Origin of the sequence: Pontibacter burrus (assembly GCF_010686685.1) — a bacterium.
Lineage (GTDB): Bacteria > Bacteroidota > Bacteroidia > Cytophagales > Hymenobacteraceae > Pontibacter > Pontibacter burrus.
The window spans coordinates 1-57,671 of the sequence record NZ_JAAGWD010000010.1 but is presented as its reverse complement, the minus strand read 5'-3'; the positions used below and the strand labels follow the sequence as shown (position 1 = coordinate 57,671).

Annotated in this window: 48 protein-coding genes (1 of these 48 running past the window's edge); 29 read left to right on the top strand and 19 right to left on the bottom strand. The window is 46.3% G+C overall.

The window, feature by feature from the left end; translation table 11 throughout:
* The 3 genes from GXP69_RS17565 to pnuC form a co-directional block, all read right to left on the bottom strand.
* A protein-coding gene (locus GXP69_RS17565) for a T9SS type A sorting domain-containing protein (RefSeq protein ID WP_163916713.1) crosses the window boundary here: on the bottom strand, positions 1-4,980 show its 5' portion. 48 nt of this gene lie to the left of the window's left edge; only the first 4,980 of its 5,028 coding nucleotides appear in the window; its start codon is at positions 4,978-4,980; its stop codon lies beyond the left edge, outside the window.
* Between the two features lie 1,111 nt (positions 4,981-6,091).
* The gene (locus GXP69_RS17560; protein WP_163916712.1) at positions 6,092-6,268 is read right to left on the bottom strand and encodes a hypothetical protein; all 177 of its coding nucleotides are present in this window, start codon (positions 6,266-6,268) and stop codon (positions 6,092-6,094) included.
* Between the two features lie 150 nt (positions 6,269-6,418).
* The gene (pnuC, locus tag GXP69_RS17555; RefSeq protein WP_163916711.1) at positions 6,419-7,135 is read right to left on the bottom strand and encodes a nicotinamide riboside transporter PnuC; all 717 of its coding nucleotides are present in this window, start codon (positions 7,133-7,135) and stop codon (positions 6,419-6,421) included.
* Positions 7,136-7,245: 110 nt separating this feature from the next.
* Here pnuC and GXP69_RS17550 point away from each other — a divergent pair, with 110 nt between their 5' ends.
* The 9 genes from GXP69_RS17550 (at position 7,246) to GXP69_RS17510 (ending at position 17,869) form a co-directional block, all read left to right on the top strand.
* Positions 7,246-7,563, top strand: a complete 318-nt coding sequence (locus GXP69_RS17550; protein WP_163916710.1) for a rhodanese-like domain-containing protein — start codon at positions 7,246-7,248, stop codon at positions 7,561-7,563.
* Between the two features lie 211 nt (positions 7,564-7,774).
* On the top strand, positions 7,775-9,244 hold the full coding sequence (guaB, locus tag GXP69_RS17545; protein ID WP_163916709.1) for an IMP dehydrogenase: 1,470 nt from the start codon (positions 7,775-7,777) through the stop codon (positions 9,242-9,244).
* 204 nt (positions 9,245-9,448) lie between these two features.
* Positions 9,449-11,518, top strand: coding sequence for a GAF domain-containing SpoIIE family protein phosphatase (locus tag GXP69_RS17540; RefSeq protein WP_163916708.1), 2,070 nt, complete (start codon positions 9,449-9,451; stop codon positions 11,516-11,518).
* Positions 11,519-11,537: 19 nt separating this feature from the next.
* Complete coding sequence (locus GXP69_RS17535; RefSeq protein WP_163916707.1) at positions 11,538-11,876, top strand: STAS domain-containing protein; 339 nt, start codon at positions 11,538-11,540, stop codon at positions 11,874-11,876.
* Positions 11,869-12,279 (top strand): ATP-binding protein, encoded by a 411-nt coding sequence (locus GXP69_RS17530; RefSeq protein ID WP_163916706.1) that lies wholly within the window; start codon positions 11,869-11,871, stop codon positions 12,277-12,279. The genes GXP69_RS17535 and GXP69_RS17530 overlap by 8 nt, the downstream gene beginning before the upstream one ends.
* A 158-nt stretch (positions 12,280-12,437) precedes the next feature.
* Positions 12,438-14,744, top strand: coding sequence for a peptidylprolyl isomerase (locus GXP69_RS17525; RefSeq protein ID WP_163916705.1), 2,307 nt, complete (start codon positions 12,438-12,440; stop codon positions 14,742-14,744).
* 151 nt (positions 14,745-14,895) lie between these two features.
* Positions 14,896-16,269 (top strand): peptidylprolyl isomerase, encoded by a 1,374-nt coding sequence (locus GXP69_RS17520; protein WP_163916704.1) that lies wholly within the window; start codon positions 14,896-14,898, stop codon positions 16,267-16,269.
* A gap of 6 nt (positions 16,270-16,275) precedes the next feature.
* Positions 16,276-17,244 carry an AAA family ATPase gene (locus tag GXP69_RS17515; RefSeq protein ID WP_163916703.1) on the top strand — a complete coding sequence of 323 codons (969 nt, stop codon included), beginning with the start codon at positions 16,276-16,278 and terminating at the stop codon, positions 17,242-17,244.
* A gap of 196 nt (positions 17,245-17,440) precedes the next feature.
* Positions 17,441-17,869 carry a hypothetical protein gene (locus GXP69_RS17510; RefSeq protein WP_163916702.1) on the top strand — a complete coding sequence of 143 codons (429 nt, stop codon included), beginning with the start codon at positions 17,441-17,443 and terminating at the stop codon, positions 17,867-17,869.
* 76 nt (positions 17,870-17,945) lie between these two features.
* Here GXP69_RS17510 and GXP69_RS17505 read toward each other — a convergent pair whose 3' ends face one another.
* Positions 17,946-18,809: an SDR family NAD(P)-dependent oxidoreductase gene (locus GXP69_RS17505; RefSeq protein WP_163916701.1), complete on the bottom strand. Its 864-nt coding sequence runs from the start codon at positions 18,807-18,809 to the stop codon at positions 17,946-17,948.
* 149 nt (positions 18,810-18,958) lie between these two features.
* Here GXP69_RS17505 and GXP69_RS17500 point away from each other — a divergent pair, with 149 nt between their 5' ends.
* The 6 genes from GXP69_RS17500 (at position 18,959) to GXP69_RS17475 (ending at position 24,826) form a co-directional block, all read left to right on the top strand.
* Positions 18,959-19,591 (top strand): GNAT family N-acetyltransferase, encoded by a 633-nt coding sequence (locus GXP69_RS17500; protein WP_163916700.1) that lies wholly within the window; start codon positions 18,959-18,961, stop codon positions 19,589-19,591.
* Positions 19,592-19,930: 339 nt separating this feature from the next.
* The gene (gene recA / locus GXP69_RS17495; protein WP_163916699.1) at positions 19,931-20,980 is read left to right on the top strand and encodes a recombinase RecA; all 1,050 of its coding nucleotides are present in this window, start codon (positions 19,931-19,933) and stop codon (positions 20,978-20,980) included.
* A 235-nt stretch (positions 20,981-21,215) separates the two neighbouring features.
* Complete coding sequence (locus tag GXP69_RS17490; protein ID WP_163916698.1) at positions 21,216-22,022, top strand: DUF3108 domain-containing protein; 807 nt, start codon at positions 21,216-21,218, stop codon at positions 22,020-22,022.
* Between the two features lie 186 nt (positions 22,023-22,208).
* Positions 22,209-22,898 (top strand): response regulator, encoded by a 690-nt coding sequence (locus tag GXP69_RS17485; RefSeq protein WP_394367368.1) that lies wholly within the window; start codon positions 22,209-22,211, stop codon positions 22,896-22,898.
* 5 nt (positions 22,899-22,903) lie between these two features.
* A complete protein-coding gene (locus GXP69_RS17480) occupies positions 22,904-23,938 on the top strand; it encodes a sensor histidine kinase (RefSeq protein WP_163916696.1) in 1,035 nt (344 codons plus the stop codon).
* A 177-nt stretch (positions 23,939-24,115) separates the two neighbouring features.
* The gene (locus GXP69_RS17475; RefSeq protein WP_163916695.1) at positions 24,116-24,826 is read left to right on the top strand and encodes an RluA family pseudouridine synthase; all 711 of its coding nucleotides are present in this window, start codon (positions 24,116-24,118) and stop codon (positions 24,824-24,826) included.
* A 79-nt stretch (positions 24,827-24,905) separates the two neighbouring features.
* Here GXP69_RS17475 and carB read toward each other — a convergent pair whose 3' ends face one another.
* On the bottom strand, positions 24,906-27,719 hold the full coding sequence (gene carB, locus GXP69_RS17470) for a carbamoyl-phosphate synthase large subunit (protein ID WP_163916694.1): 2,814 nt from the start codon (positions 27,717-27,719) through the stop codon (positions 24,906-24,908).
* 193 nt (positions 27,720-27,912) lie between these two features.
* Between carB and GXP69_RS17465 the strand changes: the two genes are divergently transcribed.
* Positions 27,913-28,158, top strand: coding sequence for a hypothetical protein (locus tag GXP69_RS17465; protein WP_163916693.1), 246 nt, complete (start codon positions 27,913-27,915; stop codon positions 28,156-28,158).
* 172 nt (positions 28,159-28,330) lie between these two features.
* Positions 28,331-28,717, top strand: coding sequence for a hypothetical protein (locus GXP69_RS17460; RefSeq protein ID WP_163916692.1), 387 nt, complete (start codon positions 28,331-28,333; stop codon positions 28,715-28,717).
* Position 28,718: 1 nt separating this feature from the next.
* On the opposite strand, the gene GXP69_RS17455 is transcribed toward GXP69_RS17460, so the two are convergent.
* Positions 28,719-29,366, bottom strand: coding sequence for a DsbA family protein (locus GXP69_RS17455; RefSeq protein WP_163916691.1), 648 nt, complete (start codon positions 29,364-29,366; stop codon positions 28,719-28,721).
* A gap of 103 nt (positions 29,367-29,469) precedes the next feature.
* Between GXP69_RS17455 and GXP69_RS17450 the strand changes: the two genes are divergently transcribed.
* From GXP69_RS17450 to GXP69_RS17440, 3 genes are all read left to right on the top strand, one after another.
* Positions 29,470-30,384, top strand: coding sequence for a M28 family peptidase (locus GXP69_RS17450; protein WP_163916690.1), 915 nt, complete (start codon positions 29,470-29,472; stop codon positions 30,382-30,384).
* A 1-nt stretch (position 30,385) separates the two neighbouring features.
* Entirely contained in the window at positions 30,386-31,726 is a 1,341-nt protein-coding gene (locus GXP69_RS17445; RefSeq protein ID WP_163916689.1) for a lysophospholipid acyltransferase family protein, read from the top strand.
* Between the two features lie 62 nt (positions 31,727-31,788).
* Positions 31,789-32,016 (top strand): hypothetical protein, encoded by a 228-nt coding sequence (locus GXP69_RS17440; RefSeq protein WP_163916688.1) that lies wholly within the window; start codon positions 31,789-31,791, stop codon positions 32,014-32,016.
* Positions 32,017-32,060: 44 nt separating this feature from the next.
* Here the strand turns inward: GXP69_RS17440 and GXP69_RS17435 are convergent, their stop codons facing one another.
* The 5 genes from GXP69_RS17435 to GXP69_RS17415 form a co-directional block, all read right to left on the bottom strand.
* A complete protein-coding gene (locus tag GXP69_RS17435) occupies positions 32,061-32,501 on the bottom strand; it encodes a hypothetical protein (protein ID WP_163916687.1) in 441 nt (146 codons plus the stop codon).
* 39 nt (positions 32,502-32,540) lie between these two features.
* Complete coding sequence (locus tag GXP69_RS17430; protein WP_163916686.1) at positions 32,541-33,644, bottom strand: DUF3616 domain-containing protein; 1,104 nt, start codon at positions 33,642-33,644, stop codon at positions 32,541-32,543.
* A 133-nt stretch (positions 33,645-33,777) separates the two neighbouring features.
* Positions 33,778-34,236, bottom strand: coding sequence for a hypothetical protein (locus tag GXP69_RS17425; RefSeq protein ID WP_163916685.1), 459 nt, complete (start codon positions 34,234-34,236; stop codon positions 33,778-33,780).
* A gap of 165 nt (positions 34,237-34,401) precedes the next feature.
* Positions 34,402-35,676, bottom strand: a complete 1,275-nt coding sequence (locus GXP69_RS17420) for a zinc dependent phospholipase C family protein (RefSeq protein WP_235925817.1) — start codon at positions 35,674-35,676, stop codon at positions 34,402-34,404.
* 51 nt (positions 35,677-35,727) lie between these two features.
* Positions 35,728-36,507: a phosphatase PAP2 family protein gene (locus GXP69_RS17415; RefSeq protein WP_163916683.1), complete on the bottom strand. Its 780-nt coding sequence runs from the start codon at positions 36,505-36,507 to the stop codon at positions 35,728-35,730.
* A 121-nt stretch (positions 36,508-36,628) separates the two neighbouring features.
* On the opposite strand from GXP69_RS17415, the gene GXP69_RS17410 reads away from it, so the two are divergent.
* Entirely contained in the window at positions 36,629-37,189 is a 561-nt protein-coding gene (locus tag GXP69_RS17410; RefSeq protein ID WP_163916682.1) for a DUF4864 domain-containing protein, read from the top strand.
* A 9-nt stretch (positions 37,190-37,198) separates the two neighbouring features.
* Here the strand turns inward: GXP69_RS17410 and GXP69_RS17405 are convergent, their stop codons facing one another.
* A complete protein-coding gene (locus GXP69_RS17405; protein WP_163916680.1) occupies positions 37,199-37,675 on the bottom strand; it encodes a GNAT family N-acetyltransferase in 477 nt (158 codons plus the stop codon).
* A 106-nt stretch (positions 37,676-37,781) separates the two neighbouring features.
* Positions 37,782-38,270 (bottom strand): CHRD domain-containing protein, encoded by a 489-nt coding sequence (locus GXP69_RS17400; protein WP_163916678.1) that lies wholly within the window; start codon positions 38,268-38,270, stop codon positions 37,782-37,784.
* Between the two features lie 195 nt (positions 38,271-38,465).
* Here GXP69_RS17400 and GXP69_RS17395 point away from each other — a divergent pair, with 195 nt between their 5' ends.
* The gene (locus GXP69_RS17395) at positions 38,466-39,062 is read left to right on the top strand and encodes a hypothetical protein (protein ID WP_204282087.1); all 597 of its coding nucleotides are present in this window, start codon (positions 38,466-38,468) and stop codon (positions 39,060-39,062) included.
* Positions 39,063-39,126: 64 nt separating this feature from the next.
* On the opposite strand, the gene GXP69_RS17390 is transcribed toward GXP69_RS17395, so the two are convergent.
* The 3 genes from GXP69_RS17390 to GXP69_RS17380 all read right to left on the bottom strand — a co-directional run bounded on the left by GXP69_RS17390 (position 39,127) and on the right by GXP69_RS17380 (position 41,898).
* Positions 39,127-39,918, bottom strand: a complete 792-nt coding sequence (locus GXP69_RS17390; RefSeq protein ID WP_163916676.1) for a pentapeptide repeat-containing protein — start codon at positions 39,916-39,918, stop codon at positions 39,127-39,129.
* Positions 39,919-40,032: 114 nt separating this feature from the next.
* Positions 40,033-40,785, bottom strand: a complete 753-nt coding sequence (locus GXP69_RS17385; RefSeq protein ID WP_163916674.1) for a LytR/AlgR family response regulator transcription factor — start codon at positions 40,783-40,785, stop codon at positions 40,033-40,035.
* A 15-nt stretch (positions 40,786-40,800) separates the two neighbouring features.
* Positions 40,801-41,898 carry a sensor histidine kinase gene (locus GXP69_RS17380; protein WP_163916673.1) on the bottom strand — a complete coding sequence of 366 codons (1,098 nt, stop codon included), beginning with the start codon at positions 41,896-41,898 and terminating at the stop codon, positions 40,801-40,803.
* A 227-nt stretch (positions 41,899-42,125) separates the two neighbouring features.
* Here GXP69_RS17380 and GXP69_RS17375 point away from each other — a divergent pair, with 227 nt between their 5' ends.
* Positions 42,126-43,118 (top strand): S41 family peptidase, encoded by a 993-nt coding sequence (locus tag GXP69_RS17375; protein WP_163916671.1) that lies wholly within the window; start codon positions 42,126-42,128, stop codon positions 43,116-43,118.
* Positions 43,119-43,192: 74 nt separating this feature from the next.
* Here the strand turns inward: GXP69_RS17375 and lpdA are convergent, their stop codons facing one another.
* From lpdA to GXP69_RS17360, 3 genes are all read right to left on the bottom strand, one after another.
* Entirely contained in the window at positions 43,193-44,596 is a 1,404-nt protein-coding gene (gene lpdA, locus GXP69_RS17370; protein WP_163916669.1) for a dihydrolipoyl dehydrogenase, read from the bottom strand.
* A 194-nt stretch (positions 44,597-44,790) separates the two neighbouring features.
* The gene (gene odhB / locus GXP69_RS17365) at positions 44,791-46,362 is read right to left on the bottom strand and encodes a 2-oxoglutarate dehydrogenase complex dihydrolipoyllysine-residue succinyltransferase (RefSeq protein ID WP_163916667.1); all 1,572 of its coding nucleotides are present in this window, start codon (positions 46,360-46,362) and stop codon (positions 44,791-44,793) included.
* 107 nt (positions 46,363-46,469) lie between these two features.
* Positions 46,470-49,220 (bottom strand): 2-oxoglutarate dehydrogenase E1 component, encoded by a 2,751-nt coding sequence (locus GXP69_RS17360; protein WP_163916666.1) that lies wholly within the window; start codon positions 49,218-49,220, stop codon positions 46,470-46,472.
* Positions 49,221-49,740: 520 nt separating this feature from the next.
* On the opposite strand from GXP69_RS17360, the gene GXP69_RS17355 reads away from it, so the two are divergent.
* The 6 genes from GXP69_RS17355 to aspA all read left to right on the top strand — a co-directional run bounded on the left by GXP69_RS17355 (position 49,741) and on the right by aspA (position 57,427).
* On the top strand, positions 49,741-50,046 hold the full coding sequence (locus tag GXP69_RS17355) for a hypothetical protein (RefSeq protein WP_204282086.1): 306 nt from the start codon (positions 49,741-49,743) through the stop codon (positions 50,044-50,046).
* A 106-nt stretch (positions 50,047-50,152) separates the two neighbouring features.
* A complete protein-coding gene (locus tag GXP69_RS17350) occupies positions 50,153-52,258 on the top strand; it encodes a T9SS type A sorting domain-containing protein (protein WP_163916662.1) in 2,106 nt (701 codons plus the stop codon).
* Positions 52,259-52,397: 139 nt separating this feature from the next.
* Entirely contained in the window at positions 52,398-54,161 is a 1,764-nt protein-coding gene (locus tag GXP69_RS17345) for a M28 family metallopeptidase (protein WP_163916660.1), read from the top strand.
* Positions 54,162-54,424: 263 nt separating this feature from the next.
* Entirely contained in the window at positions 54,425-54,643 is a 219-nt protein-coding gene (locus tag GXP69_RS17340) for a hypothetical protein (RefSeq protein WP_163916658.1), read from the top strand.
* A gap of 150 nt (positions 54,644-54,793) precedes the next feature.
* Positions 54,794-55,981, top strand: coding sequence for a ribonuclease D (locus tag GXP69_RS17335; protein ID WP_163916657.1), 1,188 nt, complete (start codon positions 54,794-54,796; stop codon positions 55,979-55,981).
* Between the two features lie 36 nt (positions 55,982-56,017).
* Entirely contained in the window at positions 56,018-57,427 is a 1,410-nt protein-coding gene (aspA, locus tag GXP69_RS17330) for an aspartate ammonia-lyase (RefSeq protein WP_163916655.1), read from the top strand.
* Positions 57,428-57,671: the final 244 nt, after the last annotated feature.

Sequence of the window (57,671 nt, the reverse complement as noted above, 5' to 3'; positions counted from 1 at the left end):
CACAATATTGGCAAAGTACAGACCATCAGCCAGGTGGCTGCCTTCTACTTCAACAGTTACCAGTTCACCGGCACCCGCCTTACCAGCTTGCAGTTCACGTACTAACTGGCCCTTGGAATCGTAGAGCTGTACAACATAATCCTGCGCCTCGGCCATTCTAAACTCTATTGTGGTTCTGTCGGTAAACGGCATCGGATATGCTGAGGCTTCTATACCGACTGTCTCTGCTTTCAGCGCACTTGCTCTGCTTGCCTGCAGGGCAGTCGAAGCATTGTTGCCATCTATGCAGAATCTGATGTCGTCAATAGCACCGGAGCCTACAAAGTCAACACCGGTTCCGTCCAGGTACACTTTCATCAGCATTACACCGCTGGTAGCACCCAAATCAACCTGCTGCTGACTGTTATTGCCCAGTGGCTGCAGCTGCACACGGTATAGTTCATTACCATTACCATCGTATAGTACTACCCATGACCAATCTTCGTACTCGTCGATATCGAGTGCTTTGAGCGAGTACATGGTCACCGGACCAAAGGCAGAGAAATCCAGTTCCAGAATGCCACCCCACTGGTTATCATTCGGTTCACTGGTTCTGTCCTGGTTAATGATCAGCACATTGCCCCAGTCGGCAGTGTATAAATCGTCGTCGTCACCAGTCGGCATTTGCGAGTTAAAGATAGCTGCATGGTTACCAAGCGCAATTGGACCAGTAGAAGTGCGGGCACGTCCCAGAATACCAATCACACCTGCATTGGTAGTGGTAGATTCAATCAGGCCGGTTTCCTCCTGATCGAAATCTGCTACAAAGCAGTTCTCCGGCTCTGGTTGAGGAGTTTGGCATGGTTCCTCTACCTGGCGTTCGATACAGAAACGGATATCATCTATCGCACCCGAGCCTACATAATCCACACCAGTGCCATCCAGGTACACACGCATCATCATTACGCCACGAGTATTGCCCAAATCAACAGTCTGTCGGCTGTTGTCGCCTAGAGGTTGCAGTTGCACACGGTACAGTTCGTTGCCATCGCCATCGTACAGCACCACCCACGACCAGTCTTCATACTCATCAATATCCAGCGCACGAAGCGAAGTCATGGTAACAGGACCGAAGGCAGAGAAGTCCAGCTCCAGCACGCCACCCCATTGGTTATCGTTCGGTTCACCGGTTCTGTCCTGGTTAACGATGAGTACATTACCCCAATCCATGGTATGGAGGTCAGCATCGTCGCCAGTCGGCATGCCTGTGTCGAAAATGGCTGCGTGGTTACCCAGCGCAATCGGGCCTTCCGGTGTACGGCGCTGCCCTACGATCACAACTTCACCCGCATTGGTAGTGGTAGAGGTAATCAGGCCAGCTGCGTCCTGTTCAAAGTCGATTACATAGCAGGTAACTTCGGTTCTTGTTCCGCCTGCGGCAGGTACTACTGTTACCGTGGTGCTGGCAGCGCAATCAGAGTTCGGAATTCGGGCTGTTAAGGTGTACTCGCCCGCCATATTAACCACAGGGTTTTGCTCGCTTGATGTAAAGCCGCCCGGTCCGATCCAGCTATATACCACACCAGCTGTAGTTGAACTACCCGTTAGTCGTAACGTACCGGTTACACAATCCAACGCACCGCCTTGGGCTGATACATTTACCTGCGTATTTTCTCTGGTAACTACAACTATATCGGTATCATTACAGCCACTATAGATGTCAACTACATAAAGAATATAAGTACCAGGTGCATCTACTACAGGATTCAGCGTGGATTGACCTGACACGATACGTCCACCATCGCTTGCAGTCCAATGATAGCCTAAAGCACCTGCCGTAATACTAGACCCTTGTAATGTAACTTGATTTACAGTACAGGTTAACACCATATCAGGTCCCGCATTAGCGTTGAGATCTTTTCTTACATCATATATCTCTACCTGCTTGCTGGCGCTGCACCCTGTTGCAGGGTTAGTAACTGTTAATGTGTATATTCCGCCTACAGAAACAGTTATATTCTGAGTAGTTGCAGTAAACCCATTCGGGCCAACCCAACTATAAACAGCCCCTGGTGTTGGCGAACCGCCCTGAATCTCAATATCATTGTTGGAGCATTTCAGTACAGGGTTTGTATCAGTGCGGATGTTTACAACAGGCGAATCGGTATTACCAGTAACTACTACAACGTCAGAGTCATTACAACCACTGTAGATGTCATGTACCCTGAATGTGTAGGTACCTGGTTCGGTTACAGTAATGTTTTGTGTTAAAGCAATTAAAGCTCCATTACTATCTCTCCACTCATATCCTAATGCTAATTGTCCATCGTAATCAGTTGTCCCTTGCAAGACTACTTGATTGACTGTACAGGTAAGCACTTTATCAGGTCCGGCATTCGCATTCAAATCTCTTCTTGCATCTACTACACTTTCTGTAGCAGAAGCTGAGCAGCCAGTTGCAGGATTTGTAACCGTTAAGGTGTAGGTACCACCAACCGAAACAGTAACATTCTGCTCAGTTGAAGTGAATCCGTTTGGTCCAGTCCATCTGAATGTTACTCCAGGAGTGTTAGAAACGCCTAACAGAGTTACCTCTCCATTACCACACTTAATGACAGGTATGGAAGAAGAAGCAACTCTTGCGTCCGGCAATTCATTGTTCCTTCCTACCTCCACTGTATCGGTAGCAGAGCAGCCGGTTGCCGGGTTAGTAACAGTTAGAGTATAAGTCCCTGCTGTGCTAACTTGTATAGTTGCAGTTGAAGCAGTAAAGCCACCTGGCCCGCTCCAGGCAAAAGTTACGTCTCCATCTGTAGATGTACCAGTTAATGTAACTGATGTATTTGTACAAGTCAGTGTTTGGTCTTGGCCTGCATTAGCGCTAAAAAGAGGGCTAACCCTAACCGTAGCATTGCCAAAGGCATCATCGCAACCGGTAGCTGTGTTGGTTGCCAGCACGCGGTAAGAACCCACCGGCTGAATACCGAAGCTGATTCCTGAACCAGTACCCGCAACTATAGCACCTTCTACATTGGTCCAGGTACCGCCATTATTTACCTGTAACTGGTAACTAACACCTGTATCGGAGTCTGACAACGTAACGGCGGCCCCTGCCGGTGAAGTGCCTGTGCAGTACGAGCCGCCAGTTAATGTGTAAGCTGCAGGCAAACCATTCACAACTATAGTTGTAGTGGAAGTAGCTGTGCATCCATTAGTAGCCGTGTAGGAATAGGTAAGCAAGTGAGAGCCAACGCCTGCTGTAGCAGGGCTGAACTGATAGCCACCATTTACAGCCACTATGCCGGTGCCTGTCCAGGTGCCAGCAGCAGGTGTACCACCCAGAACTATAGCTGCAGCATCTATACAAAGCGGACCATAGGTACCAGCAGTTACTGTAGGTAGTTCATCGTCTTCCTCTACCACAACCTCGTCCGTATCGGTACAGCCTGCAGCCGTTGTAACAGTAAGCACATAAGTACCTGCCGCGCCAACAGTAGGGTTTTGCAATGCTGATGTGAAGCCGCCAGGACCAGTCCAGGCATAAGATGCAACTGCAATGTTGGCAGAGCCGCTCAACTGCACTGAAGTTACGCTGCAGGTAAGCATACCAGCAACCGAAGCTGTTGCAACCGGATTAGGATTAGCAACGACATTTACGCTGTTGGTTGTGCTGGTACAATTACCAGGGCCAGTAGCTACCACATAGTAACCTGTTCCGGCTGCAATACCTGTCCAAACTATAGCCTCGCCATCTCCAGGCATTGGGCTACCAACTGTTGCATCAGCAGCAGTATATAGCTGATACATTACACCTGTTTCAGAGTCACTTAGCGTAATGGTGCCTAATGCCGTTGAGCCTGCACAGTAGCTACCGCCCTGCAAACTATAAACTGTAGGTAAACCATACACCGTTAACGCCGCACCGTTAGTTGTAACGGGTTCACAGTTACCGCTCGTAAGCACAGCACGGTACGTATAGCCATTCATGGCTAGCGTGGTAGTGGCTATAGTTAAAGTAGCGCTTGTTATACCTGAGTATGGGCCAGTATTGGTAAGCGGAGTCCAGGTGCCATTTCCTGTATTCACCTCCCATTGTATAGTTGGTGCCGGTGTTCCCCCGCTATATGCAACCGTAAAGCTCGCACCTTCCCCAACGCAGGCAGCATCTGCAACTGGCTGGGCGGTAATTGTCGGAGGTACGCAGCACATTACTTCTGTTAAAGTATGGCTAACCTGGGTTCTACAACTGTTGGCATCTGCAACATTTATGGTATAAGTACCTGCAGCCAGGCCCGTAAACACACCAGTACTGTTGGTTATGTTGCCAGGAAGTAAAGTATAACTATAAGGACCTTCGCCACCCTGGGCACTGGCAGTAATGCTACCATTTGCTTCCCCTACACACGGAGCTGTGCTACTTGCAATGCCTACAGATAGTGGCGGTGTTATTTCTATCTCAGCAAGTTTACCACACTTAGGAGAAATGTTAGCTGGATCTAAAGGACACTGTCTGTCTTCATTTTGTGATGCGTCTGTCCAGGCCAGGAATATATTTGTGAGCTTCAGTGTAGACCCACATACATATTGGATTTCTCCGAAAGGCAGCTCATGCGTGGTATTTCCTGGTATTGGGCCATTACAACCTGTAATTACAGTGTTTGTTACCTGCCCGTTTGGTAATGTAACTTCTAAGTTCGCCCAAAATGCAAAAGAGGTTCTGGTAGACCCTGTTTTGTTATGGATAGCGAGTGTTAATACTGAAGTCGTTGGCTGCCCTTCAATGCAAGTATAGCATTCTGTTGCCCCGGTCAAGGTCGCTTCTACGATCTCAAGGTCATTTGAAGTACAACTTGTATTAGGGTCGGGTGCCACAACCTGTGCTGTTGCATTTGTTGCAAAAGTTAAAACAGCAAGGGCAACTAGCGCCGTTCGCCATAACCATTGTAAGTGTTCTTTTAAAACATGCCGCGTCAGGCACGAATAATTGTCGAAATTTCTCATAAATAACTGGTTTTCATAGTTTATAATAGTTATTGCCAGGTGATCATCCTGCATGAAAAACAGGAGCAGTGAGGGTGGATCAGGCTACCAACTATAGACAACCTGTTACAGGACCATAGCTTATGGAGGTTGCTTTGCCTGGGCAGCATAATAGAAGCCACCCTGCAAAAATGCATGAGGCTTTTGCATATGAGAATTGAATAAAAATGAAAGGATATTGAAATTCAGACTGCTCGTGCGACGCAGCCTATGTAACAAGTAGGATTTTACTTGTTTTACAGAAAGAATAGTATGCTGAATTGAAACCCAGTAGTAGTGCTTTATCATATTGTCTTTCTAACAGTATGCAATACCCGAGTATTTTTACTTCGGGGCCTATCAGGGTTTTAGGAGTAGAGGGTAGAGGGCACTGGATTGCCAGATATGGAACCAAACTCGTCCAGTTGGGTTACCCGGCAACACATTGTTAGTCATACGACAACAATATGCCAATATCTACATTTTTTTGCATTTGAATAGATCTAAATACAATATTATATAGTGTAAGCCTATATAGTTTGAGTTAACTGCCGGTAAATATTAGTACAATATTTATTAGGGCTGATCTATATTTTACAGGTGCTATTTTATAACGCTTTATCAAAATGAGTGCATAAAACGCCTTGTAGCTGAGAGGATTAGTTTACAGGATCAGATTGCCTGAAAACTAAGGTGATTGAGGTAAAATTTGGGCAAAGGAGTAGCCGTTGCCCTTTTTATAGTGGCAAAGAATAGTCATGTATAATTAGAGTTAAAGGATCACCGGCCTGGGAGGCTCATCAGCTCAGGAAAAGGTTAATGTATTAGGTGCTTGCTTTTACAGGTTAATCTACAAACCAATAACAAGCAGGTAGAGGCCCGCTTCAAACAATGGTTACTGCACCATGCCGAAAGTGTTATGTCGGGTAGTGGCAATACAGACAAGAAAGTATAGGTGCAAAAAGAGTAGCTGTTATAAAGATAACAGCTACTCTTTTTGCACTATATTAAAAAAATAAAGAAAGAAGGTAAAAGATAGTAGGGAACTATATTTGTTACAGGGCAAGCTTAAAGTAAACGTAGTATCACTACCTTAACATTCTGAGAAACTATAACCATAGAAGTTATAAACCTCCAGTTGCTTCGGTTTCTTATCACCATATTGCCTGTAATATACATATTTCGGGCTTTCGTCCGGCGACTCGTATCCCCATTTTAACCTGTTTTCGTATTTTAGTTCCTCCGGCAATTCTAGTTTACGCTGTTTCATGTTGCTGCACTTTTGGTGGTTAAACATTACTTACTAAACCGGTCTTACATTTATATAAAACAGCCAGCTAACTGCATGTACGTATCCGCTATGCAGCCGGATAGCACGAAACAAGTATAAAAATTGACTTAAAGGATTAAAAATACAAACTCAGGCTTTTGCTGCAGTTTGGCCTAGTACCAGCTCCTTCCCGAGCCTTGCCCGACGCTTCCACTCTGCCAGTCCCCAGAAAGCCATTACCAGCAAAACAAAGTAAAACACCGAAGTAAATACCAGCCCTTTAACAAAGTATAAAGGAATTGAAGCCACATTGGTCGCTATCCACCAGTACCAGCTTTCTACTTTTTTACGGGCCATCAGCCACATACCGGTATAGGCGGTAGCACTTGCAAAAGCATCGCCCCATGGTATCACACCCGGATAAAAAGCCCCTTTCAGGTAGATGAGGCAGAAGTAAATAACCACGTAAAGCCCTGCAAAAAATGCCAGCTGCCAGGCCCACATTTTAGGCGTAGAGAAGGTGATATGCAGTATGTGCTCCTGTTGTTTATTGCGCCTTGCCCACAAATACCAGCCATAAATGCTCAGTATACTATAGTATAAGTTCACGCTTGCTTCCCCGATCAGGTGATACTTAAAGCTCAGGTACACATAAATAACTGTACTGATAAGCCCGACAGGATAAACCAGGATATCTTCTTTGCGCGAGTACCAGACACTAACGATACCAGCTATCACGGCAATGTACTCCAGCACTGATGTTTGCCGCATACCGCTTACAAACTGCGCCCATATCTCGGTTAAACTTACCTGGCTCAAGATTACAGCCAGACTAGTCGCTTCCGGTAAAATAGTTGAACTTCCCATCTTTAATTTATAGTGCAACAATAGCTTTTTGCTGCAATTCGCTGCTAAGTTTGCAAATCGAAACTTAATAGCCAACTGAGCGCTAAAACTAGAACATTAAACTATAGCTTATGGAGGAGATAACTGCCCTGGAATTAAAGGAACGCCTGGCACATGGCCACAAACTGCAGTTACTGGATGTGCGGGAGCCTGTCGAGTTCGAAATTTGTAACCTGGGAGGCGAACTGATCCCTGTAGGAGAATTGCCTAAGCAAGTAGCCCGTGTGCGCCGTGATGTGCCGGTTGTTGTCATCTGCCATCATGGTTTCCGGAGCGCGCAGGCTATAAATTTTCTGGCGCAGCGCTATGGGTATGATAACTTGCTTAACCTGAAGGGTGGCATCCATGCCTGGGCCACACAGGTAGATCCCGAAATGCGCATCTACTAAAATAGCGACCAAAATAAGGCCACTTATAGGTTTTCTGCCTGAACTATAGCTTCTGATTGTGTTGTTGCAATAATACTAAACTATAAGCCGCGTTTACAGATTTTTGCTCTTCAGCTATTAGCAAAAAATAATTTCCTGATTGTTTGCAAATAAGTTCTGAGATTTTTTCTGTAATTTTACGCGGCAAATAAGAACCCCTAAATTATTTGCCATGCGCTCTGATCAGAACAAAATCGCCTTCGAAGCATTAACTTACGATGATGTGCTTCTGCTTCCGGCTTACTCCGAGGTACTCCCAAATAACACCGATACATCTTCCTGGCTAACTAGAAACATCCGGATTAACGTGCCGCTTATTTCAGCAGCGATGGATACAGTTACCGAAGCCGACCTGGCGATCTCCATGGCACAGGAAGGCGGTATCGGCATCATCCACAAAAACATGTCGATCAAAAAGCAGGCAGAACAGGTGCGCAAAGTAAAGCGCTCTGAAAGCGGCATGATCCTGGACCCGATCACCCTACAGGAAACTGCCACACTCGGCGATGCCGTACAGATCATGACTGAATATAAGATCGGTGGTATTCCGATCGTGAATACAGAAGGCAAGCTTACAGGTATTATCACTAACCGCGACCTGCGCTTCGAGAAAGACCTTACCCAACCGGTTGTATCGGCTATGACCAGCAGAAATCTGATTACAGCAGAGCCCGGCACCGACATGGCGAAAGCCGAAGACATCCTGCAGCAATACAAGATCGAGAAGCTGCCGGTAGTAGACGAAAATGGCAAACTGGTAGGCCTGATCACTTATAAAGACATCCTGAAAAAGAAAGACAGACCTTTTGCCTGCAAAGACAAATATGGCCGCCTGCGGGTAGGAGCTGCTGTTGGCGTAACACCTGATGTGCTGGATCGTGTGCAGGCGCTGGTAGAAGCCGGAGTTGATGTTATAAGCGTTGATACCGCACATGGCCACTCCAAAGGTGTGCTGGATGCTGTTAAAAAGATAAAGCAGATTTTCCCGGACGTAGACCTGATAGCAGGCAACGTAGCAACTGCCGAGGGTGCAAGAGCTCTTGCCGATGCAGGAGCCGATGCCGTAAAAGTTGGCGTTGGCCCGGGCAGCATCTGTACCACACGTGTAATTGCAGGTATAGGCGTGCCACAGCTAACAGCGGTAATGGAAGCTGCCAGAGGCCTGGAAGGCACAGGTGTTCCGGTAATTGCAGATGGTGGTATTAAGTTCTCCGGCGATATAGTTAAAGCACTTGCGGGTGGTGCAGGCACCGTCATGGTCGGGTCGTTACTGGCAGGAACTGAAGAGGCTCCTGGCGAAGTAGTGATTTATGAAGGCCGCAAGTATAAGACTTACCGTGGCATGGGCTCTGTTGAAGCTATGGAAGAGGGCTCTAAAGACCGTTACTTCCAGGGTGATGAAAAAGACGCCAAGAAACTTGTACCGGAAGGAATAGTTGGCCGTGTGGCGTATAAAGGTTATGTTAGCGAAGTTATTTACCAATTGGTAGGTGGCATCAGGGCTGGCATGGGCTATTGTGGTACACCAACTATAAATGAACTGCAGAAAGCTCGTATGGTTAAGATAACTGGTGCAGGCCTTCGTGAGAGCCATCCGCACGATGTAAAGATCATGCGCGAGGCACCAAACTATAGCCGTTAATCGTATTGACATATTTCTATAGTTGGTTGGCTGAAAAAAATAAAGCCAACCAACTATATATTTTTTACGTTATGCAAGGTGGTTTTTTAAACACATAAAAGCACCTTGCTTACTGAGACGAAATTTTTACTACCTTTCATTAACAAAAACACAACACAAACCCAGAAACAGTCGCTGCAAAAACTTAGCACGGTTTTCCGTTTTATGCTATACAAGACTAACGCAAAATCTTTGTTGGTTACTTCTGCTATAGTTAGCTGGGTGCTACTGCTAGGGAGTGTACTGTTGATGGCTGAGAGTGCGCGACAATCTTCGGGCACTATGCTGATGGCGTTGCCGTACATCAACAACCTGCTCATCATCATTTTCATCCTTTCTGTTTTTGTATTCCAGCGTATCCACGCCAACAACCTGAAAGGGATCGACTTCAGTAGTTACCTCTGGAACCTGTTCTCTAAAGCTGCCGTGGCGGCTTACCTGAGCATCGCCCTATATTTTGCCTACAAACTGGCTACTGATTCCATGGGTGTACAGTCTACCTTGCTGTTGCACCTGGTGTACCAGATAAACTTCGGGTTGCTGGTATACTTTCTGGCGAAGGCGTTTTACATCTGGCGGCAACTGCTACTGTACCATAAAAACCGCTTTCTGCAGGTAGCCTGGGACTGGTTTGAGCTGCTTTTATTCAGTACGCTTACCCTTACGCTGCTTAACTTTAACTATACCAACTATATTTTTCTGCCGCTTTTTGTGCTGCTGGGTCTGTATGTCCTGTTCCTGTGCACAAACTTAAAGTGGGTAGCCTATTTGTCTTTCAGCAAAAAGAGCCGGTCGCTGGTGTTACTGGGCGCCATATTGGTCAGCTGCTATATCTTTACCAAGTTCTTCCAGGAGTTTGCTGATACAGCTGAGCTTGTTATTGACTATTCGGATGTGGGTTTCCTGCTGCTGGCAATGGGGTTTGTTGGGCTTTACACGCTGGCAGCTTTCCTGGTATCGTTATTCAGCCTGCCTACTTCCAGTGTGTTTGAGCAAAAAAGCGAAGACCTCCTTAACTTTCAGCGCCTGAGCCAGTCTATTCAGCAAGGGCAGAGCGAAGCGCAGGTATTTGACCTGTTGTTTGAAAGCACCATTAAAGCTTCGGATGCAAGTGCGGGCTGGTTGGAGCAGATACGGGGCAACAACACCCACATCTCACACCTGCTCAACATTAACAACGAACAGATCGAGCGCATCCGGCACCTGCTCATGGCCTACAACATCCAGCATATTGATTATATCAACAATAACCTGGACCGCAACTCTGGATTCCGCGACCTGGCTCTGCCCTGGCGCTCGCTTATTATACTCCCTATTAAATCCAAGAAACACGTTTTTGGAACGTTGTACCTGCTCCGCGATATTGAACAGGGTTTTGATCGGGAAACGACTAACGTACTGCGCACTTTTACCAGCCAGACCATTCTAACTATAGAAAACCTGCGCCTGGTAGCTGAATCGCTGCAGAACGAACGTTATAAGGAGGAGCTGAAGATTGCGACTCAGGTGCAGGAAAGCCTGGTGCCTAAAACTTTCCCAAGCGACAGCTGGTTTGAGATCTCTACCCATTCCAAAGCAGCTAAAGAAGTAGGCGGCGATTTTTACGACTTCCTGCAGCTGAGCGAGTCACGCATTGCCATCATCATCGGCGATGTTTCAGGTAAAGGTATTTCAGCCGCATTCCACATGGCGCAGATGAAAGGAATTTTTCATGGGCTGATGCAGCAGGATATGCCACCGAGCGAGTTTATGAAACAGGCTAACAGTGCGCTTAGCCGCTGCCTCGAGAAAACTTCTTTCATAACTTCATCGCTATATATAATTGATTATCGTATGAAAGGCTTTATGTTCGCACGCGCCGGGCATTGCCATACGCTGTACTATAATGCGATGATGGATGATGTGTTCTATTTCCAGACAGATGGTCTGGGACTTGGTATCGTTCGCGACAAAAACTATAACAACCACGTACGGGAGATGTATTACGACTATAACCCGAACGACGTAATGGTGGTCTATACCGACGGAATTGTAGAAGCACGTAACCCTGATGAAACAGAAGAGTATGGTGAAGACAGGCTGAAATATATGCTGGAACAAACATATCATCTGGAAGCCGAAGACATTAAGTGTGCCATTATAAACGACCTGGAAGACTTTACAGGCCCTGACAACCTCTATGATGACCAGACGTTGCTTGTTATTAAGTTCAAACCCACTCAACCAAACATATAACTAAACCGTAAAGTAGCCGATGAAAATAACACAAGACATTAAAGATTCTACCATCATCATGACCCTGGATGGTGAACTCGACGCAAGCTCATCTGTAATACTGGACGAAGAGCTATCAGCCCCTGAGATCATGAAGTATAGCAAAATACTTGTTGACTGCAGGAACCTTAACTATATTTCTTCTGCCGGTCTGGGCGTGTTTATTTCGCACCTGCAGCGCTTCGAGGATGCTCAGATAAAGCTCATCTTCTTTAACATGCAGGACAAAGTACGCAACGTTTTCGAAATACTTGGCCTGGACCTCCTGATGACCATCGTAACAAATTACGAGGAAGCCATTACCATTGCTGATGAATAATCACATACGGGTAAACTGTACTAAAAAGAACCTTAAGCAAATACGGGGCTTCGTTATGCAATATCTGGAGCAGCTTTCGCTCTCTGATGTGCTGATGAACCAGATTGTATTGGCCGTGGATGAGATATGCGCTAATCTCATTATACACGCCAACCACGAAGACCCGACCAAATTTATTGACCTTACCATTACCTCGCCTAAAAATGCTGTTCAGTTTGAGATTAAAGACAATGGCCTTGCCTTTAAGAGTACTGATTACAAAGACCCCGATATAACGGAGCATATCCGTATCGGGAAGAAAGGCGGCGTTGGTATTGCGCTCGTAAAACGTATCATGGATAAAGTAGAGTTTACCACCCAGAACGGTTCTAATGCCTGCCTGCTCTACAAAAAAATCAAATAGCAAGGCAACACACACTTTTAGCGCACTTTTTCCGTTATCCGGAACAAAAACCCATACAGTAGGATTATAGTGATGTTTTTTGACTATCTGTCAGAAAATTTGACTAAAATTGCATAATCTGATCCTTATCAGCGAAACGAGTTTTGTTTAATCTACCTATGCGCAGCAACCACTTACTTGTTGCGGTAGCCGCCCTGGCGCTGGCCGGATGCTCGGCATCCAAAAACAATAACAGCAAAGAGCCCGCTATCGCCACACTTGGCAACCAGCCTATCTCTACTTCTGAGTTTAAATATGTGTATGAAAAAAATAACGGGGGCAATGAAGATGCCTATTCCCGTGAGAATATTGCGGATTACCTGCAGTTGTACACCAACTTTAAGCTTAAAGTAATGGAAGCTGAAAGCCGTGGACTGGACACTACCACCGCTTTTAAACGTGAGTTGGAAGGCTACAAAGATCAACTGGCCCTGCCCTACCTGACTGAAAACAGCGTTACAGACCAGTTAGTAAGGGAAGCTTATGAGCGCCTGAAGCAGGAAGTGAACGCCTCGCATATCCTGATCACGATTGCTCCGGATGCAGCTCCGCAGGACACACTGGCGGCCTATAACCGTGTAATGGAGTTGCGCAAACGTGCCGAAGCCGGTGAAGACTTCGCCAAACTTGCCCGTGAATTTTCGCAAGACCCTTCTGCAGCCGATAATGGCGGTAACTTAGGCTATTTTACAGCCATGCAGATGGTGTATCCGTTTGAGAATGCAGCTTACAAAACTACACCAGGACAACTGTCGATGCCGGTGCGTACCCGCTTTGGTTACCACCTGATAAAGGTACACGATAAGCGTATGGCCCGTGGCGAAGTGCAGGTTGCTCATATTATGGTGCGTGCCACCCCGGATATGCCAAAAGCCGACTCCATTGCTGCCAAACAGCGCGTGGATGCTATTTACAGACGTGTACAGCGCAACGAAGACTGGAATAAACTTGCTGCCGAATTTTCGGAAGACGATAATACTGCCAGATCAGGTGGCGAACTGCCGTGGTTTGGTACCGGCCGCATGATCCCAAGCTTTGAGGAAGCTGCTTTTAACCTGCAGAAAGAGGGCGAAGTGGCAAAACCGGTACTTACGCCATATGGCTGGCACATTATAAAACTGATCGGTAAACGTGGCCTGCCTCCTTACGAAGACCTGGAGCAAAACCTGCGTAACAAAGTAGCCAAAGACTCCCGCTCTGAGCTAAACAAGTCTGTGTTCCTGAAGCGCATTCGCCAAGAGAATAATTTCACGGAAGTACCTGCCGCCAAAACCACAGCATTCAGCAAAGCAACAGACGACCTTATGCAGGGTACCTGGAAATATGATGAAAATGACAAAGCGCTGAAGACAACACTGTTTACCATACAGGGCAAACCATACACTATAGCCGATTTCTATAGTTTCGCAAAGGAAAACCAGCGACCACGCACCGGTGGTAACGCCGAACATGCCATTACAGTGCTTTATGACAACTTTGTAAACAAAAGCCTGCTGGAGTTCGAGCGCGCAAACCTGGAAAATAAGCACCTTGATTACCGTATGCTGGTACGCGAGTATCATGATGGCATTCTGTTGTTCCAGTTGATGGATGAGAAAGTATGGTCTAAGGCTGTAGAAGATACAGTTGGCCTGAAAGCTTATTTTGAAGCCAACAAAGAAAAATACAAGTGGGGCGAACGTGTTGATGCTATAGTTATCAGTGCAGCTAACAAAGAACTACTAAAAGCTGCACAAGAGCAGTTACGCAAACGTCGTTACCCTGTAACAACTGCCAGAATACCAGATGTGCTGTTTGAGAATGGCAAAGCCACGCTAACCAGAGATGGTATGGCCCAGCTAAATGAACTCGCAGAACTCCTAACAGAGTTTACGAACGCCAGCCTGGATGTAAACGGCCACGCGGATGCCCGCGAAGATGCAGCAGCTAAAGATCTTGCTCAGAAAAGAGCTCAGGCAGTAGCAGCATACCTGCAGGAAAAAGGCGTACCGGCAGCACAGCTAACTATAAATACCCTGGGCAAATCAAAACAGGCTGGCCCTGATAATACCGAAACCGGTCGCCGACGCAATCGCAGAGCATCTTTCACGTTATACTCTTCAGAACTGAGCACGCTGGCAGATAACCTGAACACTGGCAACCCGCTGGGTGTGCAGATTGCTGAGAAGAAGTTTCAGAAAGGTGAGAACAAAGCGGTAGATGCTGTGAAGTGGGAAAAAGGCACGCATACAACACAACTGAACGGCCGTGAATACCTGGTTATCATCAACGATGTGCTGGCTCCGGGTTATAAGCAGCTAAACGAAGTGCGCGGCATTGCGATATCAGACTACCAGAATTACCTGGAAGAGCAATGGGTGAAAGAGCTTCGCGAGAAATATCCTGTAAGTATAAATACATCAGAAGTTGAAAAACTTCTAAAATAAAATGCCTGGCAAAAAAGCTGCACTTTTAAGGTGGAGCTTTTTTTGCTAAGAATTTCTTTGGAGATTGCAGCTTACAAGCTTACCGGCAGCCTGCTGGTGCTCCCAACAAAAAAGCAAGTATAGCGCTGATTTATAGCGCAATAACAAAATTATGCACAACCAACCTATACAACCAAACCGTTTCATTTACGTGGCGGCAGCCATTATACTTAGTATAGTGTCGGCCTTCCAGGCGCAGGCACAAGCTCCTGTAAATCGTCTGGTAGATGGTATCATCGCTAAAGTAGATAACCAGATCGTGCTCCGGTCAGACCTTGAATTCAGCTACCTGCAGTACCTGGCCCAGACCAAACAGCAGCCGAGCGAAGACCTGAAGTGCGAAATATTCAAATCGCTGGTGCAGGACAAACTATTGCTTGCCCGTGCTGAAATTGACTCTGTTACGGTTGAAGACGACCGCATTACAGGTGAACTGAACCGCCGTGTGGATTACCTGTCGGCGCAGGTAGGTGGCGTTGAGCGACTGGAGCAATACTATAACAAAAGCATCCGTCAGCTGAAAGAAGAACTTCGCAAAACGATTAAAGACCAGTTGGTGATGCAGAAGATGCAGGAGCAGATTTCCGGTAAAGTGCGTGTTACACCAAAAGAAGTAGCAGCCTATTTTAGCCGTATTCCGCAGGATAGCTTGCCTTACTTCTCAAGCGAAGTAGAGCTTGCCCAGATCGTGAACTATGCCGAAGTAAGCAAGCAACAGAAACAGGAAGCCCGCCAGCAACTGGAAGATATACGTAAGCGCATACTTGCCGGTGAAGATTTTGCAACGCTGGCAAAACAATATTCTCAGGACGTAGCATCGGCTGCGGCAGGTGGTGAGCTGGGCTTCTTTAAAAGAAAAGAACTGGTACCTGAATACGAAGCAGCTGCTATGCGACTGGAGCCAGGTGGCATTTCCAATGTGGTAGAGTCGCAGTTCGGTTTCCACCTGATTCAGCTGATCGAGCGTAAAGGCCAGGAATACAACTCGCGCCACATCCTGATTAAGCCTGCTACTGCTACTGTTAATATTCAGGAAGCTATAGCTGAGTTGGACAGCGTACGAAACCTTATTGTTAATGACAGTATTTCGTTCGCCAAAGCTGCCAAAGATTTTTCAGACGACTTTAATACCAAAGATAACGGAGGCTCTATCAGCAGCCGCGCCGGTACTACCTATATCCCGATGGACCAGGTTGATCCTTCTATCTTCTTCGTGATCGATACCATGGAGGTAGGCGAGATTTCTAAACCGATTCAGTACCGTACTGAAGATGGCCGTGAAGCAGTGCGCATCGTGAAGCTTATCAGCAAGTCTACACCACACCAGGCTAACCTGAAGGACGATTATCCGAAAATTGCGGCAGCCGCACTCAACGATAAGAAGAGCAGAGCCGTAGACGAGTGGTTCAGGAAGAACATCGATACAGTTTACATCGAGATAGATCCCGAATACCAGGATTGTAAAGCACTACAACTCACGCAATAAAACCATATGGTACAACAGTACACCTCTGACAAAGAAGCAGCCGACGCGCTACACCACGCCTACCGCAACCTGACGAGCGAGATCTCAAAAGTGATTGTGGGGCAGGACGAAGTGGTAAGATTAGTACTAACGGCGGTTTTTTGTCAGGGGCACTGTTTGCTGGTGGGCGTACCCGGACTTGCCAAAACCCTCCTTATCCAAACTATAGCCTCTGCGCTTGATATGTCGTTCAGCAGGGTGCAGTTCACTCCGGATCTGATGCCATCGGATATAGTGGGTGCCGAAACGCTGGACAAGGACCGTAACTTCAAATTTATTACAGGGCCGGTATTTGCCAACATTGTGCTGGCCGATGAGATTAACCGTACGCCGCCAAAGACGCAGGCCGCCCTGCTTGAGGCTATGCAGGAGCACGCCGTAACGGTAGCCGGCAAACGCTATAAACTACCGGAGCCTTTCTTTGTACTGGCCACCCAAAACCCGATAGAACAGGAAGGAACCTATCCTCTGCCCGAAGCCCAGCTCGACCGCTTCATGTTTAACATTACCTTAGGCTACCCAAGCTACGAAGCTGAGTTGCAGATTGTAAAAAATACCACCGGCGCTTTTACCCAACAACTCAACAAACTCCTGCACGCCGACGATATACTGGCTTTTCAGCAACTGGTGCGCCGTGTGCCGGTAGTTGATAATGTAGTGGAATATGCCGTGCAACTGGTGCACAAAACGCGTCCTGGCTCGCCTATGGCTTCCAGAGAAGCAGATAAGTACCTCGAGTGGGGAGCTGGTCCGCGTGCCTCACAGCATCTTATAGTTGGGGCCAAGTGCAACGCCATCCTGAATGGTAAATACAGCCCTGATATTGAAGACGTACAGGCTGTTGCCTTACCAATCCTGCGTCACCGTATTGTGCGCAACTTCAAAGCCGAAGCCGAAGGCATTACAGAAGAAAAGATCATCAAAGAGCTGCTTTAAATTGTTTAATTGCTGTATTGTTAACTTGTTGAATGGGCACCTTATTGGACTCCAAACCATAGTTCATTTTGCTATAGTTATTCGCTGACCTGCCAATCCTGAATCAGCCAAATAACAATTAAACCATTTAACAATTTAGCCATTCGACAAATTCGTGTAATTTTGCGGCAGACTTACACTTACTTATCATATACCTATGGAGGCGGCTGCTTTATACTTTCGCTTTAAAGAAAACCTGGCAACTATAGTTAACGCGCTTAACAGCAGGCTTGAAGTGCGTACAATGCCTTACAATACATCTATTCCGTTGGAAATAGACCTGATGAGCGACATCCTGCGTATTTACGGGGTTAACTTTACTTCGCCAACTACAGGCGCTGCCCGTATCTTCGATTTTGAGCAGTGGTACCTGCAAAACGAAGAAGCTGTGAACGATGTAATGCACCGCGTGCTGGAAGATAAAAAAGCCTACATGAAAACAGCTACCGGGGTAATACTGCAGAAAGAAATGCTGTACAGAAGGCTGGAGTTCTTTAAAGAAACAGCACACACCCTGGAGGTAATGATGGTGCAGCAAAACCTGGGCAGCCCGAAGCAGCACAACTACCCTTTCCTGAATCAATAGCTCAAACTATAGTTTAAAATATAAAAGGCCGGTAATGCTATAGTTACCGGCCTTTGTTTTATAGTTCGTCTATAGTTTACTTCCGGATAGAAGTGTGGCCTTCTTTGGAGTGCTCCAGATCCAGTTCTCCTTGCGGCTCCTTCTTCATCTCCGAATCAGCCTGGCTGCCTACTCCCCCTTTAGCTATAGTTATGCCTCCATCCACCATATACAAAGCTCCGGTAACATAACTGGCCTCATCTGATGCCAGGAACAGGTATACATTGGCAACTTCTTCGGGCGTACCACGTCTTCCCATTGGTGTAGCATCTTTCATCATCTTCACCATTTTGCTATCCATCGGTCCAGTGCTTTCGTGAGTCCAGGCGGTATCTATAGGCCCGGGGCCAACTATATTACAACGTACGCCAAACTGCGCCTGCTCCACAGCAAGCCCTTTCATAAAAGCATGAATAAAAGCTTTGGTGCCACCATACGGCGTGTTCTGGGCTATACCTAAAACACCTGCTTCAGATCCTGCCGAAACAATATTACCCTTCGTTTTATGTAGCTCAGGAAGCGCGGCCTTGCTCATTACAAAAGCAGATCTTACGTTGTTCTTGATCATGTAATCAAAAGCTTCCTCGGAGTAGTCCTGCAGCATATTCACCTCCGGAAAAACACCGGCATTGTTGATCAGGATATCCAGCTTGCCATACTGGCTCACGGCAGTTTCGACGCAGCGCCTGGCGTTAGCTTCAGTAGATAGATCGGCTGTAAAAGGAAGTGCAGTGCCCCCTTCCTGCTGTATTTCTTTCGCCACGTCCTCAACAGGGTCTTCCGGAAATCCTGCTACTACTACGCTGGCCCCCTCGCGGGCAAATTTCTTGCAGATGGCCTCCCCTATACCGGTGCCGCCACCTGTTACAATTGCAACTTTACCTTTAAGTCTGTCTCCCATAGTTTTATAGTTTAGATAATAGAACATGCTATGTAATAACGTTCTGGCTAAAGTCTTGTTTGTATTTATACTTCCGGAAATACCATACTAATTCGGTCGTAAAGCGTAAGAAGAAACACATTACATTATCATTACTAGTAATCGCATACATGAGCTCACTATATAGTATTTTGCCAGACTCCCTGGCCGAAAGACTGGAAACAAACAAACTGATACTTCGCCCATACCAGGAAGGAGATGAAGGAGACTTTATGCGCGTATTGCAGGAGAACTCCGATGCATTGAACCCAGCATTCAGCGGCCGGTTAGCAAGAATAAAGGCGCTGGAAGATGTTCGTCTGCAAATGCAGCAACTCCGAACCGACTGGGATAACCGCAAAACATTCGACTTTGGTGTGTGGACCAAAGCAGATAACAGCTATGTCGGCGATATTGCCCTACAGAACTTGGATCATAAAATACCCAAAGCAGAGATTGGCTTATATTTTTCAGGCTGGCCCAAAACCCGTGCGTTAGTGCAGGAAGCTTTGCATTGCATTCTGGAGTTTGCTTTTGACACCCTGCAGCTAAATAAAGTGTACATCCGGTGCACGGCAAGGAATAAATTTTATGGAGAACTTGCCGAAGAAAACGGTTTTAAAGAAGAAGGCACGTTAAGGAGCGACTTCAGGGGAACAGACTCTAATGAACTACACGATCTGACTTATTTTGGTATGACGCGTCCGGATTATGAGGAGCAACGGCGGCAGCATGAATCTGAAAACCCTGTTACATTGGCCTGACAAATGGTTAGTTTCAGAAAGGAGTTATTAGTTAAGCTGATCGCCAGATTAATCCTAATATTTTTAGCACATCAACTTCTTTACATTATTTTTTATCGGCTTTAACCGCAACACCTATAGTTTGATAAGCAACTATAGTTCAAAGAAGTAAGACAAGATAACCGTTGAAAACAACCTGAAAAAATGCGCGCAGAATGGCACAAAACAGGTGCAGCAGATGTTAAGGATAGACAACAGTAATCAGCTAAAATAATTAGCAAAATATAGGTCAACTTTTTTGCATATTGGATCTGAATGTTGTAATTTCACAAACAAATTAAGCTAAATAAGAAAGAACACATGAGTGTAAGCAACGAAAAACTTAAAGCCCTGCAGCTAACCATCGACAAGCTCGACAAGACTTACGGTAAAGGCACTGTAATGAAGCTTAGCGACAACAAAGTAGAAGACATTCCTGCTATCTCTACAGGGTCTCTTGGGTTGGACATAGCTTTGGGTATTGGCGGTTTGCCACGTGGCCGTGTTATTGAGATCTACGGTCCTGAATCTTCTGGTAAAACCACGCTTACTATGCACGCTATTGCCGAAGCTCAGAAAGCTGGTGGACTGGCAGCATTTATTGACGCAGAGCACGCTTTTGATAAAGTATATGCCGAAAAACTAGGTATCGATACAGAGAACTTACTTATCTCTCAGCCGGATAACGGTGAGCAGGCACTTGAGATCGCTGACCACCTGATCCGTTCAGGCGCTATCGATATCATCGTAATTGACTCGGTTGCCGCCCTTGTACCAAAAGGCGAACTGGAAGGCGACATGGGTGACAGCAAAATGGGTCTGCAGGCACGTTTAATGTCTCAGGCACTTCGTAAATTAACAGGTACGATCAACAAAACAGGCTGCTGCTGTATCTTCATCAACCAGCTTCGTGAGAAAATTGGTGTGATGTTCGGTAACCCTGAGACAACAACCGGTGGTAACGCCCTTAAATTCTACGCTTCGGTACGTCTGGATATCCGTCGTATTGGCCAGATTAAGGAAGGTGCTGATAACATTACCGGTAACCGTACCCGCGTGAAGGTTGTGAAAAACAAAGTAGCGCCTCCGTTCAAAGTTGTTGAATTCGATATTATGTATGGCGAGGGTATCTCTAAAGTTGGTGAGATCCTTGACCTAGGTGTAGAACTGAACATCGTACAGAAATCAGGTTCTTGGTTCTCTTACGATGGCAACAAGCTTGGCCAGGGCCGCGATGGCGTGAAGCAGATCCTGCTTGATAACCCGGAACTGATGGATGAGATCGAGCAAAAGATCAGAGCTATAGTTAAAGGTGAACCTGAGAAAGTAGCTGAAGTAATGGAAGATAAATCAGGAGATACTGGTGAGTGAACACTATTTCCTGAACTAAAATGACAAAAAAGGTGCTATAGGTATAGCACCTTTTTTATTTATACTAACAGTAGAAATTTATGCATGTAGTAATAACTTGTATTATATTGTATAGTATAAACTCTTGAAGGACAGCAGCAATAAAAGCCTTGTATCCTGACAAAGCGCTAAATGAAACCAGTTGGTATGATAGTTGAATGAAAGACTATTGATGCAGACCCTTATGAAGATAAAAATGAAGAAGATTGTCCCAGCTTTTCTCCTTTTAATGATCGTACTCTCTGCCTTTGCTATGAAGGACAGATTAAGAACGGTACGGAACGAAAGTTTTTCAACAGGCGAAGTTCTGAAGTATAAGGTGCACTATGGCCTGATAACCGCTGCAGAAGCAACTATAGATGTATCAGATCAGCTGCATACAGTAAACGGACGCCCAACGTACAAGGCAACCGTGTATGGCAGAACTTCAAACTCTTTCGACCTTTTTATAAAAGTGCGTGATACCTGGCAATCGTATATAGATACAGCTGCATTGGTACCACAACGCTTCCACAGAAACATTGAAGAGGGCAGTTACCGCAAGAAAGAGACTGTAGACTTTAACCACTACACCAACACGGCTGCCGTAAAGAAAAAGCGCAAGAAAGAACCTGAAAAACACAGCACGCATAAAATATCTGATGATGTGCAGGATATTGTGAGCGGTTTCTACTACCTGCGTACCCTCGACTTTGATAATATGCGCAAAGGTGAAAAATTCACTATTAAAGGATTCTTTGATGAAGAAAACTTTGACATGGAGGTTATTTATAAAGGGCGCGAAACAGTAAATACGAAGGCTGGTAAATTTAAGGCTATTAAGCTGGTGCCAAAGATGCCGAAAAACGATTTGTTTAAAGGCGAAGATGCCATTACAGTGTACCTCTCTAATGACAATAACAAGATCCCGGTATTAATAGAAGCCCGCATGTTTGTAGGAGCTATTAAAGTAGATCTTTATGAATATAATGGGCTGAAGCATAAATTAGTAGCTCTTAAATAAACAAACTCTAAAGCCAGCCTAAAGCTGGCTTTTTTGCTTTTAAGGCATATCCATGGTGTTAAGAAAATATTAACATTCACCTGTAACAGAACAGTTTGTGTAAATCATAGTTAACTTTACAAGCATAGCGCGCAAATGAGGCAGGCTATACTTTTAAAGTTATCTGTCAACCCAAAGCAAACAATCGTGCAAACCGGATCAAACTATAGGATATTGATAGTAGACGATGAGCCCAACATTGTAGAACTACTGCACTATAACCTGACACGTGAAGGCTACGAAGTAGCTGAAGCAAACAATGGTCAGAAGGCAATAGAAACTGCTCAAACCTTTAAGCCAGACGTGATACTGATGGATGTGATGATGCCGGTACTGGATGGCATTGCTGCATGCCGCCAGCTGCGAGAAATGCCTGAATTCAGACAAACACACATTATTTTCCTAACTGCTCGATCAGAAGAATTTTCGGAAGTAGCTGCTTTTGATGCCGGCGCCGACGACTTTATAACCAAACCCATTAAACCACGCGCTCTATTAAGCCGCCTGGCAGCCCTAGCGCGCCGCGAGGCCCAGCAGGAAGAGCAGGAACAGGTAATTAATATAGCTGGCCTTAGAATAGACCGTACAAGCTTTGCCGTATACAAAGGCGATAAAAAAATCACGCTACCGAAAAAAGAATTTGAACTGCTAGCCTTTCTAGCCGCTACACCCAATAAAGTATTTACCCGCGATGAGCTCCTGAACAGCATTTGGGGAAGCGATGTGTATGTGATACCGAGAACAGTAGACGTACACATCCGGAAAGTGCGTGAGAAGGTTGGCGAAGACCATATCCGGACAATTAAAGGTGTGGGTTACAAGTTTAACACCGACTAAGCCACATGAATCTAAATTCGCGTTCGCTTGCTATAGTTATTTCGCTGGCAGTAGCCCTTGTGCTTACTGCCTTTCTTGCATTAGCTACTTACTTTTCTTCTGAAGGATTGAAAGTAGCATTGGTAGCGGTATTCCTAAGCTGTTTCCTGTTGATCTATTTCTCATATGAAGCCCTGGTATTGCGCGAGATAAAAAACGTGTACTCTACCCTGGAGCGCCTGAAACGACAGGATAACAAGAAAGCAGAAGGCCGGTCTTTCTTTACCAGCGACCCTTTGCTAAAGATCAAGAACGAGATTTACGAAATAGCTGCCAAAAAACAGCTGGAGATCGACGAACTGAAGCGCCTGCAGGCTATGCGCAGTGAATTTCTGGCAGATGTATCGCATGAGCTTAAAACACCGGTATTTGCTGCACAAGGTTTTATTCACACTTTACTGGATGGCGCCGTGGATGACCCGACAGTGCGGGACAAGTTTCTGCAGAAAGCAGCTAACAGCCTGGATGGACTGGACACGCTGGTGCAGGACCTGATCAGCATATCGCAGCTAGAGAAAGGTGTTATAGAACTACGTAAGCATAACTTTGATGCAGTGCCAGTAGTACGCGAAGTGTTTGAGCAATTTGAACTACGCGCGGCGTCACGTGACATTAAACTCCACCTGGATGTACAGCCAGGAGAAGAGATAAATCTTTTTGCCGACGCTACCCGCATCCGGCAAGTGTTCATTAACCTGATTGATAATGCCATTAAGTATGGTCGCGACGGCGGAAATATCTGGGTGTCGTTTAACGAGGGCCGTAAGAAATATACTGTTACCGTGAAAGACGATGGCATGGGCATAGCAGAAGAACACATTAACCGTGTATTCGAACGCTTCTACCGCATCGATAAAAGCCGCGCACGCTCCGAAGGTGGATCTGGCCTTGGTCTTTCTATCTCAAAGCATATCGTGGAAGCGCACCGTTCGTTTATAGCCATTACCAGCACGGTGGGCAAAGGCTCCACGCTCCGTTTTAAGCTTCCAAAAGCCAAGTAGTTGCTGGTTGTTAATTGTTGGTTGTTATTTTATGAACTCAACAAACTATAGCTGCATAGATTTACTGCCAGACCAAACGCAACAATTTAGCAATTCAACAATCCAACAATCAAAATCCGTATCTTTGCAGGATGCACGGCAGTAAAGTATAGCTGTGCCTAACAACCATAGATACACATGAAGTACCCGGTTTTTAAAGACCTGATCATATTCGAGAACGAAGACTATATTATAGTTAACAAACCCCCGTTTCTGGCCACACTGGAGGACAGGACTCCAAACGCAACAAACCTGCTGAAGATTGCGCGCCAGTATAACCCGGATCTGCAGGCCTGCCACCGCCTGGACAAGGATACCTCCGGCTGCCTGGTGTTTGCGAAGAACCCGGCCGCTTACCGTAACCTGGCCATGCAGTTCGAGCACAGGGAAGTGTACAAGGTATATCATGCTGTAGCCTGGGGGAATCATAAGTTCGAGGATCAGCTTGTAAACAAAGCAATACTCACCAATGCCAAGGGAGTAGCCAAGCTTTCATCACAAGGTAAACCAGCAGAAACGTACTTTACCACACTAGAAAACTATAGCCGCCATACGCTGGTGGAGTGTATGCCTGTAACCGGCCGTCTGCACCAGATACGCGTACACCTGGCATCGCTCAAGGCACCTATAGTTGGCGACGAACTATACGGTGGCGAACAGTTGTACCTGAGCAGCCTGAAGCGTGGCTTTAACCTGAAAAAACTTACCGAAGAACAGCCTCTTATCAAGCGCTTTGCATTGCACTCGCATACTATAGGGTTCAGGCTGCCAAACGAGGAACTGATAAAAGTAGAAGCCCCTTACCCGAAAGATTTTGCTGTATTAATAAAGCAGCTCCGGGCTTACTAGGGAAAGATTATAAAAGAAAAACCACCTGTTTTAGTTAAAACAGGTGGTTTTTTTATTTGGCTATAGTTCTGACTATAGTTTATTTACTCAGGTACAGGTTTCGCTCTGCGTAAACTTTAGTGAAGTAATCATCCTGCAGGTCATCTATAAAGTAGATTGCTTCGCCAGTAGATTTCATTTCAGGACCCAGCTCCTTGTTTACTTCAGGGAACTTGCTGTAAGAGAATACCGGTACTTTAATAGCATAGCCCTCGCGGTGCGGGTTAAAGTTGAAGTCCTTCACCTTTGCGTGGCCCAGCATGATCTTGGTAGCGTAGTTGATGTACGGCTCACGGTATGCTTTGGCAATGAATGGGAAAGTACGCGACGCACGTGGGTTAGCTTCGATGATGTAAACGACCTCATCCTTAATCGCAAACTGGATGTTGATCACGCCAACCGTACCAAGCGCCACAGCAATTTTCTTAGTGTGCTCTTCTATCTGTTGCATCACGTTCTCGCTCAGATCAAATGGAGGCAACACGGCATACGAGTCACCGGAGTGGATACCGGCCGGCTCAATGTGTTCCATAATACCGCAGATATAAACGTCTTCGCCGTCGCAGATCGCATCCGCTTCTGCTTCTATGGCTTTATCAAGGAAATGGTCTAACAGTACTTTATTGCCCGGATGGTCTTTCAGCAGGTCGATTACGTGGGCTTCGAGCTCTTTCTCGTTGATCACGATCTTCATGTTCTGACCACCTAACACGTAGCTTGGACGCACCAGCAGCGGGAATCTCAGTTGCTTGCACATTTCCAGCGCCTCTTCAGCCGTTTCAATTACAGCAAATGGCGGGTAAGGAATGTTCAGGTCGCGCAGCATTGAAGAGAACGAGCCGCGGTCTTCAGCCAGGTCAAGTGCCTTGTAGCTGGTACCCATTACTTTTATGCCGTAACGGTCCAGTTTCTCGGCAAGCTTAAGCGCCGTCTGTCCACCCAGCTGCACGATAACACCTTCCGGTTTCTCGTGCAGAATGATGTCGTAGATGTGCTCCCAGAATACAGGCTCAAAGTATAGTTTATCCGAAATATCGAAGTCTGTACTTACTGTCTCAGGGTTGCAGTTAATCATGATGGTTTCGTAGCCGCACTCTTTGGCAGCCAGCACACCATGCACACAACTATAGTCGAACTCAATGCCCTGACCAATACGGTTTGGTCCTGAGCCCAGTACTACTACTTTCTTTTTATCTGTAACGATGCTTTCGTTCTCACCTTCGAAAGTACTATAGAAGTACGGTGTTTTGGCTTCAAACTCGGCAGCGCAGGTATCCACCATTTTGTACACGCGGGTTATACCCAGTTTTGTGCGTAGTGCATGTACTTCACTTTCCTTGCAACGCAGCAGGTGCGCAATCTGGCGGTCAGCATAGCCTTTCACTTTGGCATCGCGCAGCAGGTCGGCCGGAATACTGGACAGGCTATACTTCTCAATCTCCTTCTCCATCATGTCCAGCTCTTCTATCTGGGCAAGGAACCATGGATCGATCTTGGTCAGCTTCTGAATGGTGCTGGTCGGAATACCGATACGCATGGCATCTTTTATACTGAACAGGCGGTTCCAGCTTGGGTTCTGAAGACTATCGATCAGGTAGTTATAGTCCGTTTTTTCTTTTCCGTCGGCGCCAATACCGTTACGCTTAATTTCTAAGCTCTGGCAAGCCTTCTGCAGCGCTTCCTGGAACGTACGGCCAATACCCATTACTTCACCCACCGATTTCATCTGTAGGCCAAGTCTGCGGTCAGCACCCGGGAATTTATCGAAGTTCCAGCGAGGGATCTTAACGATAACGTAGTCCAGGGCAGGCTCGAAGTACGCTGATGTGGTTTTGGTGATGGCGTTTTTCAGCTCATCCAGATTGTAACCAATGGCCAATTTGGCAGCAATTTTCGCGATCGGGTAACCGGTTGCTTTAGAAGCCAGCGCCGAAGAGCGCGACACACGCGGGTTGATCTCGATGGCAATGATTGTATCATCATCCGGGTTAACCGAGAACTGTACGTTACAACCGCCGGCAAACTGCCCGATGCCGTTCATCATTTTAATGGCCAGGTCGCGCATTTTCTGGTACACAGTATCTGGCAGCGTCATGGCAGGTGCTACCGTAATAGAGTCGCCGGTATGCACGCCCATCGGATCAAAGTTCTCGATAGAACAGATAATGATCACGTTACCGATGTTATCACGCAGCAGTTCCAGCTCGTACTCTTTCCAGCCTAAAATGCTTTGCTCTACCAGCACTTCGTGTGTTGGCGAAGCGTGCAGACCGCGCGTTAAAGCAGCATCAAATTCTTCAGGAGTATTTACAAAACCGCCGCCTGAGCCGCCCAGCGTAAATGACGGACGAATAACAAGCGGGAAGCCAATTTCCTGGGCAATTTCTTTCCCTTCCAGGAACGATGTAGCAGTTTGGCCTTTGCAGACATTAACATTCAGCTCCAGCATTTTAAGTCTGAAAGCTTCGCGGTCTTCTGTTGTCTCAATGGCTTTGATGTCTACACCTATAATGCGGACACCGTACTTTTGCCAGATCCCGGCTTTGTCGCATTCTATAGCCAGGTTAAGGGCGGTCTGCCCTCCCATGGTTGGAAGTACTGCATCGATCTTATGCTTCTCCAGAATCTCGATGATATACTTTTTTTCCAGTGGCTTAAGATACACGTTGTCAGCTGTAACCGGGTCCGTCATGATGGTGGCCGGATTGGAGTTGATCAGTGTAACTTCTATCCCTTCTTCTCTGAGAGAGCGGGCGGCCTGGGAGCCGGAATAATCAAATTCGCAGGCTTGTCCGATAACGATGGGACCGGAACCAATAATGAGAACTGATTTGATACTGGTGTCTTTTGGCATAGTAAAAGTGTGGCAGGTATAAATTGCCCAAAGTTAAGGCAAAATGCCGGCGCTCACAAAACAAATAAATCCATTTCCCATGTTTTGCTTCATTTTTCAGGAATAATAATGCTGACACACGGGACAGTGCAGTTTATGTAAACTATAGTTGCAGACTACGTAACTATAAGAACACAGTTTAAATATTATAACTATGGAAACTCCGAAAGACGATGATATCATAACCAATGCCGATGAAGGCAAGCGCCTGCCCGATGAAAATCCGGAACCGTTGGAAGGCGTAAAAAAAGAGGAACAGGAAATAAAAACAGGTCAGAAAACAGATATAATGGACAATGAACGCGAGGGGAAGGAAGAAGCAGGCAATGTAGCAGCAAAAGACCCTGAGGACACCCGCGAATTGGATGGCAGCAACGCGAACAACCTGTACACCAAATAGCTGTATGATCTAATTAAAAAAAGTAGCCCTGCTATAGTTAACCTGTGGCAGGGCTACCTGCATAAATCACGCTTTAAAAGACAACAAGCAGCTACAAGAAAAATTTCTTTCACAAGCCTTTTAAAACCAATTATTTATATGTAATATTATATTACCTTTAACCCGTACTACTATGGTATGCTTCCAGACCGATTACCTGCAAGTAGAACACCACAGCAAAAACAAAGTGCTAGTAACCCAATGGTACGGCGGCTGTAGCAGCTTGCAGTACAGACAGGCACTTATACAGATAATGCGGATTGCCCGCGACCTGCAGGTGCATTATATCATACTTGACAGGCGGCTGTTACAGCCCGTAACAACAGAGGACCTTACCTGGACCTGCACCATTTATGCCAAAGCCTACACTAAATTACCTCTCAGAAAAGTAGCTGTGCTGCAAGCCTTTAATATTATAACCCAACAGCAACAACAGCAACTATACGAGCGCCTTTCTGATCATATTCCGGTGGCTGCCTTCGAGGATCTGACTTCTGCCTATGCCTGGATCACAGAATAAACTATAGCTCGCCTTCTTCGTTCAGGATTTTGTCTATAGTTGCCGATAATTGCCCGAATGGCTGATAACCATTTGCAATCAGGTACAGTTTGTTTTCTTTTTGCATCACAACAGCCGGAAAGCCCTGTATGCCCCATGCCTGCACCTGTTCAAACTCTTTCAGCGCTTTTGCTTTATAGTTCTCATCTTCAAACCTGCTTCTGAAATCTGCTTCACTCATCCCGAACTGCTCAGCTACCGGAAGGTATGCTTCTACTTCGTTCAGGTCGTTGCCTTCTACAAAATGCGTTTTCTGGATGGCCCCGGCAAGTGGGATCTGCTTATCGGGGTGCTGCTCTTTTAAAATATGCAGGGCAATGGCCGGTGGCTCTGAGTTGCTGATATAAGTACCCTTGTCCAGGATCTGTTCATGGTAAGCCTTCGTTAATTCCACTCCGGTTGTTTCCTCCAGGCGCGGTGCTACCTGGCGTATATAATTGGCCATACCGCTGATAGGCTTCACATTTGAACCGCGTATCATACCGCCACTCAGCACTTCAAGCTCAAGGGTGTCTTTATACGTATCATATACCTGCTGCATAACAGGGCTCATGCCATAGCACCAACCACACAGGGCATCATATACATAATATAGTTTTGCTTTCTTCATCAATGTACTATCTGTTAAATACTTTATAACCCTGATATAAACCAAATGTTCGGGGCTATGCTGCAAATTACTATATTGGTAACTGCTTTCAACTCTTTGTCCTATGAAAACAAGCCTTTTGCTCCTGATCTGCTTTTTTAACCTGGCTATAGTTGCTGCAGCCGGAACCGACACCTTAAAACTACAACAGCACCTGGTAGCCATTACCGGCACAGCGCAGGCACGTAATCACCAAAACCCCGAAGCCCTGAACCAGGTGGCGCATTACATTGCAAAGGAGTTTGGTCAGCTTAAGGGGCAGGTGCGCGAACAGGTATATACCGTAGCAGATACGGAGTACCGTAATGTGATTCTCTCAACGGGTCCGGCTGATGCGCCTCGCCTGGTAATTGGTGCCCATTACGATGTTTGCCAGGACCAGCCCGGCGCCGACGACAATGCCAGCGGTGTAGCCGGTTTGCTGGAACTCGCCCGCCTGCTCAATAACCACACCCTGCCCTACCGCATCGATTTTGTAGCTTATACGTTGGAAGAGCCGCCCTACTTCAGAACAGAACACATGGGCAGCTACATTCATGCCAAATCGCTAAAAGAGGAGCAGGCGGTAGTAAAAGGTATGATCTCGCTGGAAATGATCGGGTACTTTAAGGATGAGAAAAAAACACAGCGCTACCCGGTTGCCCCTATGAAGCTTTTTTATGGCAGCCGTGGCAACTATATAGCTATAGTGCAGCGCTTTGGCAACGGCAGTTTCGGGCGCAGCTTTCTGCGCAACTATAAAAATGAGGCTGTGTTACCAGTAAAGTCGTTGAGAGCGCCTGCTTTTGTAACCGGAGTTGATTTCTCTGATCATCTGAATTACTGGCACTTCGGATTTGATGCCCTTATGATTACTGATACATCCTTTTACCGCAACGCCAATTACCATCAGCCAACCGATACCATCCATACTCTAGACCTGCAGCGCATGGCGCAGGTGGTAGATGGTGTTTATGCTACTGTTCTGAATCTGAAATAACATGCTTTATACATTTCTGAAGCTGCTTTACAAAACCGGACTCTGGTTCTTTTTCCGGAAGCTTGAAGTACGCAACGCACACCTGATACCTGACCAGGGCCCCCTGTTTATAGTTTCGAATCACCCTAATACTTTTATGGACCCGATTGTGGTAGCTGCACAACTACGGCAACCAGTATATTTTATTGCTAAAAGCACGGTGTTTGGTTCCAGATTCCAGAACTGGATGCTGCGGCAAATGCACCTTATACCGATCCACAGAAAAGAAGATAACCCGGAGGTACCTGTTAGCAACGAAGAAGCATTTGCCGCCAGCTTTAAGGCCCTGGAACAAAAGAAAACGATCCTCATTTTTCCGGAAGGTAATAGCTTTAACCAGCGCCGCCTGCGGAAATTAAAAACAGGTACAGCCCGCATTGCGCTGGGCGCCGTCGCTGATACCGGCCTGGATGTAAAAATTCTGCCGGTTGGCCTTAACTACTCGGCCCCTACCCGCTTCCGGAGCGATGTGTTTGTAAATATCGGCAAGCCAATTTCTGTAAAAGATTACATGGCAGCTTATCAGCAGGATAACATCTCAACCGTTCAGAACCTTACAGAACAGATCAGGTTGCAACTGGAGAAACTGATCATCCATACCCCGACAGATGAAGAAGATGAACTGGCCCGCCAGATAGAAGCGATCTACAAAGAACGGCTTGCTCCTGCCCTTGCACAAACTGCCTTACCACACGAGCGGGATTTTATAGTCACCAGAGAACTTGTAAAAAGCATCAGTCATTTTAGCCAGACTGAGCCGGAACGGGTAACCACAATTCGCAAACAGCTGGATAGCTACATACACCGCTTAAAAAAACTGCGTTTGACGGATGCCGTGCTAACCAAACAAAACCGCGATGTGCTGCAGCAAAGTTTGCTAGGGTTGCTCTACCTGGTTGCAGGGTTGCCGGTTTACCTATATGGGCTGATACACAACTATATCCCTTACATTATTCCATCTAAAGTTGCCCGTGCTGTTACCAGAGAAGAAGAGTGGTATGCACCAATTATGCTCACAACCGGCATGTTTACTTTCCCACTGGTTTATGGCCTGGAATTATGGCTGGTGCATGAATGGGCTGGTATAAGCGGCGCGGTGCTTGTTCTGTATTTCTTAAGCCTGCCCCTGAGCGGATTTTTCACCTTACACTACTGGAATAAACTGCAGAACACGCAAAGCCATTGGCTGTTTCTGCGCCTGTTCTACAGCCGGCAGCATGTTGTTGAGAAGCTACGCCATCAGCGCCGCCACATTATGGCCCAACTCGAAAAAGCACAGCAAGATTACCAGCAGCTAAGTTAACCGAGTATACCCTTGCCCGAATCCTGCGTACAACCTGAGGCATGTACTAACCTGAAAATACGATGAAAAAGATAAAATTAAATTTATTGGCAGCCAGTGTAGGGGTTATAGGCTTATTAGCAGGCTGCTCTTCTGAAACAACTACCGGCGTAGATACAGCAGATACTAATACGGAAAACAACCAGGGGAATATGGGCAACACAGATACTGCTGCAACCGACACCACCCCGGATACAACTTATCAAAACCCTCCTACCGATGAAGGTTCGGGCAACCAGGACCAGAATTAAGAAAACAACTATAGCCGCCAGCTATAAAACCGGCGGCTATAGTTTTATTTAGTTGCCTTAACTATAGCCCGCGCCGCCAAGGCAGCTGCTACACCGCCCAACAGGTACAAACCTACCGCCATGGCTTTTGTTTGTGTAGTTCGCTCGCTCGGTGCCTCGCCTAAGCCCAGCGGACCGGGCAGCGTTATAGCGCCAATACCGGCCAAAGCGCCTATTAATGTACCACGCCAAATGGCATTTTTATCGGCCCCTGCCAAACTATAGTATAAACTGTTTGAGACCACATCGCCAACCAGTGCCCAATCGTGCAGGGTTTCATTATCAGGGGGTGTAGCGCCAGCCTTCTCCATTATTTTGGCAATCGCTCTCATGCCCAGTATATCCATACGTGGGGCATCGGGTACAACGCGGCGCAAACTTTCGTGGGTAAGTGTTACAAGGCAGGCACCAGCCAGGCCACCTGCCAGAGCTTCAAGTATTTTCATAGCTTTTGTTTTTAGTACGTAGGCTGATGTATACGGCAATTACCCTGCCCGCGCTGCTTTATCTATACTGATCAGGTCGGCGAGCACGCTGTTATCTTTTACCTTCCGGTTTTCAGTGGGGCTGTCGAATACCACCATCAGGTTATGTTCATCGTAAATGGCCAGGCCCTCGGCTTTGTCCTTGCCTGTATCTTCGCCGTGCCCATGCGCTACCTCACAGAGGCGCTCCAGGTCGGCGGTGTGCACCATCGTTTCCTGTTCTATAGTTGCGCCGTTACGCCAGCGGTACACCGCAATTACACCATCCAGGTCCATGGTAGGGCCAGCCAGAATGTAAATATCATCGCCCAGCATCCGGAGCTCGCGTATGCCTTTGCCCTTCAGGTGCAGAAAATGCTTTTTGTAGGGTCGCTCCGGCAATAGCTGCTTTAGTTTAAGGTAATGGTCTCCGTCTTCTTCCAACTCTACTTCCAATACTATAGCCCAGCCGCGCAGCACCGGGCCGCGCAAGCCTAAGAACAGCCGGTTGCCTTTTGTCGCCAGCCCTTCAATATCGAAGCCGTTGTCTTTACCTGGCAGGTGTGTAAAAGGGCCGATATGCTCATCTTTCCGGAGTTCATCCAGTAACTGGCTGCTGTGTGGGCTGCCTTTTAACTGAGCTGCATGCAGCATTTCGCCTGACACACCCGGGTTCGGGCACTCTTTGTAAAGTGTATAGTTACCGGTTTCTTTATCCTGAACGATAGGAATACGGGCCAGCAGGTACCGGTTAGGATCGGACTTTAGCTGTGCCAGCCGCTTCATCTGTTTGGCCACGCTCTGGTGTTTGCGCGGTTTGCGTCGCTTTAAACTATGGGAGCCCAGCAACCACAGGTAATGATTTGCATAACCAATGCCTTCAATGTCTATTTCGCTGTCATCTTTGTCGGGCAGTTGCAGGTAATCGTTCAGGTCAAAAGCTTTGTGCTGCCCAAATGAGCCATCTGGCTGTTCGGTGAGCCGCTCTATCGTACTTCGCTCGTCGCAGCTCAGCCACAGGTTATTGCCGGTGCGCAGCGCTGTAGAAAGCCCGTCGCGTACATGTTTGCCTTCCGGGTTAAGGCTGAGGTCTGCGCTGAAATTCAGTAAGATGCTGTTTGCCATAAAATGCAGAAAATGGTACGGGTTTATAGTTTATCCAGCCGCCCGTTTAAACTATAGTTGCGTTTATAGTTACTGAAATACAAAAAGCCCGGGCTAAAACCCAGGCTTTCTGTCAGGTATTATCTGGCTTCTGTTAAGAAGAAGATCTTCCGAATTTGTTTGATCTTGTGGTATTCAGTTTGTTTTTATACTTGTTCTTAGTGCTTGAGTTCATGGCAAGCCAACCAGCACCTAAAGCCAGTAACGAACCACCCACTACTTTCTGAGTAGTGCTCAGGCTGTTCACTTTGTTCATAGCGGTAGTACCAAACTGCTGTAGCTTGCTGGTTACTGTGTTCATATCCATACCGCCTATTTTAGATGACGATGAGCCTGAACTTGATGAACCAGAACGTGAGCTCTGCTGATTGCCAATGTTAGAACTGCTGCTTGAGCTGCCTGTCATGTGGCTGCCCTGCGAAGACTGCCCTGAAACTGGCTGGTTGCTCTGAGAGCGCATATTCTGAGACGATTGGTTACCCTGAGGGTTATTTTGTGCCGACTGGTTCATGTTTGACTGCGGCTGTGAATTTCTATTCTGTTTGTTTTCCATGGTTTTAATATTAAGTTATTATATGTTGGCGCAGCGGCATTTCCTGCCAGATCTACCGGACCCAATTTTGCCGGCGCCACTATATTTTATCGGCATTCAGAGCATATTGTTACAAAACCATCAGCATTTCGTTTCAGATAAGGCTGTATTTTCCTCAATTTATACCTAGCGTTGCACTGCTTGCTGATGGGCTTTCAATCGCTGCAGTGCTTCTTTTGCCTCTTTCATCTCTTCTTTATCCTGCTCTTTTTCAGCTGGTTTATTTGCCTTAAAAAACTGTAGCATGTGCTGCTGCAATTGCGGGGTCAGGTGCTTATAGTTGCTCTTATCAAGTTTCTCCAGCAGGGTCAGATACGTTTCGTCGGTAAGTTTGTACTCGCCGGGCGCGGTGGGTTTGCCGGTATCTAGCTGCAGGTTTTCCATTTTGGAGTCGGAGGAGCGCAGCTGTTTTAAAACACTACCATAGTTGCTGACGGTAGCGTTAAAACTTTTATAGAAGAGCTGTTCTGCCTCGGGGGTAGGCATGGCAAACCCCAGCGACTGCAATGGTCCTACTTTAGGCGATATCCTGATGATCCAGGCCCATATGCGGGTAAAGAAGCCCGGACGCTCGTAGTTGTTGCCCCAGTTGCTGTGGTATTTTGCACGGCTCATGCGGTATACAAAATCACGGCGGCTTACGCCCAGTTTAGCATCTTTTATCTCGTGTTCCTTTGCTTTCCAGGCAGCGCGGGTAAGGTCCGGCATCAGGTTTTTGATAGTATACCGGTAAGTACCTACTGCCAGTGGCACACTTACAAACACATCGCCCAGCTCCAGGCCATACGTCTTCAGAAAGGCGCGTTCTAATGGCTCTTTTGCTACCTCAAACCCTATAAACCGCTGATAGGCTTCGGGGGCATAGTTGCCTCGTGCAATCTGCAATACATCAAAGCCAAACTCCGTTTTAACATGCGAAACCGGATGGTCGGCAAAAGTAATGGTGTTGCCAAATTCCTGTTTCAGCTCCGGGTAAACTATAGCTACGGCTTTATTAGTACCTAGCGAGTGTCCATAGATATCGGCGTTATAGTGTGCCAGCGTACCAAGCGCAAAAGCGTATTCGTTTACGTCGGTAGCTTCCAGCAACAGGTTCTGTACAAAATCGCCGCTCCGCACATAATGCAGCAGGTCGGTAAAGAATTTGCTCCCGAACGGGAAGTAGCCCATATCCTGCAGTATAGCTCCGCCATAAGCATAGGCATGCGCTGTTTTCAGTTCATCGTCCGTAACACTGGGGTATTTCTTTTTCAGCAGTGGCTTTAGCTCTTTCTCCCAGGTGGCATCAACTATAGCCTGGTGAGACAGCACACCATAAGCTGAAGCGGCAGGGGCAGTTGCCACATAAATACAGAGTAAAAGTGCAAGGCTGCAGAGGCTGCGCATAAAGTACTGTTTCATGCCCCCTTGTACGACACGAACTTTTAAAAGTAGCAACCTGACTATATAGTCCTATAGTTCTCTTCTTTTTTTCCTATATAGCATTACTTCTTCCAGGCTTATGCCTACCAGCATCCAGAGCATACCCAACAAAAAACCAGCTAATACATCAGACAAAAAATGTACGCCCAGGTAAATCCGGCTGAAACCAACCAGTACAATAAATATTATAGTTCCGACAACTATAAGCCTGCGGTAAAGCAAGTTTTGTATGTTGCGGTAAAGCAGGTAGCCCAGCATGCCATACAAAGCCATGGCTGTAGTGGCGTGCCCGCTCGGGAAAGAGAAATGTTCTACCTCATAATAGGCTACACCGGCAGGGCGTGCCCGGCTGATAAAGCTTTTGGCGAACTGTACCGATAACCCTACTCCTGCCATGGCCAGCCAGAAAGCAACTATAGCCCAGTAACGCTTGTAGTAAAACATAAACACCGTGGCCACGCCGCCAACTGTAAACACAGCTTCGCGCTCGCCAAGGCTGGTAATAACATAGAGGCACCTGCTCAGCCACTCCGAGCGCATGCTATATAGCAGATCTGTAAATTTCTGGTCGGCTACAACAATCCATTCGGCATCCATCACACTCTCTGTAAGTTCAGAGAGCAGTATTATATTTACTAACCCTACCAGCAAAAGCAGGCTCAGCGGCAACCCCACAAAAATGCCCGGGTCGAACCTGTTACCTATAAACGATGCAATGCGAGGGTACCGCTGCCTGAAATGCTGCACACCGGGTATAGTGGTAAACCAGGTCCTGAACTGTTCAGCGTAGTTAGCCAGCGGCTTTTTCATGAGTAAGTTTTATCTATAGTAGCAGGTATACGCATAGTTGATTTTTTGTTTTGCCATAACAGTGCAACTAAAACCCTGTATAAGACACAACTAACGCCTTCTATATAAAGTACATATTTGTATGAAGGGTTTGGATAGCACTGTAGACAAAGTATTGCTGGCTGTAGGCATTCTGCTGCTGCTTGTATTTTTGTGGACTATGCCGGTTGTGCCGGAGCAGGGCAATGCCCGTTATGCAAATCAGGTATCTGCCGAACCCAACCCTTCCAGCACATCAAGCTGGAGTTACCTGAAGCCCTCTAAAGGCCTATCGCCGCACGATGTGGTACAAATACAATTAAAGGCTCTGCAGCAGAACGATGGCAGCGACAGCGGCATTATTACGGTGTTTAACTTTTCCTCCCCGATAAGCAAAATAAGCATGGGCCCGATAGAACATTTCCGGCTGATGGTGCGCGACCCGGTCTACAAGCCAATGCTTAACTTTAAATCCTACAAAAAAGGCAACATGGTCGTTAATGATAAAACGGCTTACCAGCTGGTAGTGCTGACTACACCACAAAACGAGCAGGCTACCTACCTGTTTATGCTGGCCCGTCAGACAAGGGGCTATTACAAAGGCTGCTGGATGACAGTTGGTGTAGTGCGGCTGCAGACAGAGCGGCCTGTGTACGGCGCGTAACTATAGCAATTATAGTTCGATCTCCATTTTAATGTCGGCTCGGGCGTAAATGCTTGGTGGCATCGGCACTTCCCCAAAACCAAGGCTCCTGTACAAACTTATAGCCGGCCCTAAGGTTCGGTTAGATACAAGGTACACTTTTGAGGCACCCACCTGGCGGGCTTTCTCCAGAATGGCCAACCCCAGTTTTTTACCGATCTTTAGCCCCTGCGCTTTTGGAGTTACTGCCATCTTTGCCAGTTCATACACGCCGTTCCCTTCGTTCAGCAGAGCGCAGGTGCCAACTATTTCGTTGTTGTGCTCTGCCATTACTATAAACCCTCCTTTATCTAAAATGTAACTTTGCGGGTCGCTCAGCGATTTATAGTCGGCCTCTTCCATTACAAAGTAGCGCGTAATCCACTCTTCATTCAGCTCTCTGAAACTGGCAGCGTGCTCAGGTGTAAAATCAACTATAGTTACAGCGGCAGATTCCGGGTTTTGCATAAGGTATGAGTAATGATGCTGCAAAGGTACAGGCTTCGGTTGTACTTAAAAAGAAAGGGGCTTTCCTCTTTTCAGAAGAAAGCCCCTTTGCCGTGGTTGTATACTGTTAGTCTTCTAACAATTGTCCTCTTAGCTCTCCGTTGCGGTGAGTACCACTATGGATGTTAACGTACCATAGGCCATCTTCCAGTTGCTGTTCCTGCTGGTCAGTAAGCGTGGCAGAACCGGAGAATGTACCTGTATAATTTCTGGTATGCCCTAAAATAGGGATCTGTATGCCTGCGCTTGTAGTGGTGTCGGCAGGGCCATGGAAGTGCATCATTATGGTAGAGTCAGTTGGCTCGCCTAGTGTCCAGCTTAAAGAATAAGTTAGTGTGTTTGAAGCAGGATCATATTCACCATTAAAAGTACCGGTGCCATCCGTAATTACTTTTGGTCTTTCATTGGCACCACTCAATGCTATATTTTCAAACTCCAGGTCATCGTCTATAATAGGCAGATCATCATCATCGTCGTCATCGCAGGCGACGGTAAAGGCTAGTAGCGACATGCACATCGCAAGCAGGCGTAGGCTTCTAAATAGGGTTGTTTTCATAATATTAAATGAATGGTATAACATATATTTTTACTTACCACCCTGCCTATAGTTGTTTGATGAGCCTGCTTTTACGTGAGCGTTACTGAGAATTGTGCACACGCACCCGAATTCTATACAAGCAGTCAGGCTGCTTTGCATATACCGGCTCTGTTTTCTAATGATATAGCCTGCTAAATCTGCGTAAGTGTAACTATGGCTGTTTCGCTCCCAGCATCTGCTGAAACCATACTTGCTACGGTGCTGCCCAAGCCTGTACTCTTTCACCCGCTAAAACATCACATCGGGTATGTAAGGGCTTTTATACACGAGCAAACTATACATTCGGCTGCTGGAATTGGCACTGCGCTTCGCAGTATAGGGCAATCGCAGCTGGACTTTTATACAGGTTCCATGTTGCCGCTTCAGGTCGCGCAGGAAGTAATATTACACTTACAGCAGCACAACATACTGGCACCTGAGGCCTTTTACAGCTATCTGATATCTGGCGGGGAACACTACCAAACTATAATGCTCTCGGATGGCACGGATTGGGTATTGCGCTGGGGAGTGGTGGCCGAAAGGTATGTGCACCTGCACCCGGCCCGCTATGCTGCTCAGACTATACGGGTAAAAGCAGTTTCGCTGAAAACGGCGATTGCAGCTATAGTTGCTGCCGCCCAAACCAACTATAGTATAGACCTGAAACTGGTAAATAAAGTACGCACCGAATGGCTGCAGCTGCCACCTTTAACTGTTTTAACGCCCGCCGAGGGCGCCGGAAAACTAATTACGTTACTGCAGCAGCCCTAAAGCAAAAAAGCCGCATCAAAGGTGCGGCGTTTTTGCTAATCTAAACTAAAGCTCGTTTGGTTGGTTATCTGCTTTTTTGCTGCAGCGCAGACAGGGTTACAGATTGGTTATTCAATTTGGTGTATTTAAAATCGGTGCTGCCGTTAAAACTGGTGTTTTTAAAGTTGACTGACTCAGAAAATTTAGCATACTTAAAGTTGGCCAGACCATTAAATGTAGCCTGTTGCAGGTTTACGCCTTTCTCAAATTTGGCATACTTAAAATCGGCATCGTCTTTAAATGTAGCGCCCCTGAAGTTGGCTGCTACCGGAAAGGTTACATACTTAAAGTTGGCATCATCCGTAAATACCGTTTTACTGAAATCGGCACCTTTTCTGAACTTGCTGTACTTAAAAAGGGCTTCGTCGTTAAAGCGGCTACCGGCAAACGATACATTCTCTTCAAATTGACTGTACTTAAAGGCAGCGTCCTCTTCAAACGTACAGTTCTCGAACCGTACCTCCTTCTCGAAGTCAGTGTTATACACCTCATTCGACGATTTCATTACATTTACCCCATTATCCGGGTTAAAATAAGCCAGCACATCGCCTTTAAACGTGCAGTTCTCAAACACGATAGGTGCAGTAACCGTGCTGATGTACTCTTTAGTATCATTCTTACCGGCCTTTTCATTCTTCAGCTTCATGTTCTGCAGCTTCGTCATATCCAGGTTACCGGTAATTTCAGCGTTCTTATAGTTTACGGCCTCACCACGGTTTATTTTAGCGATGATCTCAGAGGCAGCTACCTTATTTTGTGCTATAGTTAGCAGCGGCAGAAACAATAGCGCCAGCAAAAGGTGCAGGTGTTTTTTCATAGTGGTTTAATTCAGTTTTGTGGGTTATTTTCCAGACTCTGACTAATAGATGGAGCAACTATAGTAAAGGTTGCCTGCCCACCAGAAAAAACTTTTAAAAGCCCCGTAAAAATATTACCCCTGCGTATTTGTCTGCTCGATCATGCCCATAAAATTGTCTTTATAAGTCTCGCCCACAGGTATCACCGCATCTCCGATAAAAACACGGTTACGCTCTATCGAATCTATCTTATCCAGCGAGATGATGTAGGATTTGTGTACCCGTATAAACTGGCCTGCCGGTAGCAACTCTTCCATCTTCTTGATGTTCTTCAGTGACAGGATACGCTCGGTTTTGGTGTAGATTGATACATAGTTCTGCAAACCTTCCACATAAAGGATATCGCTTAGGCGCAGCTTCACGATCTTGTATTCTGTTTTCACAAAGATGATGTCGCGGGCTGCGGGTGTTTCTGCAGGCTTTTCTTCTTTTATTATAGTTGGTGGCACCGCTATAGTTTGCTGTAACTCAAAAACCTGCTTTGCTTTCTGGGCTGCTTTGTAAAACCGGTCGAAGGCGATGGGCTTAAGCAGATAATCCACTATGTTGTGATCGTAGCCTTCCAGGGCATATTCGGTGTAGGCGGTCGTCAGGATTACCCGGCACTTGTCGCCCAGTATTTTCATTACCTGTATGCCCGTCAATTCCGGCATTTGTATATCCAAGAAAAGCAGGTCTATACGCTCCTGCTCTACCAGTTTCAGGGCTTCGAGGGCGCTGGTGGTACTGGCTACAAACTCCAGGAAATCTACTTTTTTGATGTAGTCTGTGAGAATGTCCAGGGCCAGGGGCTTATCGTCTACTACAAGGCAGCGGATTGTTTTCATGTGTAAGGCTATAGTTTAATAAATCTCGGAAAGTACAGGTTCTGCAGGCTTGGCATTGGCGCGAACTATAGTTTTGTTTAGCTGCAGCGATAGCTCTACCAAAAAGGTATGCTCATCTTCTGTTATCTCCAGGGTATGCTTTTCAGGATAGAGTAATTCGAGCCTGCGCCGCACATTGGTCAGACCAATGCCGCCGGTTCTGTCTTTCTGGTCTTTGTTTTTGAGGTTGAAAACCGTGAAGTGAAGGGTATCATTTTTTACGCGCAACGCTATAGTTACCGGGTTTTCAGGGTCTGTGCAGACACCGTGCTTAAAGGCATTCTCTACAAACGAAATAAGCATAAGCGGCGCGATCTGTCTGCCCTCTATAGTTCCTTCTGTTGTGAAATGAATAAAGGCATTTCCCTTCAGACCAATTTTCTGCAGTTCCACCACATCCTGTAAATAATCGGCTTCTTTGGTAAGCAGCACCTGTTGCTGCTCGCTCTCGCGCAGCATGTAGCGCAGCAACCCCGAGAGTTTCAGCAAGGCATCCGGCGCCAGGTCCGATTTCTGGTAGGTAAGCGAATAGATATCGTTAATGGTGTTAAACAAAAAATGTGGGTTGATCTGGGAACGCAGAAAAGCGAGCTCGGTGGTGAGTTTGGCCTGCTCCAGCTCCTTCTTTTCCTGCTGTGTTTTAAAGTAGTTTACCACATAGCCGTAAGCAATTCCCAGCATAATGTACATCAGGCTCGCGCGCAATACACTCTGGTAAATCCAGATCATCGTAATCTCGCGCCCATAGGTAGACCAACTGAAATACTTGAGCAGGATTGTTTCTAACAAGTAATGCACTGGCGTAAAGACACCCACCAGTAACAGCACGCTACCAGCATACAGCACATATTTCCCTTTCCCGAACAGGCGCGGCACCAGGAAACTGGCATTGGCATAAAAGAGCGCCACAGTAAGCAGCGTCCGCACAAAATCTATGGCCGTGGTTTTGTAAAGCGACTCCAGGGTATACTGGCTCTCATAGAAGTAATAGTACTGGAAACCATAGATCACATCCTTAAAGAAATTGATAAACCAAAACAGGACGTGGAACAGGATGATCTTCTTTTTATGCATCCCTAAAAATAGAGGAATTGCCGGGAATATAGTTCTGAAAATACACCAACTCCCTAAAAACATTTATCAACCGGCCATACAGCTGTAGCAAACCATACAGCTATAGTTAAAGGCGTTCATCAATTAAAACAGGTGGTTCATGTATTATAGTCATTGTGGCTGCTCCGGGGCTATTATGTTTGCATCAGTTAACCGAAACAACAGATACAAAACAGACATCTATCGTAATGAAAAAATCACTCTTCGTTATCATCCTGCTTCTTGCAGCAACGCAGCTTTCCTTCGCACAGACAATGCCCGATTCAATAAAAACTTATGTGGTTCAGGCACTGGACATCATGAAGAACAACTCCATCAACAAGCAAAAAGTAGATTGGGAGAAACTATACGCTACGACGTTAGAAGCCGCAAAAGATGCTAAAACGATAAGAGAGACATATCCCGCCTTAAATAATGCATTAGAAGAGTTGGGAGATCGCCATAGCAGACTCTTTCCTAAAGAAGTATTTGATGCCCATAATGTTGGCTATAAATCACTAGGCAGGAAGTTGCCGATGCCATCGGGCCACATGATCGACAAAAAGTATGCTTTTATACTTGTACCTCCATTTTATATGTTTGAGAAGGATGAGCAGTTGGCCTATGCAGATTCTCTGCAAACTATAATCCGGCAACTGGACGCGCAAAACCCGAAAGGCTGGATAATTGATTTGCGCCTGAACGATGGTGGTAACATGCACCCGTTGCTAGCCGGGCTGGCTGCAATCCTGGGCGAAGGACAGTTTATCGGCTGGCAGTCTGCTGATAATGTTATTACTTACGATACAGTACGAAATGGCATGGTACGGGATGTAACCGGTGGAAAATACTTTTTGGCAACACCTTATACCATTAAAAACGCCAAAGCACCTGTAAGTATACTTGTGAGCGATAAAACAGCAAGTTCAGCAGAAATGATAGCAGGTGCATTTATTGGCAGACCAAAAACAAAGCTGATCGGCACCTATACCGGAAGTCTGACAACCAGTAACGAGCTTTATAAATTATCAGACGGATCGTATCTGAACCTAACTGTATCAACTATGGTGGATAGAACAGGCAAAGTATATGGCCGCGGCATTACCCCTGATGTAGCGTTAGATCTTACTAATAACACCATTACCAATGGCTATTTATACATCCGGGCTGCCATTAAACACATTGATAAGCCAAAGAAATAAACTATAGTTACCAGCACAAAAAAGCGCCACCCTTTGCAGGATGGCGCTTTTATAGTTTAAACTTCTATAGTTGCTTAGATGTGCAGCGCACGATTTTCTGTAGCTGCTAAGCACGCCTCTTTCATGGCTTCGGTATAGGTTGGGTGCGCGTGGCTCATGCGGGCAATATCTTCTGCCGATGCACGGAACTCCATTGCTACTACCGCTTCTGCAATCATATCGGCAGCACGTGGCCCGATCATGTGTACGCCCAGGATCTCGTCCGTATTCTTATCAGCCAGCACTTTCACGAAGCCGTCGGTATCCATAGACGCCTTGGCACGACCAGATGCTTTGAACGGGAATGAGCCTGACTTGTAGGCACGACCCTGCTCCTTCAGTTGCTCTTCGGTAAAGCCTACGCCAGCTACTTCCGGCCAGGTATACACCACACCTGGTATCAGGTTATAGTTGATATGCGGTTTCTGACCAACGATCTGCTCTGCTACCAGTACGCCTTCTTCTTCGGCTTTGTGTGCCAGCATCGCGCCACGCACTACGTCACCAATAGCGTAAATGCCCGGTACGTTTGTTTCAAGGTGATCGTTCACAGCGATCATACCGCGCTCGCCCATCTGCACGCCGGCATTCTCCAGACCTAAGCCTTCGGTATATGGCTTTCGGCCCACAGATACCAGCACGTAATCGCCTTCAAAGGTTACTACTTCACCTTTCGGATTCTCGGCAGTTACTTTTACAACTTCGCCTTCGTTGGTAGCGCCGGTTACCTTGTGGTTAAAGAAGAACTCGAAACCAAGTGTTTTCTTCAGCACACGCTGCAGCTCTTTACCCAGTGCGCGGTCCATCGTTGGGATGATGGCATCCATGTACTCGATCACCTGCACTTTAGTACCCAGGCGCGCATAAACTGAACCAAGCTCCAGACCAATCACACCGCCACCAATTACGATCAGGTTCTTAGGAACTTCTGTCAGTGTTAAAGCTTCAGTTGATGTAATGATGCGCTGCTTATCGATTGGCAGGAACGGCAGTGCTGTTGGCTTAGAACCAGTCGCGATGATGGTTTTATCTGTTTCGATCTGCTGTTCTTTTCCTTCTGCATCTGTGATCTTGATCGTGTTTTTGTTCACGAATGAGCCCAGGCCATAGTAGGTATCGATCTTGTTTTTCTTCATCAGGAAAGCAATGCCGTCGTTGTTCGACTTCACCACCTCGCCTTTACGCTTGATCATCTGCTCCATGTTCACCTGCAGGTCGTTCAACTCAATACCGTGCGTTTTGAACGTGTGTGCTGCGTTATGGAAGTGCTCCGATGAATCAAGCAATGCTTTGGAAGGAATACAGCCTACGTTAAGGCAGGTGCCACCCAGCACGTTATATTTTTCTATAATTGCGGTCTTCAGGCCTAGTTGTGCGCAACGGATCGCTGCCACATACCCACCAGGACCAGAACCGATTACGGTTACATCGTATTTCATTTTTCTATACTTTATGGAGAGCCGTACTCTCGTTTTTGTATTTGATTTCTCTCTAGTTGTAAACCCACCCCTACCCCTCCCGAGAGGGGATTTTTAGCAGTACCCAATTCCCCTCCTCGGAGGGGTTAGGGGTGGGTTCAATAAAAAGGAGGAGCAAACTGCTTCGCTTACCCCTCCTTCTTTATCTCAATAAATTAAACGCCTAACAGGAGTCTCATCGGATCTTCAAGCAGCTCCTTCACGCGTACTAAGAAGCTAACTGACTCACGGCCATCGATGATGCGGTGATCGTAAGAGAGCGCCAGGTACATCATTGGGCGGATCTCTACTTGTCCGTTGATGGCAACAGGGCGCTGTACAATGTTGTGCATACCCAATATAGCTGACTGAGGCGCGTTGATGATCGGAGTAGACATCATTGAACCAAACACACCACCGTTGGTGATCGTGAAAGTACCACCTGTCATTTCTTCAATCGTCAGCTTGTTCTCGCGCGCTTTCTTAGCCAGACGGATAACTTCTTTCTCAATGCCATCCAGCGTCAGTTGCTCCGCGTTACGGATAACCGGAACTACCAGACCTTTTGGTGCAGATACCGCGATGGAGATGTCGCAGAAGTCGTTATACACGATCTCGTTGCCATCGATTTGCGCATTAACAGCTGGCCATTCCTGTAAAGCAACTGTTACAGCCTTCGTGAAGAACGACATAAAGCCTAAGCCTACTTCGTGCTTCTCCTTGAACTTATCTTTATACTTGGCGCGGATGTCCATGATCGGCTTCATGTCTACCTCGTTGAAAGTAGTCAGCATAGCCGTTTCGTTTTTAACAGATACCAGGCGGCGGGCAACTGTTTTACGCAGGTTGCTCATCTTCTCACGACGAGAGTTACGCCCACCAGTTGCAGCAGGGGCAGCAGCCTCTTGCTTGGCAGCCGGAGCAGCAGCTGGCTGTGCAGCAGGTCTTGCCTGTGCGTTCTGCGCATCTTCTTTTGTAATACGGCCATCACGACCAGAGCCTTGTACATCGGCAGCGTTGATGCCACGCTCTGCTAATATCTTACCGGCAGCCGGAGATGGTGTGCCAGAAGCATAAGTTTGTGCACCTGATGGTGCAGATGCAGCCTGTGCAGCCACTTGCTGTGTAGCTTGTTCCTGCTTGGCATTGGCCTGTGCATTAGCTTTTACCTGGCCTGCACCTGGCACAATTTTGCAAAGCAAACCACCGATCTCTACTGTATCACCTTGCTGCGCAACGATCTGAAGTGTACCAGCCGCCTCAGCAGACAACTCAAACGTAGCCTTATCAGATTCCAGCTCCGCAATTACTTCGTCCATTTCCACATGGTCGCCGTCGCTCTTCAGCCAGTTAGCTATAGTTACTTCTGAAATAGATTCGCCAACGGTCGGCACTCTCATTTCCACGGCCTCACCAGCGCCGCCAGTAGCCGCAGCCGGAGATTCTTGCGCAGCTGGTGCTGGTGCAGCAGCTTGCTCAGCAGCAGGGGCCGAAGGAGCAGATGCCGCAGCACCATCCTGATCGATTCTGCAGATAACACCACCTACTTCAATGGTATCGCCTTCCTGTGCTACTATGCGTAAAATGCCTGCGGCTTCGGCTGGCAGTTCGAATGTGGCTTTGTCAGATTCCAGCTCCGCAATTACCTCATCCATCTCCACTCGGTCGCCGTCTTTTTTCAGCCATTGGGCTATGGTTACCTCAGTGATCGACTCACCTACGGCAGGCACTTTAACTTCTAAGCTCATATTTTATTAGAATTATGAATTACAAATTATGAATTACGAATGAACCTGAATGATGAACTAAAATAGTTGATTACAACCATTCATAATTCATCATTCATAATTCTTAATTAAATAGCAAATGCTCTCTCGATTAGCTCTTGCTGCTCTTTAGCGTGTACTTTCAGGTAACCGGTTGCCGGCGATGCACTTGCTTTACGGGCTACTACATCTTCTATACCGTTACGCATAATGCGCAGGATATAGGTCCAGGCTCCCATGTTTTCTGGCTCTTCCTGCACCCAGTATACTTTCGCGTTTTTGTACTTGCTAAGCTCTGCTTGCAGCTGCACTTTCGGGAATGGTGCCAGCTGTTCCATACGGATAATGGCTACATCCTTGCGGTTATTCTTCTGCTGCTCTTCCAACAGGTCGAAGTATACCTTACCAGAGCACAGTAACACCTTTTTCACCGATTTGGCCTGTGCAAATGTATCACCGATCACTTCTCTGAAACCACCTGAGGTGAAATCCTCTACCGGGGAAACTACAGCCGGATGACGCAGCAATGATTTAGGCGACATGTTGATAGCCGGCTTGCGGAATGGCAGTGCCAACTGGCGACGCATAAAGTGGAACAGGTTAGCAGGCGTTGTAATATAAGTCACAAACATGTTGTTCTCGGCTGCCAGTTGCAGGAAGCGCTCCGGACGTGCGTTGGAGTGCTCTGGTCCTTGGCCTTCGTAACCGTGTGGTAACAGCATCACAAGTCCGTTCATACGCTGCCACTTAGATTCTGTGGAAGAGATAAACTGGTCGATCATTACCTGCGCACCGTTAGCAAAGTCGCCAAATTGGGCCTCCCAGATTACCAGTGCATTCGGGTTAGCCATAGCATAGCCAAACTCAAAGCCCAATACGCCATACTCTGACAACAACGAGTTATAGATCTCAAAAGAACCCTGATTCTCTGTCATGTGGTTCAGGCTGTTGTAGGCTGCGCTTGTAGTTGCATCGTGCAATACGGCGTGGCGGTGCGAGAACGTACCACGCTGCACATCCTGGCCCGAGAAGCGAACTATTCTATCATCCAGCAACACCGAACCATAAGCCAGCAATTCAGCTGCAGCCCAGTTCAGCTGTCTGGTTTCAAAGAACATCTCTTTACGCTCTTTGATCAGCTTTTCGATCTGCTTCAGTGGCTTAAAGCCTTGTGGCAAAGTAGTAAGCGCCTTACCAACCGTCTCAACAGCTTCCGCAGATATACCCGTTTCCGGAGACTGGTTAAAGTCCTCGGCTGTAGAACGACGCAGCGACTGCCACTCCTTCTCCATCTGCTGATAGTTATAAGGCAATGGCTTTTGCTTTACCATATCCAGGCGATCCTGCAGCAGGCTACGGAATTCTTTATCCATGCTCGCTGCCAGCTCTGCATCAATCTCACCACGTGTGATAAGTTGTTTGTTGTAAACTTCGCGTGGGTTCGCGTGCTTCGAGATCAGATTGTATAGCTGTGGCTGTGTGAATTTCGGCTCGTCAGACTCGTTGTGGCCATGACGACGGTAGCACACCATGTCAATAAAGATATCGTTGTTATAGCGCTGACGGTACTCCATTGCCAGGCGCATCGCAAATACTACCGACTCCGGCTCGTCGCCGTTTACGTGTAGTACCGGCGCATCAATTACCTTGGCAACATCTGTAGAGTAGATAGAAGAACGGGCATCTTCGAAGTCAGTCGTAAAGCCTACCTGGTTGTTGATCACGAAGTGAATGGTACCACCGGTGTTATAACCTTCCAGGTTTGCCATTTGGGTAACTTCGTAAACTATACCCTGCCCAGCAACGGCAGCATCGCCATGTATCAGGATTGGCAATACCTTATCTTCATCTTTGCCATACATGCAATCTATTTTTGCACGCACAAAACCTTCTACCACCGGGTTCACCGCTTCCAGGTGCGATGGGTTTGGAGCCAGCTTCAGATTCACTTTTTTGCCTGAAGGTGTTACCACTTCGGAAGAGAAGCCCATGTGGTATTTCACGTCACCGTCACCCATAGTAAGGTCCGGAACGGCTGTACCTTCAAACTCAGAGAAGATCTGCTCATAGGTTTTGCCCATGATGTTAGCCAGCACGTTCAGGCGGCCACGGTGTGCCATGCCTATCACCACTTCCTCTACTCCAAGTTCAGAAGCCTTATCGATAGCAGCATCCAAGGCAGGAATGGTTGTTTCGCCACCTTCCAAAGAGAAACGCTTCTGGCCTAAAAACTTCGTGTGCAGGAAGTTCTCAAACACGACAGCTTCGTTCAGCTTGGAAAGGATACGCTTTTTATATTCAATGCCTGGGTTAAAATTCAGGGAATCGTGCTCTACTTTCTTCTTGAACCACTCCAATACCTCCGGGTCGCGGATGTACATGTATTCAAAACCGATAGGGCCTGCGTAAATCTTTTTCAACGCTGCCTCAATATCGCGTAGTGTAGCGGGTCCGATGCCAATAATCTCACCTACCTTAAATACAGTATCAAGGTCAGCATCTGTTAGACCAAAATCTGCCAGGTCTAATCTTGCTTTGCGATCTTTGCGCGGGCGAACCGGGTTAGTGTTAGAGCGTAGGTGCCCACGCGTACGGTAAGCGTGAATCAGGTTACGTACTGCTACCTCCTTCTCAGATTCGCTGGCAGCACCTTTAGCAGGAGCAGTTGCCACACCTGCAGCATCACCATGGCCGTTTTCGCCATAAGCAGCAGAGAATTCGAAGCCTTCAAAAAATTTACGCCATCCGAAATCCACCGATTCCGGATCCTGCTGATAAGCTTTGTATAGCTCGTCTATATAATCGCCATGCGCATTGGCGATGTAAGTATATTTATCCATAGTGTAGAACTACTGCATGTGATATCAGCAAAGTTAGAAGTATTATTTAAAAAACAAATTTCACATAATCGCATAAGCAAATACGCCTGTATAACAAATACATACCCCTGTACTATATAGCTAAAACAGAGGCACATATTGTATTAAGCAGCAAAAGCTTTTGTCAGAACCTAAGCTAAGGTATACTCAATATAGGGTTGAGCGGTTCTAAGCATTCTGTGAAAGCCTTTATGCACACCATTCCAAATACAACCTACAACTACAGCTACCCAAACTATAAAATGTTACTTTCAACGCTTGTCCTTACCTTTAAAAACATCCTCAAAAGCGTAGTAAAAACAATTACACACTAAACAGTACATAAATCACCCATAAATACAAAGTTACTTTTTACAGAATTGTTTCCTGTTAATTGCCTAATTGTATAGGTAGCTTTCATAAACAAACAGGAGAAGCGCTGTTTTACAATATAAAAAGTGAACAGCCAGAGTAGCATACTATGCAAAAGGAGGAATCAGCTATGAGCAACATAATGCTGGAAGAGTTATCGAAAGCGATCGGTGCAAGGCTGTTTATACAATTTTACTATAACAGTCAGTTGTACCTCGTTGAGCCACACCTGTTGGGGCAAAATCAGCAGAAAGAAGATTGCTTGTGCGGCTGGAGCACCGAGATTGCCAGCAACCCGGGGGCGAAAGTAGGATGGCATTGCTTTATGCTGGAGAAAATTCAGAGTTTGAAAATACTGGAAAAGCGCTTTTACAGGATAAGGCCGGAATACGACCCATACGACAGTACTATGAGTCGTATATATTATAGAGTATAATCCCGCCACAGTACCCATTTCATTTACATCAGTTTCATTAGTCCCGGGCTGCCTGGCCCGGTAGGTATCTTATTGCATAAGGTTCTCATATAAATTGTTATGAACTATGGAAAATGAGTTGTTACAACACCCAGCAACTGGCAGCCAGAGAAAAAATATACTGCTGCTGATAACAGGAATTATCAGCCTGTTGTTTCTAGTTAATAATGCGCACGCACAAACTATAAGATCGGCCCGAAGCGGCAACTGGCAGGACGCAGGCACATGGGTTGGATCGGTTATACCACAAAGCATACACGCTGTAGAAATTAACGAAGGGCACCAGATAACAATAACCGGGCAGGCCTCCAGCGCCAGCATAAACCTTTACCCTCCTCATAACAGCAGCAAAGGCAGCGATAGATCTGAACTTATAGTTGCACCTGGCGCTACACTCAGCACAACTACGCTTGCACTTAACCCCAGAAACGACCGCAGGTACACCAGCCTTACTAATAATGGTGGAACTATAGTTGCCGCTACCTTTATTATAGGCAGTGGCTGTGAGGTAGAAAACATAGCCGGAACTATAGCTGTAACAGGAGATATAACGAACGACGGAGATATTCTGACAACGAATGCAATGCTGGAGATTGCTGGCAACTATAACCGGGGTGGCAAAAGCACTTTTACAAAGGGCACCGGTACTGTGAAGTACACCGGCAACGTTGCTCCTACACAAATGATAGCTCCGCTGGCTTACCACCATCTGCAACTGGCAGGCAGCAGCCGCAAGGTTACTACAACCAACCTTTCTGTTTCAGGCGATTTGCAGATTGATTCCGGAGCCCGCCTGACTGCCGGGAACTATAGCCACACGGTTGCAGGTAAACTGGTAAACAATGGTCTGCTACAATCTGAAACTACGCTGCCTACAGCTATAGTCATTGGCAGCGATATAGTTAACAATGGCACAGTTACAGCTGGCGCAGCAACTTATACAGTCGGTGGCAACTGGACAAACAACGGCACATTTCAGGAGGGTACTTCTACTGTGATACTGCAGGGAAATACGCTACAGCAACTATACGGCACTACCACTTTTTACAACATGCACTACCAGGGCACCGGGCAGGCACAGTTACGGCACGATGTCACTATCCGCAACCAGACCAGCGTTACCAACAGCCACCTTAATACAGGAGACCATACGCTCTGGCTCGGCAACAATGCTGTTATAACGACACTTGAAACAGACGATGCGCACATTATCGGGAACGTGCAAACCAGCAGAACACTTACGCTAACAGCGCCAGAGAACTTTGGGAACATCGGCATTACCTTAACCCGGAATAACGTTGATCCCGGCAGCATTACTGTTGAGCGCATTACAGGTGTTACTACCGAGATATCTGATGGCACTGAAAGTATAACTCGTCAATATAACATCAGCAGATCAGGTACAAACGACATTTCAGCACTCAGTATGGACATGGAGCTTGCCTTTCTGCCAAAAGAACTGAAAGCAAAACCTCTTAACTCCTATAGTTTGTACAATAAGGGGCGCAACTCCGAAGCCATGCCTGTGCAAAGCACTGTGGTAAACCAGACTACTATGCGCCATACTAACAGCAATCGTTTCGGCACCTATACGCTGGCTCCTCCGGTTATTTTACCACTACCCGTAGAGCTGACTATTTTTAAAGCGCAAAAGAGGCAACACGTAGTAGAACTTCAATGGCAAACAGCGTCCGAGAAGGATAATATGGGCTTTGAGATACAGGTATCTACAGACGGTAAAACGTACCGTGTGCTGGATTTTATCGCCAGCAAGACCGGTAACAGTAACATTACCCAATTCTATAGTTATACTGATAAGAACCCAGCGCATAATGCTACACTTCACTACAGGCTGAAGCAGCTGGATTTTTCCGGAGACTATAGTTACTCTCAGACGCGTGCTGTTGCACCATTTATACCATCAACTATAGTTCAGGCTGTACCAAATCCCTTTACAGATTATATCCGGTTTGCCGGCAGCAACAATCCGGTACAGGTAACGCTGACCGATATGAGCGGCAAGCCTGTGCTACATAAAACCCTTTTGCCAGCACAGCGCACTACCGATGGCTATTACCACCTTGACACTACTCAGGTACAGGCAGCAGGCTTTTATGTGCTCTCTGTAAAAACCCCCGATCAGATATACCAGGCAAAACTTTTGAAACAATAAAGGAAAGCGCTTATATTTAACTTATTATCTATATGCGCTACGCCACGTATTGTGGTTTGCAACTATAGCACTAAGGCTTCTTGCACCTGCCAGGAGCCTTAGTGCTGTATTATATCAGAATTTAAACCACAATCATACTATGAGAAACGCAATACTAGTGAGCCTGCTCCTCGGAGGCATAGCTTTTAGCTGCAACGAGAATACACGCCAGGTTGCTGAAGAAAACGACACCGATGTTACCACAGCCACTGCTGATACCGCCAGCATGAGCGCTGCACTGAACAGCATTAGCGCCACTGACCTCCTAAAAAACATCGAGGTATTGGCTTCAGATGAGTTTGAAGGGCGCGGACCGGCCACACCCGGTGAGGATTCAACGGTTAACTACCTGACACGTGAGTTCAAACGCATCGGTTTACAACCAGGTAACCCTGATGGCACTTATGTACAGGAAGTTTCAATGTTCGGTTTTACGGCCCAGCCAAATGCAAATTTTACGGCAGGCGGTAAAACTATAAACCTGAACTTTCCTTCGGATTATGTAGCTGTTTCAAGACGCTTTGTACCGAATGTAGATGTTAAAAATTCTGACCTTGTATTTGTTGGCTATGGTATTGTAGCTCCCGAATTTGGTTGGGACGACTACAAAGGGCTGGATGTAAAAGGTAAAACGATCGTGATGCTGGTTAACGACCCGCCTGTTCCTTCACCAAATGTTCCTTCTAAACTAGACTCCACCATGTTTGGCGGTAAAGCCATGACCTACTATGGTCGCTGGACCTATAAATATGAAATTGCTGCCGAGAAAGGAGCCGCTGCTGCCATTATCATCCACGAAACCGGCCCTGCAGGTTATCCTTATGAGGTAATCTCCGGAAGCTGGAGCCGCGAGAACTTCGACATTAGCAACCCGAATAAAAACATGGACCGTGTTGCCGTTGAATCCTGGATAACCGACGAAAAAGCAAAACAACTTTTTACAGCTGCCGGCAAAAACTTTGAGCAGTTAAAAGCTGCCGCAGCCAAGAAAGATTTTAAACCTGTAGCGCTTGGTGCAAAGGCAAACTTCAGCATCAAAAACAAACTGCGCGAAGTGAAGTCAAGAAACATAGTTGCGAAAATAGAAGGCAGCGATCCGAAGTTAAAAGACGAGTACGTTGTATACACCGCCCATTGGGACCACCTGGGCAAAGATCCGCAGCTTACAGGAGACCAGATTTATAACGGCGCCCTTGATAATGCTACCGGTACAGCCGGGCTTATTGAAATTGGAAAAGCATTTGCCAGCCTTCCGCAAAAACCGAAGCGTTCTATTTTGCTATTGGCCGTGACAGCAGAAGAAAAAGGGCTGTTAGGTTCTAAATATTATGCCCAGAACCCACTATACCCGCTGAACAAAACACTGGCAAACATTAACATGGATGTACTGAATGCTTATGGCCCAACCGAAGATGTTGTGGTAATGGGCTTCGGAAACTCAGAACTGGAAGATATACTTGCTCAGGAAGCACAGAGCCAGGGCCGCCATATAGTGCCGGAAACAACCCCAGAAGCCGGCTCTTACTACCGCTCCGACCATTTTGAGTTTGCCAAGAAGGGCGTTCCTGCTTTGTATGCCAAATCAGGGGTAAAAGCCAAAGGACAACCTGCCGACTATGTACAGAAGTGGCAGGCCAACTATACCGCAAATGATTACCATAAACTATCAGACGAAGTAAACCCAGACTGGAACCTGCAAGGAGCAGTAGAAGATCTGCAGTTGTTCTTTAGAGTTGGTTACCGCGTTGCTAATGGTTCTGTCTTCCCGTTGTGGTACGAAAACTCTGAGTTTAAAGCGCGACGTGACAAAATGTTATCTGAGCAGGGAAGTACTGCTAAGCCAGAAGGTGCAGCTACTAAGTAAGAGCTATAGTCCATAGTCTAATTGAAGCTAACCCATCTATAACTTATCATGAAAAAGTTATAGTTATGTCAACATTATTAATTTAACCTATATATAGCAGTAAAACATTGTAATAATCCCTAAGCCTTAAAATAGGTCCGTTCACTTACCCAGACAGGCCGTTACCTTTAAAGAAGACAATTATACAATAGCAACAGGGTTACTTTTAAGACACTGCCGTATAAATATGTACAAAATTGGTTGTTTAACTAATAATGTTAAGTATGAAAAATTTATGGAAATCAGCCCTGGTTGTGTTTGCCCTTACAGCATTTACAGCTTGCGGCGGTAGCGACAATACTACTGAAACAGAAACTACAGAACAAACTGATACACAGTTGGACAGGAACACTGATATGGACATGGAAACCGATACTACCACCGTACAGGATACTACTGTAAACGATGGAGTAGTGGATGAAATGCCTCCTGGACAGCAGTAGTAAATATTTTATTAATCATTTATTAAACGTCTCTGCTCTATTAAGGCAGAGACGTTTGCTTTTATACTATCATATCCCGAAGGATGGTCCTCAGCAAAACATTCCCCGCTTTTATAGTGCACAAAGTATAATACTTGTTAAATTTAGGGAATGGAATTTACTACCCTAACGAATAACAGAATCACCATAGAGTTGGTCAGTACACCTGAGGGCCTTGCTCAGGCTGTAGCTGATTTGAGTAACTATAAAGAGCTAGCGCTTGACCTGGAATTTGATCAGAACCGGTTTACCTATGGCTTTAATCTGTGCCTGGTACAGATTACGGCTGGCAACGGACGGTGCTATATTATCGATCCCTTTGAAATTGAAAATTTAAGGCTGCTCTTCACGCTTTTTGAGGACCAGACTATAACCAAAATAATCCATCACTCTAACAACGACATTTTATTACTTGATAAAATGGGATGCCGAATCCGAAATGTGATGGATACTGATGTAGCAGCTAAGATTCTAAACTATGAGCGCTCATCGCTTGCCACAGTTCTGAAAGAAGAGTTCGGTATCGAAATTGATAAGTCGCAGCAATCGAGTAACTGGAATAAACGCCCGCTAACGGAGCAGCAACTACACTATGCCGCACTGGATGTGGTTTACCTGCACCAGGTAAAAACCAAACTAGTTGCAGAAATTGAACGGGTTGGCAGATTAAACTGGCTTCAGGAAGAAGACATTTTACTGGAAAACCTGCGCTACACAGAATCTGAGAATCCGCACCTTCGCCTGCGAAATGCATCCCGGCTTACGTATTATAGTCAGTTTATTTTAAAAGCGCTTTATCAGTTCCGTGAAGCACTTGGCATGGAAATGAACAAACCTGCCCCATTCATTATTCCGAACGATGCGTTAGTTGAGTTAGCCAGTGAACCTAACGTTGATATACATGAATGGCTTAACCACACAAAGGGGATTCACGGAAGACTAAAGCGCTCATCATATGAGAAAAAGCTTATGAGCGTGTTGGAGCAGGCAAAGAAAGATGCCGCTGCCAATAACATCTCCTTCGATTACCCTGTTAATCAATTCAGACGCCCGTTCCGCACTGCAGAAACAGAAAAGCGAAAAGAGGATCTAACCACAATTCAGGCTGATGTAGTTAAAAATTTCGGAGAGTTTGCAGGCAGGCTTGTAATAAACCAAAGCCTCATAAACGACTATAGTTATACAGGCCAATTACGTTGTACTAAACTATATGCAACTCAGATTATCTTTGATACAGCCGACAGGCTGGATATAAATTTGCCGCCACCTGTTATTGTTCCGCAGCAGAACCAGGAGTAAAATGCATTGTATCACGCTGATTACACATAGCATAGAATGAACACATTTAGAAAAGAACATGATTTCCTCGGGGAGAAAGATATCCCGAATGAAGTATACTATGGCATCCAGACCCTGAGAGCCTTAGAAAACTTTAATATTACCGGCATTCCGATCTCTAAAGAGCCCCTGTTGATTCAGGCATTCGGCTATGTAAAAAAGGCTGCAGCGCTTGCAAACCTGGAATGTGGCGTACTTGATCCTAAAATAGCCGAAGCTATCTGTAAGGCATGCGACAAGCTTATAAATGGTGAGTACCTCGACCAGTTTGTTACAGATATGATACAAGGTGGTGCCGGAACATCTGTAAACATGAATGCGAATGAGGTAATCGCAAATATTGGTCTCGAGATTATGGGCCATCCGAAAGGAGCTTACCAATACCTTCACCCTAATAATCATGTAAACTTCTCACAATCAACTAACGATGCGTACCCTACTGCTTTCCGCTTAGCATTATATGTTAAGATTGGGAAAGTAATAAGCGTCTTGAACAGCTTGCAACAGGCATTTGGGCAGAAAGGGGAAGAGTTTAAGGAAGTGCTCAAGATGGGAAGAACCCAGCTACAGGATGCAGTACCAATGACGTTGGGTGCCGAATTCCATGGTTACTCTACAACTATAAAAGAAGATATCCTGAGGCTGGAAGAAGCAAGAGCACTGATTTGTGAGATCAATATGGGAGCAACTGCTATTGGTACTTCCATAAATGCACCGGAAGGATATCCAGAAATTGTGACCCGACATTTGGCAGAGCTAACTGGCATTCCGGTTGTTCTTGCCGAAGACCTGATAGAAGCTACATGCGACACTGGTGCTTATGTGCAGGTATCTGGCGTATTAAAGCGTACCGCAATTAAAATCTCGAAAATATGTAACGATCTGCGCTTGCTATCCTCTGGTCCACGCGCAGGACTTAATGAGATTAACCTGCCTCGTATGCAGCCTGGTTCTTCCATTATGCCTGGAAAAGTGAATCCTGTAATACCAGAAGTTGTTAACCAAACGGCTTATTATGTTGTAGGTGCTGATGTAACTATAACAATGGCAGCTGAAGCAGGTCAATTACAATTAAACGTAATGGAACCAGTTATAGCTTATAGTTTATTCTCATCTCTTTCTTACTTACAAAATGCCTGCAACACCTTAACAGAAAAATGTGTGATCGGGATTACAGCAAATGAAGAGATTTGCAAGAATATGGTAATGAACAGCATCGGCATCGTAACATCACTGAATCCAATCCTGGGTTATGAAACTGTATCTTCAATTGCTAAAGAAGCGTTGCAAACTGGTAAATCAGTACACCAAATCACAGTAATTGAGCGTAATCTGATTGAGCAATCTAAATGGGATGAGATCTTCTCCATAGAGAACTTGCTAAATCCTAAATTCATAGCTAGCTAAACCGCATATATTCATATCAGACTATAGTTTAGAAAATGTCTGATACTTCTATAGGCTTATAAAGAAAGGCGTCTCAATAAAATGTTGGGGCGCCTTTTTTAATATTAGTTATCAATTGGCTTTTGTTTGATCGAGCAGCCAACAGGGATACGATGGCTATAAGAATAAAGGATTATGGAGCAGGCAAGGTTGCGCATTCCTCACCTAGCTTTAACTGTAAAAGCCAGGCCCGAAGCACCGCTGT

Bases quoted from the DNA above. Each gene is read 5' to 3' on its own strand.
- GXP69_RS17375 (WP_163916671.1), top strand. From the start codon at position 42,126: ATGAAAAAATCACTCTTCGTTATCATCCTGCTTCTTGCAGCAACGCAG.
- GXP69_RS17335 (WP_163916657.1), top strand. From the start codon at position 54,794: ATGGAATTTACTACCCTAACGAATAACAGAATCACCATAGAGTTGGTC.
- GXP69_RS17425 (WP_163916685.1), bottom strand. From the start codon at position 34,236: ATGGAAAACAAACAGAATAGAAATTCACAGCCGCAGTCAAACATGAAC.
- GXP69_RS17455 (WP_163916691.1), bottom strand. From the start codon at position 29,366: ATGAAGAAAGCAAAACTATATTATGTATATGATGCCCTGTGTGGTTGG.
- GXP69_RS17440 (WP_163916688.1), top strand. From the start codon at position 31,789: ATGAAAAAGATAAAATTAAATTTATTGGCAGCCAGTGTAGGGGTTATA.
- GXP69_RS17525 (WP_163916705.1), top strand. From the start codon at position 12,438: ATGCGCAGCAACCACTTACTTGTTGCGGTAGCCGCCCTGGCGCTGGCC.
- GXP69_RS17395 (WP_204282087.1), top strand. From the start codon at position 38,466: ATGGCTGTTTCGCTCCCAGCATCTGCTGAAACCATACTTGCTACGGTG.
- GXP69_RS17465 (WP_163916693.1), top strand. From the start codon at position 27,913: ATGGAAACTCCGAAAGACGATGATATCATAACCAATGCCGATGAAGGC.
- GXP69_RS17460 (WP_163916692.1), top strand. From the start codon at position 28,331: ATGGTATGCTTCCAGACCGATTACCTGCAAGTAGAACACCACAGCAAA.
- GXP69_RS17390 (WP_163916676.1), bottom strand. From the start codon at position 39,918: ATGAAAAAACACCTGCACCTTTTGCTGGCGCTATTGTTTCTGCCGCTG.
- GXP69_RS17355 (WP_204282086.1), top strand. From the start codon at position 49,741: ATGAGCAACATAATGCTGGAAGAGTTATCGAAAGCGATCGGTGCAAGG.
- recA (WP_163916699.1), top strand. From the start codon at position 19,931: ATGAGTGTAAGCAACGAAAAACTTAAAGCCCTGCAGCTAACCATCGAC.
- pnuC (WP_163916711.1), bottom strand. From the start codon at position 7,135: ATGGGAAGTTCAACTATTTTACCGGAAGCGACTAGTCTGGCTGTAATC.
- GXP69_RS17515 (WP_163916703.1), top strand. From the start codon at position 16,276: ATGGTACAACAGTACACCTCTGACAAAGAAGCAGCCGACGCGCTACAC.
- GXP69_RS17445 (WP_163916689.1), top strand. From the start codon at position 30,386: ATGCTTTATACATTTCTGAAGCTGCTTTACAAAACCGGACTCTGGTTC.
- GXP69_RS17505 (WP_163916701.1), bottom strand. From the start codon at position 18,809: ATGGGAGACAGACTTAAAGGTAAAGTTGCAATTGTAACAGGTGGCGGC.
- GXP69_RS17540 (WP_163916708.1), top strand. From the start codon at position 9,449: ATGCTATACAAGACTAACGCAAAATCTTTGTTGGTTACTTCTGCTATA.
- GXP69_RS17405 (WP_163916680.1), bottom strand. From the start codon at position 37,675: ATGCAAAACCCGGAATCTGCCGCTGTAACTATAGTTGATTTTACACCT.
- lpdA (WP_163916669.1), bottom strand. From the start codon at position 44,596: ATGAAATACGATGTAACCGTAATCGGTTCTGGTCCTGGTGGGTATGTG.
- GXP69_RS17560 (WP_163916712.1), bottom strand. From the start codon at position 6,268: ATGAAACAGCGTAAACTAGAATTGCCGGAGGAACTAAAATACGAAAAC.
- GXP69_RS17430 (WP_163916686.1), bottom strand. From the start codon at position 33,644: ATGGCAAACAGCATCTTACTGAATTTCAGCGCAGACCTCAGCCTTAAC.
- GXP69_RS17350 (WP_163916662.1), top strand. From the start codon at position 50,153: ATGGAAAATGAGTTGTTACAACACCCAGCAACTGGCAGCCAGAGAAAA.
- GXP69_RS17475 (WP_163916695.1), top strand. From the start codon at position 24,116: ATGAAGTACCCGGTTTTTAAAGACCTGATCATATTCGAGAACGAAGAC.
- GXP69_RS17340 (WP_163916658.1), top strand. From the start codon at position 54,425: ATGAAAAATTTATGGAAATCAGCCCTGGTTGTGTTTGCCCTTACAGCA.
- GXP69_RS17415 (WP_163916683.1), bottom strand. From the start codon at position 36,507: ATGAAAAAGCCGCTGGCTAACTACGCTGAACAGTTCAGGACCTGGTTT.
- GXP69_RS17435 (WP_163916687.1), bottom strand. From the start codon at position 32,501: ATGAAAATACTTGAAGCTCTGGCAGGTGGCCTGGCTGGTGCCTGCCTT.
- GXP69_RS17345 (WP_163916660.1), top strand. From the start codon at position 52,398: ATGAGAAACGCAATACTAGTGAGCCTGCTCCTCGGAGGCATAGCTTTT.
- GXP69_RS17520 (WP_163916704.1), top strand. From the start codon at position 14,896: ATGCACAACCAACCTATACAACCAAACCGTTTCATTTACGTGGCGGCA.
- GXP69_RS17400 (WP_163916678.1), bottom strand. From the start codon at position 38,270: ATGAAAACAACCCTATTTAGAAGCCTACGCCTGCTTGCGATGTGCATG.
- GXP69_RS17480 (WP_163916696.1), top strand. From the start codon at position 22,904: ATGAATCTAAATTCGCGTTCGCTTGCTATAGTTATTTCGCTGGCAGTA.
- aspA (WP_163916655.1), top strand. From the start codon at position 56,018: ATGAACACATTTAGAAAAGAACATGATTTCCTCGGGGAGAAAGATATC.
- GXP69_RS17500 (WP_163916700.1), top strand. From the start codon at position 18,959: ATGAGCTCACTATATAGTATTTTGCCAGACTCCCTGGCCGAAAGACTG.
- GXP69_RS17530 (WP_163916706.1), top strand. From the start codon at position 11,869: ATGAATAATCACATACGGGTAAACTGTACTAAAAAGAACCTTAAGCAA.
- carB (WP_163916694.1), bottom strand. From the start codon at position 27,719: ATGCCAAAAGACACCAGTATCAAATCAGTTCTCATTATTGGTTCCGGT.
- GXP69_RS17535 (WP_163916707.1), top strand. From the start codon at position 11,538: ATGAAAATAACACAAGACATTAAAGATTCTACCATCATCATGACCCTG.
- GXP69_RS17385 (WP_163916674.1), bottom strand. From the start codon at position 40,785: ATGAAAACAATCCGCTGCCTTGTAGTAGACGATAAGCCCCTGGCCCTG.
- GXP69_RS17490 (WP_163916698.1), top strand. From the start codon at position 21,216: ATGAAGAAGATTGTCCCAGCTTTTCTCCTTTTAATGATCGTACTCTCT.
- GXP69_RS17450 (WP_163916690.1), top strand. From the start codon at position 29,470: ATGAAAACAAGCCTTTTGCTCCTGATCTGCTTTTTTAACCTGGCTATA.
- GXP69_RS17410 (WP_163916682.1), top strand. From the start codon at position 36,629: ATGAAGGGTTTGGATAGCACTGTAGACAAAGTATTGCTGGCTGTAGGC.
- guaB (WP_163916709.1), top strand. From the start codon at position 7,775: ATGCGCTCTGATCAGAACAAAATCGCCTTCGAAGCATTAACTTACGAT.
- GXP69_RS17420 (WP_235925817.1), bottom strand. From the start codon at position 35,676: ATGAAACAGTACTTTATGCGCAGCCTCTGCAGCCTTGCACTTTTACTC.
- GXP69_RS17380 (WP_163916673.1), bottom strand. From the start codon at position 41,898: ATGCATAAAAAGAAGATCATCCTGTTCCACGTCCTGTTTTGGTTTATC.
- GXP69_RS17550 (WP_163916710.1), top strand. From the start codon at position 7,246: ATGGAGGAGATAACTGCCCTGGAATTAAAGGAACGCCTGGCACATGGC.
- odhB (WP_163916667.1), bottom strand. From the start codon at position 46,362: ATGAGCTTAGAAGTTAAAGTGCCTGCCGTAGGTGAGTCGATCACTGAG.
- GXP69_RS17360 (WP_163916666.1), bottom strand. From the start codon at position 49,220: ATGGATAAATATACTTACATCGCCAATGCGCATGGCGATTATATAGAC.
- GXP69_RS17510 (WP_163916702.1), top strand. From the start codon at position 17,441: ATGGAGGCGGCTGCTTTATACTTTCGCTTTAAAGAAAACCTGGCAACT.